46 protein-coding genes, 3 pseudogenes and 5 riboswitches (1 of these 54 running past the window's edge) are annotated in these 57,219 nt (G+C 74.1%); of the genes and pseudogenes, 22 read left to right on the forward strand and 27 right to left on the reverse strand.

The window, feature by feature from the left end:
• Positions 1-55 precede the first annotated feature (55 nt).
• Both BI06_RS01685 and BI06_RS01690 read right to left on the reverse strand, forming a co-directional pair.
• Positions 56-907, reverse strand: a complete 852-nt coding sequence (locus BI06_RS01685) for a CbtA family protein (RefSeq protein ID WP_082558207.1) — start codon at positions 905-907, stop codon at positions 56-58.
• Between the two features lie 37 nt (positions 908-944).
• Positions 945-1,169 (reverse strand): CbtB-domain containing protein, encoded by a 225-nt coding sequence (locus BI06_RS01690; protein ID WP_030394041.1) that lies wholly within the window; start codon positions 1,167-1,169, stop codon positions 945-947.
• A 61-nt stretch (positions 1,170-1,230) separates the two neighbouring features.
• A riboswitch (cobalamin riboswitch) is annotated at positions 1,231-1,316 on the reverse strand.
• 187 nt (positions 1,317-1,503) lie between these two features.
• On the opposite strand from BI06_RS01690, the gene BI06_RS01695 reads away from it, so the two are divergent.
• The gene (locus tag BI06_RS01695) at positions 1,504-2,130 is read left to right on the forward strand and encodes a histidine phosphatase family protein (protein WP_043464317.1); all 627 of its coding nucleotides are present in this window, start codon (positions 1,504-1,506) and stop codon (positions 2,128-2,130) included.
• Between the two features lie 12 nt (positions 2,131-2,142).
• Here BI06_RS01695 and BI06_RS01700 read toward each other — a convergent pair whose 3' ends face one another.
• Entirely contained in the window at positions 2,143-2,700 is a 558-nt protein-coding gene (locus BI06_RS01700) for a GNAT family N-acetyltransferase (RefSeq protein ID WP_043464320.1), read from the reverse strand.
• 48 nt (positions 2,701-2,748) lie between these two features.
• Positions 2,749-4,008, reverse strand: coding sequence for a cytochrome P450 (locus tag BI06_RS01705; RefSeq protein WP_043464323.1), 1,260 nt, complete (start codon positions 4,006-4,008; stop codon positions 2,749-2,751).
• Positions 4,009-4,361: 353 nt separating this feature from the next.
• Here BI06_RS01705 and BI06_RS01710 point away from each other — a divergent pair, with 353 nt between their 5' ends.
• The 7 genes from BI06_RS01710 (at position 4,362) to BI06_RS01740 (ending at position 13,570) form a co-directional block, all read left to right on the forward strand.
• Entirely contained in the window at positions 4,362-5,798 is a 1,437-nt protein-coding gene (locus BI06_RS01710) for an APC family permease (RefSeq protein WP_233289974.1), read from the forward strand.
• A 129-nt stretch (positions 5,799-5,927) separates the two neighbouring features.
• Positions 5,928-7,565 carry an amidohydrolase gene (locus tag BI06_RS01715; protein WP_043464330.1) on the forward strand — a complete coding sequence of 546 codons (1,638 nt, stop codon included), beginning with the start codon at positions 5,928-5,930 and terminating at the stop codon, positions 7,563-7,565.
• Positions 7,566-7,697: 132 nt separating this feature from the next.
• A riboswitch (cobalamin riboswitch) is annotated at positions 7,698-7,889 on the forward strand.
• 264 nt (positions 7,890-8,153) lie between these two features.
• Positions 8,154-9,653 (forward strand): CoA-acylating methylmalonate-semialdehyde dehydrogenase, encoded by a 1,500-nt coding sequence (locus BI06_RS01720; RefSeq protein WP_043464495.1) that lies wholly within the window; start codon positions 8,154-8,156, stop codon positions 9,651-9,653.
• Positions 9,650-10,798 carry an acyl-CoA dehydrogenase family protein gene (locus BI06_RS01725; RefSeq protein ID WP_030394034.1) on the forward strand — a complete coding sequence of 383 codons (1,149 nt, stop codon included), beginning with the start codon at positions 9,650-9,652 and terminating at the stop codon, positions 10,796-10,798. Before BI06_RS01720 ends, BI06_RS01725 begins: the two co-directional genes overlap by 4 nt.
• A complete protein-coding gene (locus tag BI06_RS01730) occupies positions 10,798-11,919 on the forward strand; it encodes an enoyl-CoA hydratase/isomerase family protein (RefSeq protein ID WP_082558197.1) in 1,122 nt (373 codons plus the stop codon). The genes BI06_RS01725 and BI06_RS01730 overlap by 1 nt, the downstream gene beginning before the upstream one ends.
• Complete coding sequence (gene mmsB / locus BI06_RS01735) at positions 11,916-12,800, forward strand: 3-hydroxyisobutyrate dehydrogenase (protein WP_043464335.1); 885 nt, start codon at positions 11,916-11,918, stop codon at positions 12,798-12,800. Before BI06_RS01730 ends, mmsB begins: the two co-directional genes overlap by 4 nt.
• Entirely contained in the window at positions 12,797-13,570 is a 774-nt protein-coding gene (locus BI06_RS01740; RefSeq protein WP_043464338.1) for an enoyl-CoA hydratase, read from the forward strand. Before mmsB ends, BI06_RS01740 begins: the two co-directional genes overlap by 4 nt.
• Positions 13,571-13,632: 62 nt before the next feature.
• On the opposite strand, the gene BI06_RS01745 is transcribed toward BI06_RS01740, so the two are convergent.
• Positions 13,633-13,983, reverse strand: a complete 351-nt coding sequence (locus tag BI06_RS01745) for a hypothetical protein (protein ID WP_149030233.1) — start codon at positions 13,981-13,983, stop codon at positions 13,633-13,635.
• A 112-nt stretch (positions 13,984-14,095) separates the two neighbouring features.
• Positions 14,096-15,535, reverse strand: coding sequence for a hypothetical protein (locus BI06_RS01750; protein WP_043464343.1), 1,440 nt, complete (start codon positions 15,533-15,535; stop codon positions 14,096-14,098).
• Positions 15,536-15,663: 128 nt separating this feature from the next.
• A riboswitch (cobalamin riboswitch) is annotated at positions 15,664-15,741 on the reverse strand.
• A 90-nt stretch (positions 15,742-15,831) separates the two neighbouring features.
• A riboswitch (cobalamin riboswitch) is annotated at positions 15,832-15,965 on the forward strand.
• Between the two features lie 151 nt (positions 15,966-16,116).
• On the opposite strand from BI06_RS01750, the gene BI06_RS55010 reads away from it, so the two are divergent.
• The 5 genes and pseudogenes from BI06_RS55010 to BI06_RS01775 all read left to right on the forward strand — a co-directional run bounded on the left by BI06_RS55010 (position 16,117) and on the right by BI06_RS01775 (position 24,304).
• Positions 16,117-19,065: a prenyltransferase/squalene oxidase repeat-containing protein gene (locus tag BI06_RS55010; RefSeq protein WP_051740109.1), complete on the forward strand. Its 2,949-nt coding sequence runs from the start codon at positions 16,117-16,119 to the stop codon at positions 19,063-19,065.
• 17 nt (positions 19,066-19,082) lie between these two features.
• Positions 19,083-19,619, forward strand: a pseudogene (locus BI06_RS01760) (hypothetical protein); the annotation flags it as partial.
• 775 nt (positions 19,620-20,394) lie between these two features.
• Positions 20,395-21,675: a CbiQ family ECF transporter T component gene (locus BI06_RS01765; RefSeq protein ID WP_082558198.1), complete on the forward strand. Its 1,281-nt coding sequence runs from the start codon at positions 20,395-20,397 to the stop codon at positions 21,673-21,675.
• The gene (locus BI06_RS01770; protein ID WP_043464344.1) at positions 21,672-23,327 is read left to right on the forward strand and encodes an ABC transporter ATP-binding protein; all 1,656 of its coding nucleotides are present in this window, start codon (positions 21,672-21,674) and stop codon (positions 23,325-23,327) included. Before BI06_RS01765 ends, BI06_RS01770 begins: the two co-directional genes overlap by 4 nt.
• The gene (locus BI06_RS01775) at positions 23,306-24,304 is read left to right on the forward strand and encodes an ECF transporter S component (protein WP_369826036.1); all 999 of its coding nucleotides are present in this window, start codon (positions 23,306-23,308) and stop codon (positions 24,302-24,304) included. The genes BI06_RS01770 and BI06_RS01775 overlap by 22 nt, the downstream gene beginning before the upstream one ends.
• On the opposite strand, the pseudogene BI06_RS01780 reads toward BI06_RS01775, so the two are convergent.
• Positions 24,221-25,051 (reverse strand): annotated as a pseudogene (locus tag BI06_RS01780) (TetR/AcrR family transcriptional regulator); the annotation flags it as partial. The gene BI06_RS01775 and the pseudogene BI06_RS01780 overlap by 84 nt on opposite strands.
• On the opposite strand from BI06_RS01780, the gene BI06_RS01785 reads away from it, so the two are divergent.
• Together BI06_RS01785 and metE are read left to right on the forward strand one after the other, a co-directional pair.
• Positions 24,965-26,074 carry an NAD(P)/FAD-dependent oxidoreductase gene (locus BI06_RS01785; RefSeq protein WP_043464345.1) on the forward strand — a complete coding sequence of 370 codons (1,110 nt, stop codon included), beginning with the start codon at positions 24,965-24,967 and terminating at the stop codon, positions 26,072-26,074. The pseudogene BI06_RS01780 and the gene BI06_RS01785 sit on opposite strands and share 87 nt — an antisense overlap.
• Positions 26,075-26,189: 115 nt before the next feature.
• A riboswitch (cobalamin riboswitch) is annotated at positions 26,190-26,428 on the forward strand.
• 162 nt (positions 26,429-26,590) lie between these two features.
• Positions 26,591-28,906 (forward strand): 5-methyltetrahydropteroyltriglutamate--homocysteine S-methyltransferase, encoded by a 2,316-nt coding sequence (gene metE / locus BI06_RS01790; protein ID WP_043464346.1) that lies wholly within the window; start codon positions 26,591-26,593, stop codon positions 28,904-28,906.
• Between the two features lie 72 nt (positions 28,907-28,978).
• On the opposite strand, the gene cobF is transcribed toward metE, so the two are convergent.
• From cobF to BI06_RS01810, 4 genes are all read right to left on the reverse strand, one after another.
• Positions 28,979-29,740: a precorrin-6A synthase (deacetylating) gene (cobF, locus tag BI06_RS01795; protein WP_030394021.1), complete on the reverse strand. Its 762-nt coding sequence runs from the start codon at positions 29,738-29,740 to the stop codon at positions 28,979-28,981.
• A gap of 95 nt (positions 29,741-29,835) precedes the next feature.
• Positions 29,836-30,972, reverse strand: a complete 1,137-nt coding sequence (locus BI06_RS01800; RefSeq protein WP_043464347.1) for a bifunctional 2-methylcitrate synthase/citrate synthase — start codon at positions 30,970-30,972, stop codon at positions 29,836-29,838.
• Positions 30,973-30,993: 21 nt separating this feature from the next.
• On the reverse strand, positions 30,994-31,899 hold the full coding sequence (gene prpB, locus BI06_RS01805; RefSeq protein WP_043464519.1) for a methylisocitrate lyase: 906 nt from the start codon (positions 31,897-31,899) through the stop codon (positions 30,994-30,996).
• Positions 31,900-31,913: 14 nt separating this feature from the next.
• Entirely contained in the window at positions 31,914-33,425 is a 1,512-nt protein-coding gene (locus tag BI06_RS01810) for an MmgE/PrpD family protein (protein ID WP_043464350.1), read from the reverse strand.
• A 242-nt stretch (positions 33,426-33,667) separates the two neighbouring features.
• On the opposite strand from BI06_RS01810, the gene BI06_RS01815 reads away from it, so the two are divergent.
• On the forward strand, positions 33,668-35,101 hold the full coding sequence (locus BI06_RS01815) for a short-chain fatty acyl-CoA regulator family protein (protein ID WP_043464353.1): 1,434 nt from the start codon (positions 33,668-33,670) through the stop codon (positions 35,099-35,101).
• 15 nt (positions 35,102-35,116) lie between these two features.
• Here the strand turns inward: BI06_RS01815 and BI06_RS01820 are convergent, their stop codons facing one another.
• A complete protein-coding gene (locus BI06_RS01820) occupies positions 35,117-35,329 on the reverse strand; it encodes a hypothetical protein (protein WP_043464357.1) in 213 nt (70 codons plus the stop codon).
• A 350-nt stretch (positions 35,330-35,679) separates the two neighbouring features.
• Here BI06_RS01820 and BI06_RS01825 point away from each other — a divergent pair, with 350 nt between their 5' ends.
• Positions 35,680-36,993 (forward strand): hypothetical protein, encoded by a 1,314-nt coding sequence (locus BI06_RS01825; RefSeq protein WP_051740110.1) that lies wholly within the window; start codon positions 35,680-35,682, stop codon positions 36,991-36,993.
• Here the strand turns inward: BI06_RS01825 and BI06_RS01830 are convergent.
• The gene (locus BI06_RS01830; RefSeq protein WP_043464363.1) at positions 36,974-37,636 is read right to left on the reverse strand and encodes an HAD family hydrolase; all 663 of its coding nucleotides are present in this window, start codon (positions 37,634-37,636) and stop codon (positions 36,974-36,976) included. The two genes, BI06_RS01825 and BI06_RS01830, sit on opposite strands and share 20 nt — an antisense overlap.
• Before the next feature lie 101 nt (positions 37,637-37,737).
• Here BI06_RS01830 and BI06_RS01835 point away from each other — a divergent pair, with 101 nt between their 5' ends.
• Positions 37,738-38,295, forward strand: coding sequence for an NUDIX hydrolase (locus BI06_RS01835; protein ID WP_043464366.1), 558 nt, complete (start codon positions 37,738-37,740; stop codon positions 38,293-38,295).
• A gap of 12 nt (positions 38,296-38,307) precedes the next feature.
• Here BI06_RS01835 and BI06_RS54600 read toward each other — a convergent pair whose 3' ends face one another.
• Positions 38,308-38,442: a hypothetical protein gene (locus BI06_RS54600; protein ID WP_255360175.1), complete on the reverse strand. Its 135-nt coding sequence runs from the start codon at positions 38,440-38,442 to the stop codon at positions 38,308-38,310.
• Between the two features lie 72 nt (positions 38,443-38,514).
• On the opposite strand from BI06_RS54600, the gene BI06_RS01840 reads away from it, so the two are divergent.
• Positions 38,515-38,721 carry a hypothetical protein gene (locus BI06_RS01840; protein WP_055731102.1) on the forward strand — a complete coding sequence of 69 codons (207 nt, stop codon included), beginning with the start codon at positions 38,515-38,517 and terminating at the stop codon, positions 38,719-38,721.
• A 111-nt stretch (positions 38,722-38,832) separates the two neighbouring features.
• Complete coding sequence (locus tag BI06_RS53070; protein WP_233289977.1) at positions 38,833-39,609, forward strand: hypothetical protein; 777 nt, start codon at positions 38,833-38,835, stop codon at positions 39,607-39,609.
• A 31-nt stretch (positions 39,610-39,640) separates the two neighbouring features.
• On the opposite strand, the gene BI06_RS01850 is transcribed toward BI06_RS53070, so the two are convergent.
• From BI06_RS01850 to aceA, 3 genes are all read right to left on the reverse strand, one after another.
• Positions 39,641-40,507, reverse strand: a complete 867-nt coding sequence (locus tag BI06_RS01850; RefSeq protein ID WP_043464373.1) for a 3-hydroxybutyryl-CoA dehydrogenase — start codon at positions 40,505-40,507, stop codon at positions 39,641-39,643.
• A gap of 23 nt (positions 40,508-40,530) precedes the next feature.
• A complete protein-coding gene (aceB, locus tag BI06_RS01855) occupies positions 40,531-42,144 on the reverse strand; it encodes a malate synthase A (RefSeq protein ID WP_043464378.1) in 1,614 nt (537 codons plus the stop codon).
• 109 nt (positions 42,145-42,253) lie between these two features.
• Positions 42,254-43,549 (reverse strand): isocitrate lyase, encoded by a 1,296-nt coding sequence (aceA, locus tag BI06_RS01860; protein WP_043464380.1) that lies wholly within the window; start codon positions 43,547-43,549, stop codon positions 42,254-42,256.
• Positions 43,550-43,948: 399 nt separating this feature from the next.
• On the opposite strand from aceA, the gene BI06_RS01865 reads away from it, so the two are divergent.
• A complete protein-coding gene (locus BI06_RS01865; protein WP_043464383.1) occupies positions 43,949-45,373 on the forward strand; it encodes a short-chain fatty acyl-CoA regulator family protein in 1,425 nt (474 codons plus the stop codon).
• A gap of 137 nt (positions 45,374-45,510) precedes the next feature.
• Positions 45,511-46,065: a hypothetical protein gene (locus tag BI06_RS01870; protein WP_233289980.1), complete on the forward strand. Its 555-nt coding sequence runs from the start codon at positions 45,511-45,513 to the stop codon at positions 46,063-46,065.
• Between the two features lie 7 nt (positions 46,066-46,072).
• Here the strand turns inward: BI06_RS01870 and BI06_RS01875 are convergent, their stop codons facing one another.
• From BI06_RS01875 to BI06_RS01915, 10 genes and pseudogenes are all read right to left on the reverse strand, one after another.
• Entirely contained in the window at positions 46,073-47,716 is a 1,644-nt protein-coding gene (locus tag BI06_RS01875) for an amidohydrolase (protein ID WP_082558200.1), read from the reverse strand.
• Positions 47,713-48,579 (reverse strand): PaaX family transcriptional regulator C-terminal domain-containing protein, encoded by an 867-nt coding sequence (locus BI06_RS01880; RefSeq protein WP_051740118.1) that lies wholly within the window; start codon positions 48,577-48,579, stop codon positions 47,713-47,715. Before BI06_RS01880 ends, BI06_RS01875 begins: the two co-directional genes overlap by 4 nt.
• 97 nt (positions 48,580-48,676) lie before the next feature.
• On the reverse strand, positions 48,677-49,438 hold the full coding sequence (locus tag BI06_RS01885) for an Asp/Glu racemase (protein ID WP_043464389.1): 762 nt from the start codon (positions 49,436-49,438) through the stop codon (positions 48,677-48,679).
• 34 nt (positions 49,439-49,472) lie between these two features.
• Positions 49,473-50,393 carry a fumarylacetoacetate hydrolase family protein gene (locus BI06_RS01890; protein ID WP_030394005.1) on the reverse strand — a complete coding sequence of 307 codons (921 nt, stop codon included), beginning with the start codon at positions 50,391-50,393 and terminating at the stop codon, positions 49,473-49,475.
• A 16-nt stretch (positions 50,394-50,409) separates the two neighbouring features.
• The gene (locus tag BI06_RS01895; protein WP_030394004.1) at positions 50,410-51,525 is read right to left on the reverse strand and encodes a cupin domain-containing protein; all 1,116 of its coding nucleotides are present in this window, start codon (positions 51,523-51,525) and stop codon (positions 50,410-50,412) included.
• A complete protein-coding gene (locus tag BI06_RS01900) occupies positions 51,522-52,526 on the reverse strand; it encodes a carbon-nitrogen hydrolase family protein (RefSeq protein WP_043464394.1) in 1,005 nt (334 codons plus the stop codon). Before BI06_RS01900 ends, BI06_RS01895 begins: the two co-directional genes overlap by 4 nt.
• 35 nt (positions 52,527-52,561) lie before the next feature.
• Positions 52,562-54,877 carry an FAD-dependent monooxygenase gene (locus BI06_RS01905; protein WP_082558208.1) on the reverse strand — a complete coding sequence of 772 codons (2,316 nt, stop codon included), beginning with the start codon at positions 54,875-54,877 and terminating at the stop codon, positions 52,562-52,564.
• A gap of 104 nt (positions 54,878-54,981) precedes the next feature.
• Positions 54,982-55,431, reverse strand: coding sequence for a thioesterase family protein (locus BI06_RS53075; protein WP_233289981.1), 450 nt, complete (start codon positions 55,429-55,431; stop codon positions 54,982-54,984).
• Positions 55,432-55,434: 3 nt separating this feature from the next.
• Positions 55,435-57,045 (reverse strand): annotated as a pseudogene (locus BI06_RS01910) (AMP-binding protein); the annotation flags it as partial.
• Positions 57,046-57,198: 153 nt separating this feature from the next.
• Positions 57,199-57,219, reverse strand: the end of a protein-coding gene (locus BI06_RS01915) for an MBL fold metallo-hydrolase (protein ID WP_082558202.1). The gene runs 663 nt beyond the window's last position; 21 of the gene's 684 nt are visible here — the last part of the coding sequence; its start codon lies beyond the right edge, outside the window — the gene reads right to left on this strand; it ends in the stop codon at positions 57,199-57,201.

Here is a 57,219-nt window from a genome sequence, read left to right on the forward strand (position 1 = left end):
GTCGTGCTGCGGAGCGGTCCGGTGACGGCCGGTGAGAGCCGGTGAGGGCCGGTGGTCAGACCGCCGGGGCGGCGACCGGCGCGCGCTCGGCGGCCGGAGCCGCCGGGGCGAGGGCCCGGTCGGCCAGGGTGCCGAAGAGCAGGGCGAACCCCGTCCACAGCACCACCTGGAGGCCGATCGAGGCGAGCCGGAAGTCCCACAGCAGCGCGGCCGGGAAACCGTCCGGGATCGCGTCGTCGTTGGGCGGCAGGACGAAGGCCAGCACGGCCATCACCACGGCGTAGCCGAGGCCGGCCGCGACGGTGGCGTTCCAGGTGCCCAGGCGCGGGGCCAGGCGCTTGCCGAGGATCACCGCGGCGACGCCGATCAGCACGCTGAGCGCGATCATCAGGAAGAACAGCGCGGTGCGCTTCCCGATGGTGTCCGGATTGCCGACCGCCGGCGGGTTCGCCGGGTACTTGAGGAACGGCACGAAGTAGACGGTGACGAAGGCCGCGCCCGCGACCAGCGCGGCGGTGGCCCGGGGGCCGAACCGGCCGACCCGGCCGAGGGCGAAGCAGAACGCCAGCGCGGCGATCCCGCCGACCGCGACGCCGTACACCAGCACGCCGGTGGCGAGACCGGCGGTGGACTGGAGGTCCCGGCTGACCAGTTCCTCCTCCTCGCCCCCGGCGTCGGCGGCCGCGTGCTCGTGCGCGGACGCGTCCTCGGCACCGCCGGCCGCGGCCGCGGAGCCGCCGCCGTGGTCGTGGTGCCCGGCCGGGGCGGAGTGCGCCTGCTCCTGCGCGATGGAGTCCGAGACGGGGCCCTCGCCGACGGTGTAGGCGAAGACGAAGGCCACCAGCCCGGCTATCAGGCCGGCCAGCAGACCGCGCAGCAGGAGTCTGCCCACGGTGCCGGACGGCATGGTTGCGGAGTTGTTCATCGGTGCGTGTTCTCCGGGATCAGTGGCAGGGGAAGCCGAGCAGGTGCCGACCGTCGTGCACCCATTCGTGCACCGTCGCACCGGAGAAGACCGAGGTGGCGCCCTGCTCGGCGCCGACGAAGTAGAGCAGGACCAGCATCAGGGTGCCGAGGAACAGCGCCCAGGGCAGGATCGCGCGGATCGGCAGCGATGCGGGGGCGGAGCCGGCCGAGGGCAGGCTGGGGGACAAGACGGACTGGGCCATGGCAGGACCTCCTGGGGGAAACACGCGTCCCGTTCGGTGGAGCTCGGACGACGGCCATCGGGTCTGACTTGCCGGGCCCGCCGTTGCGTGAGGTGGCCTGGTCCGGCATACAGTGGCGCGACCGTGCCGGATTCGCACCGGACTTCCGTCTCGCCGTCGTCTTCAGTTGTCGGGGGAGACCGTAGCGCCCGGTGACGACGGCGCCAAGGGCGCTCACGGAATCGTTGTCGTGGCGCGACCTGCGGATTCGCGCGCGGGGCGGGCGCGGGGAGGGCACGGAGCGCGGCGCTCCGAGGGCCCCCAAGGGTGACAGGTGTACGAAGGGGGAAAACACGTGACGGTACGGGTGATCTTCGTCTCCCCAGCGATCGGACCCGAACTGCGGCAGGCACGGTTCGCCGACGAAGCCTCCGCGTACGGGATCAGTGCGGTGAACGGCGGTGCGGCGGACGGCGGCACGGCCGACGGCGGGGACGCGCTGGACGAGGCCGGGGTGCGCGCGGCCCGCGTCCTCCGGCCGGACCTCCCGGTGGCGTCCCACCGCTTCGTCTCGCCCTCGGCCCGCTGCCGCCGCACGGCCGAGGAGCTCGGCCTGGCCGACGCGGTCGCCGAGCCCGAGCTGCGCGGCTGCGCGGCCGGGCGCTGGCGCGGGCGGACCCTCGACGAGGTGGCCGCCGAGGAGCCGGAGGCCCTGATGGCCTGGCTCGCCGACCCGGCCGCCGCCCCGCACGGGGGCGAGTCGGTGCGGCAGCTGTGCGCCCGGGTCGCCGGGTGGCTGGACGGGACGGCGGCCGGGCTCACCGGCCGGGTCCTCGTGGTCGCCGAGCCGGACGCCGTCCGGGCCGCGGCCGTGCACGCGCTCGGCGTCCCGGACCAGGCCTTCCGGCGTCTGGACGTGCCCCCGCTGGCGGTGGTCGAACTGACCGGCCGGGCCGGTCGCTGGAACCTCCGGCTCGGCTGAGACGCGCTGCGGTCAGAAGCGGTCCAGGTCGAGCCTCCAGTCGTTGCAGCGGATCGGGTGGCCCGGCGGGTACTCGAAGTCCTGCGGCCCCAGGAGTTCGAAGCCCGCCGCCCGGCAGACCGCGTTCGAGGCCGGATGGTCCACCGAGGGGAAGGCGTGCAGGTGGCGGCGCCGGCCCTCGGCCCGGGCCCGCTCCGCCACCGCGCGGGCCGCGGCCGTGGCCACGCCCCGGCGCTGGAAGGCCGGCAGCACGGCCCAGCCCGTCTCGTACACCTGCTCACCGGCCCACTCGCGGGCCCAGAAGCCGATGCTCCCGGCCGTCGCCGCCTCCGCCTCCGTCGCCTCGTCCGCCGCCCCCGTCGGCAGCAGCACGATCCGGAACATCCGCCCCGCGCCGGTGCGGTCGGCGCTCAGGTCGACGTACCGGCGGTGGCGGCGGGCGAGCACCTCCTCGGACTCCGGGCCGCCGAGGTGGGTCGTCAGCTCCGGCGCGTTGAGGGCGCGCAGCAGCTCGGCGTCGCCCTCCGACCAGGGCTCCAGGCGTACGGTGGGGGCGCGGTTGTCGTCCATGGCCGTACGGTAGCGGCGGCCTCCGACAAACGGCCCGGGCCGGTTCCGCTACCGGTGGTGGCCGCCGGGTCGGGCGGCGGGGGAGAGGCGCACCGGCAGGGCGCTCAGGGCGTTGACGATGAAGGACTCCTGGTGCCGCAGCTCCTCCGGCGGCACCGCGAGCTCGACCTCGGGGTAGGTCCGGAACAGCGCGGTCAGGGCCTCCTCCGCCTCCAGCACGCCGAGCGCGGCGCCCAGGCAGTAGTGGCGTCCGTGGCCGAACGCCAGGTTGGACTTGTCGGGCCGGGTGAGGTCGAAGACGTCCGGCCGGTCGGGGTGCAGCTCCGGGTCCCGGCCGGCCGCCCCGTACGCGATCAGGACCGGTTCGCCGGTGCGGATCAGCACGCCCCCGCCGAGGTCGATGTCCTCGGCGGCGAAGTGCAGCGGCAGGTGCATCACCGGCGCTTCGAGGCGCAGCGCCTCCTCGATGGCGTCCCGCCAGGTCGCCGAGCCGTTCCGGACCAGCGCGAGCTGCTCGGGGTGGCTGAGCAGCAGGGCCGCGGTGTGGTCGATCAGGTTGACGGCGGTCTCGGAGCCGGCGCCGATCATCAGGATCAGGGTGGACACCAGCTCCTGCTCGCTCAGCCGGCTGCCGGCGGCGTCCCGGGTCGCGATCAGCTCGCTGGTCATGTCGTCGCCGGGCGTCTCCCGCTTGGTGGCCACCAGGTGCGCCATCGCGGCGAACAGGTCGTCGAGGACGGCCTTGGCCCGTTCGGGGGTGGCGCCGGTCTCCAGGACGCCGTCGACCACCCGCCGCACCTCGGGGCGCTGTTCCTCGGGCACGCCGAAGAGGTCGCAGATCAGCGTGGTCGGCAGCGGGTAGGAGAGCCGGGTGTGCAGGTCCACCGGCTCGCCGGGCGCGGTGGCGCGCAGGTCGTCGAGCAGCGCGGCGACGATCGCGCGCACCCGGGGCCGCAGCGACTCCACCCGGCGGGGACCGAAGGCGGGGGCGGTCAGGGTGCGCAGCCGGTGGTGGTCCGCGCCGTCGCTGGTGAACATCGTCTCCACCGCGACCCAGCTGGCCAGCGGCCAGTCCGGGCCGACCCGGCCGTCGATCCACTCGGGCCAGTGGCGGCGGGCGTTCTTGGCGAGCCGGTGGTCGGCGAGGAGCTTCCGGGCGACCTCGGCGCGGGTCACCGACCAGGCGAGGACCTTGCCGGGGAGTTCGACCCGGACGGCCGGGCCGTGGGTGCGCAGGTGGGCGGCTTCGGCGTGCAGGTCGGCGGCGTGCGGGTCGAGGACGTGGGTGAACGGGCAGCGGGGTTCCACGGGCCCTCCTTGGCGGGGGAGCGGCGGGCCGGACGATCGGCCGGTTGCGACCGTACGGCGGGTGCGGTGGCGGGGAAAGGGCGTCCGGTGGGCGTTCCGGACGCCCCCGGCGGCGCGCCCGCGCACGGTGCGGCGCGTTCGGTGCGGAGCGTTCGGCGCGGCGTCAGCGGTGCCGGGCCCGCCCACCTCCTTATGACAACAGCATTGACGTGTCTCGAAGCCGCCGGTTTCATGGCTCGCACTTCACCCCCACCCCCACACCCCCCCACCAGCAAGGCGGTGATCCCTTGGCATCGACGGCGAAGGTCATGGGCAGCGGTCCGAGAGCGGACAGCGGCGGCCCCCAGGACTCCATGCCCCGCTCCCTGGGCCTGATCGACGGGGCGGCGATCGCCGCCTCCAGTACCGCCGCGACCAGCAGTATCGGCATCGGCCTCGGCCTGATGGCCGGCGTCGTCGGGCTCCACCTCCCCGCGATCATGCTGCTGGCGTTCCTCCCCGTGCTGGCCATCGCCGGCGGCTACGGGCGGCTGAACCGCTCGGAGCCGGACGCCGGCAGCAGCTACAGCTGGGTGGGCCGCACGCTCAACCCCTGGCTCGGCTTCCTCACCGGCTGGGTGAACACCGTCGGCACCGTGGTGTTCATGGCCTACACCACCACCGTGACCGGCTCCTCGATCGTCCAGCTCCTCGACGAGGCGCACCTGCGCAGCGTCGCCGGGCTGCGGCTGGACGCCGACTCGACCGTGCAGTGCACCCTGATCGGCCTGGTCGTCCTGGTCGCCGCCGCGCTGGTCGCGGTGCGCGGTCTCGGCCTGGCGGCGCGGCTGCAGAAGGCGCTGCTGGTGTTCGAGTACGCCGTCCTGCTCGGCTTCTGCGGCTACGGGCTGTTCGCCGGCGACCAGCCGTTCTCGCTCGACTGGTTCAACCCGTTCGCGATCCCCTCCTTCGACGCGCTGGCCCAGGGCATGGTGCTCGCGGTGTTCTGCTACTGGGGCTTCGAGTCGGTGTTCAGCGTCGGCGAGGAGGTCCACGACCCCCGGGACGCCTCCCGCGCCGGCACCCTCGCCCTGGTCGTGATGCTGCTGCTGTTCCTGCTCGCCGGCACCGCCTTCCAGCGGGTGCTGCCGCTGGACGAGCTGGCGGACAACGGCGCGCACGGCCTGACGTACTTCGGCGCCCGGCTCGCCGACCAGCCGCTGGCCGCGCTGCCGCTGATCGCGCTGATGTTCTCCGCGGTGGCCTCGCTGCAGTCCTCGGTGATCCCCACCGCCCGCGGGCTGTTCGCGATGGGCCGGGACGGCGTGCTCGGCCCGGTCTGGACGAAGCTGCACCCCAAGCACCGGACGCCCGCGGTCGGCACCCTGCTGATCACCGCGGTCGCGGTGGCGCTGGCACTGTGCTCGATCGTCATCCCGACCGTCAACGACCTCATCTCGGCCGCCGTCAACGCGATCGGCATCATCGTCGCCCTCTACTACGCGCTCACCGCGGTCGCGGCCGCCGTCCGGTTCCGCCACCTGCTGCGCACCGACCTGCTGGAGGGGCTGCGCGCGGTGGTCGGCCCGCTGCTCGGCGCGGCGGTCCTGCTGGTCGTCGGCGGCTACCTCACCTGGACCTTCTACGACTCCGCCGACCACTTCGAACTCTCCGCCGACAACGGCTGGTTCGAGCTCACCGTCGTGGTACTGATGATCGTCACCGGGCTGCCGGCGGCGGCCTGGGCGCGCTGGCGGCGGCGCTCGGCGTACTTCCTCGGCGAGGCCGCGGGTACACCCGGGAAGGTCTGAGGGCGACCGACGGCGCGGGTCCGGTGCACCCCCACACACCGGACCCGCGCTCTGCCGCCGCACCGGGCACACGACACAGGACACACGGCACCCCGCACACCCGCACCACCCGAGAACGGAGCACCACCCATGACCAAGGCCGATCTGGTCTTCACCCGCGGCCCCGTGCACACCGGCGACGCCGCCCGCACCCGGGCGACCGGTCTGGCCGTCACCGGCGGACGGATCACCGCCGTCGGCCACGACGAGGTCCGGGACCTGATCGGCCCGGACACCGAGGTCGTCGACCTCTCCGGCAAGCTGCTGCTGCCGGGCTTCCAGGACGCGCACATCCACGCCGTCTTCGGCGGCACCGAGTTGGCGGTCTGCGACCTCACCGGCACCGTCGGCGTGGCCGACTACCTGGAGCGGATCCGCGCCTACGCCGACGCCAACCCCGAGCAGGAGTGGATCACCGGCAGCGGCTGGTCGATGGAGAGCTTCGAGGGCGGCCTGCCGACCCGGCAACTGCTCGACTCCGCCGTCCCGGACCGTCCGGTCTACCTCACCAACCGGGACCACCACGGCGCCTGGGCCAACACCCGGGCGCTGGAACTCGCCGGCGTCGACCGCGACACCCCCGACCCGGCGGACGGCCGGATCGAGCGCGAGGCCGACGGCACCCCGAGCGGGGTGCTCCAGGAGGGCGCCACCGGCCTGGTGGCCCGGCTGGTGCCGCCGATCACCGCCGCCGACCGGCTGGAGGGGCTGCTGCGGGCGCAGCGGCTGCTGCACTCGCTCGGCATCACCGGCTGGCAGGACGCGCTGCTCGGCGAGTTCAACGGCCAGCCGGACCCGTCGGACGCCTATCTGGCGGCCGCGCGCTCCGGTGCGCTGACCGCCCGGGTGAACGGCGCGCTCTGGTGGGAGCGCGAGCGGGGCGCCGAGCAGATCGCCGAACTCGTCGAGCGCCGCGCCGAGTCCGCCCACGGCAGGTTCCGGGCCGGCTCGGTGAAGATCATGCAGGACGGCATCGCGGAGAACTTCACCGCCGCGATGACCAGCCCCTATCTGGACGGCTGCGGCTGCGCCACCGCCAACTCCGGCCTCAGCTTCGTCGATCCGCTCGCCCTGCGCGAGTACGTGACCGCACTCGACGCGCTGGACTTCCAGGTGCACTTCCACGCCCTCGGCGACCGGGCAGTGCGCGAGGCGCTGGACGCGGTCGAGGCCGCCCGTGCCGCCAACGGCCGGCGCGACACCCGCCACCACCTCGCCCACCTCCAGGTGGTCCACCCGGACGACCTGCCCCGGTTCGCCCGGCTCGGCGCGATCGCCAACATCCAGCCGCTGTGGGCGGCGCACGAGCCGCAGATGGACGAGCTGACCATCCCCTTCCTCGGCCCGGAGCGCGCCGCCTGGCAGTACCCGTTCGGCGCGCTGCTGCGGGCCGGGGCCACCCTGGCGGCGGGCAGCGACTGGCCGGTGAGCAGCCCGGACCCGCTGGCCGGTCTGCACGTCGCGGTCAACCGGCGGGAGCCGGAGGCCGAGGACGACCGGGTGTTCCTGCCCGAGCAGCGGCTCGACCTGGCCTCGGCGATCGCCGCTTACACGGCGGGCACCGCCCATGTGAACGGGCACGACGACGCCGGGGTGCTCGCGCCCGGTCTGCTGGCCGACCTGGTCGTCCTGGACCGCGACATCCTCACCGGCCCGCCCGAGGAGATCGCCTCCGCCCGGGTGCTGCGCACCTATGTCGGGGGCGAGCTGGTCCACGCCGCCGAGTGAAGACGCTTCCTGGTGAGGCTGTCTGACGTCGCGTCGACTGCCGTCCGGGCCCCGGGGTGCTCCCCGGGGCCCGTCGCGTTCCCGGTGGTGCGTGCTCCGACGCGCCCGGACGGCAAGGGGCTCTGGACTTACTAGGACGTCCAACTATATGGTCGGAACAGGTCCGCGGTGTCAGGGAAGCCGGTGAAAGTCCGGCACGGTCCCGCCACTGTGACCGGGGAGTTCGTCCTCGCAGGAGTTCGGCCACTGGCAGCCAGCCGGGAAGGCCCGGGGGCGCGCGTCGATCCGGGAGTCAGGATACCGGCCGCGGAAGGTCCGTGTTTTCCACGAGGATGGAGACGACACGCATGAATCCGGGCTGCTCGCGTTCCACCGCCCCCGGCTCTGCCGTGCCGACGAACCCCGGGGCGCACCCGCGCTGACGGTTCGTCCGCCGCCGCCGTCCTGCCGCCGGGTGCACCACCGTGCGCCCGCGCACCGGCGCGGCCTCCACTCCTCCTCTCCCCATCCTGACGAGAGAAGGAATCAATGCTCCCCGACCCGACCACCCCCGAGTCGACCACCCCCGAGTCGATCGTCCCCGAGTCGATCGTCCCCGAACTCACCCACTTCGTCGGCGGCAAGCGCACCGCCGGCACCTCCGGCCGCTTCGGCGACGTCCACGACCCCAACACCGGCCGCGTCCAGGCCCGGGTGCCGCTCGCGAGCCGCGCCGAGGTCGAGGCCGTGATCGCCGACGCGGCGCAGGCCCAGCCCGCGTGGGCGGCCTGGAACCCGCAGCGCCGGGCCCGGGTGCTGCTGCGCTTCCTCCAACTCGTCGAGCAGGAGCGGGAATCGCTCGCCCGGCTGCTCTCCGCCGAGCACGGCAAGACCGTCGCCGACGCCCACGGGGACCTCCAGCGCGGCCTGGAGGTGGTCGAGTTCGCGGCCGGGATCCCGCACCTGCTCAAGGGCGAGTTCACCGACAACGCCGGCACCGGCATCGACGTGTACTCGATGCGCCAGCCGCTCGGCGTGGTCGCCGGCATCACCCCGTTCAACTTCCCCGCGATGATCCCGCTCTGGAAGGCCGCACCCGCGCTGGCCTGCGGCAACGCCTTCGTGCTCAAGCCCTCCGAGCGCGACCCCTCGGTGCCGCTGCGGCTCGCCGAACTGTTCCTGGAGGCCGGACTGCCGCCCGGCGTGCTGAACGTGGTGAACGGCGGCAAGGAGGCCGTCGACACCCTGCTGGAGGATCCCCGGGTGCAGGCGGTCGGCTTCGTCGGCTCCACCCCGATCGCCCAGTACGTCTACGCGACCGCGGCCGCCCACGGCAAGCGCGCCCAGTGCTTCGGCGGCGCCAAGAACCACATGATCGTGATGCCCGACGCCGACCTCGACCAGGCGGCGGACGCGCTGGTCGGCGCCGGCTACGGCTCGGCGGGCGAGCGCTGCATGGCGATCTCGGTGGCCGTCCCGGTCGGCGAGGAGACCGCCGACGCCCTGGTGGCCAAGCTGGTCGAGCGGATCGGCGCGCTGAAGGTCGGCCGCTCGGACGACCCCGCTGCGGACTTCGGCCCGCTGGTCGGCCGGGACGCGCTGGAGCGGGTCCGCGGCTACCTGGACCTCGGGGTCGAGGAGGGCGCCGAACTCGTCGTCGACGGACGCGACTTCCGGCTGGAGGGCCACGAGGAGGGCTTCTTCCTCGGCCCCTCGCTGTTCGACCGGGTGACGCCGGGGATGCGCATCCACCGCGAGGAGATCTTCGGCCCGGTGCTGAGCGTGGTCCGCGCCGCCGACTACGAGGAAGCCCTGCGCCTGCCCAGCGAGCACGAGTTCGGCAACGGCGTGGCCATCTACACCCGCGACGGAGACACCGCCCGCGACTTCACCCGCCGGGTCAACACCGGCATGGTCGGCGTCAACGTGCCGATCCCGGTGCCGATCGCCTACCACACCTTCGGCGGCTGGAAGCGCTCCGGTTTCGGCGACCTCAACCAGCACGGCCCGGACTCGATCCGCTTCTACACCCGCACCCGCACGGTGACCTCGCGCTGGCCCTCCGGGGTCAAGGAAGGCGCCAGCTTCACCATGCCGACGATGGGATGAGCGCCGTGCACGATCTCACCGACGACCAGCGCGCGATCGCCGCGACCACCAGGGCCTTCGCCGACGAGCACCTCGCCCCGAACGCCGTGGAGTGGGACCACACCAAGCACTTCCCGGTCGACGTGCTGCGCAAGGCCGGCGAACTCGGCCTGGCCGGCGTCTACGTGCGGGAGGAGTCCGGCGGCTCCGGCCTCACCCGCCGCGACGGCGCGGTCGCCTTCGAGGCCCTCGCCACCGGCTGCCCGTCCATCGCCGCCTACCTCTCCATCCACAACATGGTCGCCTGGATGGTCGACCGCCACGGCGACGACGCCCAGCGCGCCCGCTGGCTGCCCCGGCTCTGCACGGCCGAGGACCTCGCCAGCTACTGCCTGACCGAGCCCGGCGCCGGCTCCGACGCCGCCGCGCTCACCACCCGGGCCGTCCGGGACGGCGAGCACTGGGTGCTGGACGGCGTCAAGCAGTTCATCTCCGGCGCCGGCAGCGCCCAGGTCTACCTGGTCATGGCGCGCACCGGCGGGCCCGGGCCGAAGGGCATCTCGGCCTTCCTGGTCGACCGGGACGACCCGGGCCTGTCCTTCGGCGCCAACGAGCGCAAGATGGGCTGGAACGCCCAGCCGACCCGGCAGGTGGTGCTGGACGGCGTGCGGCTGCCCGCCGACCGGCTGCTCGGCGCCGAGGGGGAGGGCTTCAGGATCGCCATGGGCGGCCTCAACGGCGGCCGCCTCGGCATCGCCGCCTGCTCGCTCGGCGGCGCCCAGAGCGCGCTGGAGCGCACCGTGGCCCACCTCGCCGAACGCGAGGCCTTCGGCGCCCGGCTGCTGCACGCCCAGGCGCTGCAGTTCCGCCTCGCCGACATGGCCACCGAACTGGAGGCCGCCCGGGCCCTGCTGTGGCGGGCCGCCGACGCCCTGGACCGGGGCGACGCCCGGGCCCCGCAGCTGTGCGCGATGGCCAAGCGGCACGCCACCGACACCGGCTTCGAGGTGGCCGACCAGGCGCTCCAACTGCACGGCGGTTACGGCTACCTGGCCGAGTACGGCATCGAGAAGATCGTCCGCGACCTGCGGGTGCACCAGATCCTGGAAGGGACCAACGAGATCATGCGCGTCATCGTCGCCCGCGGCCTGACCGGGGCCGCCTGATGACCGGGAACGGGAGCACAAGCGGGAACGGCGCCGGGAGCGGCGTCAGGACCGGGAGCGGGACCGAGGAGGTCCTGGTGCAGCGCGAGGGCCGGACCGGACTGATCGTCCTCAACCGCCCCACCGCCCTCAACGCCCTCACCCACGGGATGGTGCGGCGGATCGCGGCCGCCCTGGACGACTGGGAGCAGGACCCGCGGGTCGCGACCGTCGTCGTCACCGGGGCCGGCGACCGGGCCTTCTGCGCCGGCGGCGACATCGTCGCCATCCACCGCGCCGCGACCGGCGGCGACCCGCGCGAGGTCGAGGAGTTCTGGCGCGACGAGTACCGCCTCAACGCCAGGATCGCCCGCTACCCCAAGCCCTATGTCGCGGTGATGGACGGCATCGTGATGGGCGGCGGGGTCGGGGTCTCCGCCCACGGCAGCGTCCGGATCGTCACCGAGCGCACCAGGATCGCCATGCCCGAGGCGGGCATCGGCTTCGTCCCCGACGTCGGCGGCACCTATCTGCTCGCGCTGGCGCCCGGCGAGCTGGGCACCCACCTCGCGCTGACCGCCGGCTCGGCCGGCGCCGCGGACGCGCTGCTCTGCGGCCTCGCCGACCACTTCGTACCGTCCGGGCGACTGCCCGCCCTGCTCGACGACCTGGCCGAGTCGAGCGTCCACGACGCGCTCGCCCGGCACGTCGAACAGCCGCCGCCCGGACGGCTGGAGCGGCAGCGGGGGTGGATCGACACCTGCTACGCGGCCGACACCGTCGAGGAGATCCTCGAACGGCTCGGCACCAGTGGCGAACCGGAGGCGAAGGAGGCGGCCGAGCGGATCACCGCCAACGCGCCGACGGCGGTCAAGGCGACGCTGGCCGCGCTCCGCCGGGCCCGGGAGCTGGGCCCGCTGGAGGCGGTGCTCGACCAGGAGTACCGCAGCTCCTGCGCCGCCCTGGCCACCCCGGACCTCGCCGAGGGCATCCGGGCCCAGGTGATCGACAAGGACCGCACCCCGCACTGGAGTCCGGCCACGCTGGACGCCGTCGACCCCGCCGCCGTGGCCCGCTGGTTCGCCCCGCTGGGCGAGCGCGAACTCGGCCTCGCCGACCTCACCCCCCTGGAGCGCTGGTGACCCACCGGATCGGATTCGTCGGACTCGGCAACATGGGTGGCCCGATGGCCGCCAACCTGGTCGGGGCGGGCCACACCGTCACCGGCCACGACCTGGTGCCGGAGGCCCGGGAGCGGGCGGCCGGCCAGGGCGTACGGATCGCCGCCTCGGCCGCCGAGGCGGTCGCGGACGCCGAGCTGGTGCTCACCATGCTGCCGACCGGACGCCATGTGCTGGAGGTCTACCGGGAGTTGACCGCATCGGCGGTGGACGCGCTGTTCGTCGACTGCTCCACGATCGCGGTCGGCGATGCCCGGGCCGCCCGGGACCTCGCCCGTACCGCCGGCCACCGGGCCCTGGACGCCCCGGTCTCCGGCGGGGTCCCGGGCGCCGAGGCGGCGAGCCTGACCTTCATGGTCGGCGGCGCGGCGGAGGACTTCGCCGCCGCCGAACCGGTGCTGGCGGCGATGGGCCGCAAGGTGGTGCACTGCGGCGAGTCCGGCACCGGGCAGGCCGCGAAGATCTGCAACAACATGATCCTCGGCGTCTCGATGATCGCGGTCGCCGAGGCCTTCGTGCTCGGCGAGAGCCTCGGTCTGAGCCACCAGGCCCTGTTCGACGTCGCCTCCACGGCCTCCGGCCAGTGCTGGGCGCTCACCAGCAACTGCCCCGTGCCCGGCCCCGTCCCGGCCAGTCCCGCCAACCGGGGCTACCCGGCGGGCTTCGCGGCCGCCCTGATGGCCAAGGACCTCGGCCTGGCCGCCGACGCCGCCGACGCCTCCGCCGTGCCCGCCGAACTCGGGCGCCGGGCATCCGAGTTGTTCGCCGACTTCGCCCGGGGCGACGGCGCCGGTCAGGACTTCTCGGCCATCATCACCGCCCTTCGGGAGAACACCGCATGAGCTACGAGACGATCCGGGTCGAGCGCCACGACCGGGTGGGCCTGATCACCCTGGACCGGCCGAAGGCCCTGAACGCCCTCAACACCCGGCTGATGAACGAAGTCGTCGAGGCGGCTCAGGAGTTCGACCGGGACCGGACGGTGGGCGCGGTGGTCGTCACCGGGTCCGACCGGGCCTTCGCCGCCGGGGCCGACATCAAGGAGATGCAGTCCCTGGACTTCGTCGACGCCTACCTCGGCGACTGGTTCGCCGCCTGGGACGGCTTCGGCGCCCTGCGCAAGCCCGTCGTCGCCGCCGTGGCCGGCTACGCGCTGGGCGGGGGCTGCGAGTTGGCGATGCTGTGCGACGTCCTGATCGCCGCCGACACCGCGAAGTTCGGCCAGCCGGAGATCAAGCTCGGGGTGATCCCGGGCATCGGCGGCTCGCAGCGGCTGACCAGGGCGATCGGCAAGGCCAAGGCCATGGAACTCTGCCTGACCGGGCGGACCATGGACGCCGAGGAGGCCGAGCGGGCCGGACTGGTCTCCCGGATCGTCCCCGCCGACCGGCTGCTCGACGAGGCCCTCGCCACCGCCGCGACGATCGCCGCGATGTCCGCACCGGCCGCGATCATGATGAAGGAGAGCGTCAACCGCGCCCTGGAGACCACCCTCGCCGAGGGCGTCCGCTTCGAACGCCGCCTCTTCCACGCCACCTTCGCCACCGCCGACCAGAAGGAAGGCATGGCCGCCTTCGCCGAGAAGCGCCCGCCGGAGTTCAAGCACCACTGACCCTGCAACGTCGGTGCCCGGTCCCCTCGCCGAGAGGGGACCGGGCACCGACGTCGGCGTGCTCAGGGACGGCGGGACACCCGGCGCCGGGCGGCGAGCCGTTCCACCAGCAGCACCGTGGCCACGGCCGCGGCCGTGAACAGCAGCGTGTTCGCCACCACCCCGCCAGCGGTCAGCCACGCCGGGTCGGCGCCGTCCGGCAGGCTCGTCTCCGTGAACAGGCCGCCGACGCCGGTCAGCAGGCCCCGGGCCACGTACACGGCCACCAGGGCGGCCAGCCCGAGCGGAAGGGTGAGCAGCACGGCCGCGAGGTAGAAGCGCCCGTTCTCCGTCAGCCCTCCCAGTGCGGCCAGCCCGCCGACCACGGCGACGTAACCGCCCGCCGCCCATCCGGTCATCCCCATCGCTGCCATCCCCCTGTGGTCCTTCGGTGTTCCGTCGCCGTGCCGTGGATGCGTCGTCGCTGTGCTTGTGCCCGCGCCGGTGCCGGGCGACCCGCTTCCGCCCGGCACCGTACAGGTCCGGTCAGCTGCCGTAGCGCAGCGAGACGGTGTCGCCCAGGTGGACCGTGGTGGCCCGGGTGGCGGCGGTGGCCGTGCCGGCGTCCAGGTCGACCTTCCAGGTGGCCGAGCCGCTGTTGGCGGTGCCGTTGAGCGAGGTGATCGTGCCGGAGCCGGTGGCCGGGGTGACGGTGGTGACGCAGCCGCCCGGGGTCGCGGTGGCGGCCGCGTCCAGGACCTCGCCGAGGGTCGTGGTGCTGCCGGTCGGCGTGAAGGTCACGGCGCAGACCTTGAGCGGGGCGGTGCCGTTGTCGACGACCAGGGCCAGCCGGGCCGCGGTGCCGGGCGTGAAGCCGGTGGTGGCCGCCCAGGCCGGCTCGCCGGCCGCGCTCGGCGCGGGCGGGGTGGCGGTGAAGCCCGCGCCGGCAACGGCGCGCAGACCGTCGACGGAGGCGTAGGCGGACGGGACGGTGTCGGTGGGCAGGTACTTGAAGCCGCCGCCGGGCTTGAACTGCTGGGCGATCAGGAAGTCGATCGGGGTCTTGCCGGCGCCGCTGGTGAACTCGGCGCCCTGGGGGTTGATGCCGCAGGCGTTGAGGCCGGAGACGGCCCAGCCGTTGGAGTCGGTGTTGGCGCCCCACATCGAGTTGAACGCACCGGAGGCGACCAGCTTGCCCTTGAGGAAGTTCTTCGCGGCGACCACCGCGGCATCGGTGTTGGGGACGCCGCCGCTGCACAGGGAGGCCATGGCGGCGCCCGTCATGTCGATGTCGCTGCCCTGGGCGAGCGCCGTCGGGTCGCCGGCGGCCTTGCTGTAGTTCCAGCCGCCGTCGTTGTGCTGGTTGGCGCGCACGGCGGCGACCGAGGCGTCCAGCAGGGACTGCGGCACGCGCCTGGTGCCGCTCTGGGTCCTGGCGCCGCCGAGGGCGAGCAGGCCGAAGACGGTGCCGTTGAAGTTGGCGGACGGGCCGTAGTAGCCGGGCTCGGCGGTCTGCCAGTAGGCGGCCAGGTCCGCGACCAGGTTGCGGCCGGGCCCGACGCGCGCGGGGTCGATCCCGGCGGCGTAGGCGTTCAGGATGCCGCGCTCGTAGTCGGTGACGACCGGCGAGGCGCTGGGCCAGGCGGGCGCGGCGAGCTGGTTGCGGTAGACGAGGCGGGCGTTCTTGGTGGCGTCCCCGCCGGGCGTGACGTCCGCCGCCGCGGTGCCGGCCGCCGCCAGCGCGCTGAAGGCCCACTCGTTGGAGAGCCCGCCGCCGGTGACGTAGCTGCCGTCGGCGGCCTGGAGGGACTTCAGATAGGTGACGCCGGTGCTCTTCGAGGTGGCTGTCTGGGCCGGGGTGGCGGTCGCCTGCGCGGGAACGGCCGACAGCAGCAGGGCTCCGGCCGCCAGCGGGACGGTCACCGCGGCGGCGGTGCGGGAGGCGGCGGTGCGGGAGGCGGCGGTGCGTGAGGTGAGGAAGGACACGGGACACTCCTTGGGGTGGCGGGCGCCGACCCGGCCCCGGCCCCTTGCACCCCTGCGGGAGCACGGCGGCCGGAGCGGCCGCCGCCCGGCTCGCGTGGGCAGGCTTTCGCCGTGGTGCGCGGCCGGGCGGGCATTCGGACTCGGGGCGCCGACGGACGGCACCCCACACCGCTGCGCGTCAGCCCCGGATTCGCACCGGGTTCCCCCGCTCGGCCACCGCGGACGCTACCGCACGGCGTAGGCGCCGACGAGGGCTTGTGATCCAGGTGACGTGCCGTTGACTCCCAGTTCGGCAGCGTGGTCTGATGAACCGGTTTTTCACCCTCGGCACCCAGGGGAAGCCGGTCCGAATCCGGCGCTGACCCGCAACCGTAGATCCGCCCCCCCGGGCGGATGAGCCGGAATGCCTGGACCGGGGTCTGTTCTCGAAGTACTTGCGTCGTCGCGGACTACGACGTGGTCATGGCGGTCCCCATGCCTGTCGGGGGCTGCCGGCTGCGCCGTTGCACCCGCGTCGATCGACCAGGGAGTAGCCGGTGAGGGTCAGCAGCAGTCGTACGCGGCACAGAGGCAGGGGAGTCGTGTCCCTGCTGGTCACCGGGGCGGTCGCGGTTGCGGCGGGCGGTACGGTGCTGCTCGCCAACCCCCGGGCCGCGGTCGCGGACCCGATCGAGGACTGCACGACGACCACCGGCGCGATCGTCGCCGTCGACTTCGGCCACTGGGGCGGCGGTGTCGTCCGCGGCTGCGACGCCGACCCCAGCACCGGCATGAACCTGCTGCACAAGGCCGGATTCACCACCGCCGGCACCGAGCACGACGGACCGGCCTTCATCTGCCGCCTGGGCACCGGAAGCTTCAACGGCGGCACCCAGTACCCGACCCCGGCCGAGGAGCCCTGCACCACCACCCCGCAGGCGACGGCGTACTGGTCGTACTGGATCGCCGCTCCGGGCCAACAGACCTGGTCCTACAGCCAGTTCGGCGCCGCGACGCAGAAGCCCAAGCCGGGGGAGGTGGAGGCCTGGGTCTACGGGGGCACCGACATCGGCGGCACCAGCGGGGCGCCGTCCTTCACCCCGGACTCGGTCCGGGCCAGGAACACCGGGCCCTCGCCGTCCGCCTCGCCGTCCGCCTCGCCCACCGCGACGGCGAGTCCGACCGGCCCGGCCCGCACCGGCGACCCCGCCGCCGCGGCCGCCTGGCTGGTCGCCCGCCTGGTCGACGGCGACCACATGGAGAACTGGGCCTTCGAGGGCCCCGACTACCCCCGCACCGCGCAGACCGCGATCGCGCTCGCCGCCGCCGGGACCCAGGACCCGGCGCTGCGCAAGGTCCTCGCCTTCCTCCGGGCCCACACCGACGCCTACCTGTACCCCGACGGCCCGGCCGGCAAGCCCGACTCCGGCGCCGCCGCCCTGCTCGCCCTCGTCGCCGGGAGCACCGAGGGCGACCCCCGGTCCTTCGGCGGCCGGGACCTCCTCGCCGCGCTCACCGACCATGTGTGCGCCGGGCCGGGCGAGAACGGCAAGTGCACCGCCGCCGGGGACTTCCACGGCGCCTCCTCGCCCTGGGCGCAGGCATGGGCGGTCATCGCCCTGCGCCGCGCCGGTGTCACGCCGCCCGCGTCGGCGCTCGCGCGCTTCGCGGTCCTCCAGTGCGCCGACGGCGGCATGGCCGGATCGATGATCGTCGCGGGCGGCTACTGCGAGTCCGACCCCGGCTCCACCAGCCTGGCCGTCCTCGCCCTGCGCGGTGTCGCCGACCAGGAGTCGACGGCGAAGAAGGCCGCCGAGCAACTCGCCGCGAGCCAGCAGGCCGACGGCTCCTACGCCCCCTACGCCGGTGCCCCCGGCGACACCGGCAGCACCGCCCACGCGGCCCAGGCACTGCTGGCCGTCGGCCAGGGCGCCCGGCAGTCCGCCGCCAAGGCGTGGATCGCCGCCCGCCAGGGCGAGGACGGCGGCGTCCGGCCCGACGAGGCGACGCCCGACGCCGACCCGGCCGCCACCGAGCAGGCCGTCCTGGCCCTGACCGGCACCGACCTCGGCACCGTCCGCCACAACCCGGACGGCGCCACCACCCCGCCCGCCGGGCGGACCCCCGACCCGGCCCGGGGCAGCGCCTACCTGACCGACCGCGCGCGCCTGATCGACGGCCACTATTACGAGGCCTTCCCGGCCTTCGCCGACTTCGGCCTCACCATCGACGGCGCCTTCGCCCTCGCCGCCACCGGCACCGACGACACCGCGCTGCGCGGGATCGTCGACTTCCTGGACCGGCAGGGCAAGGACGCCAACGACCGCACCGTCAACGACTGGACCGCGATCGGCACCGAGTACGCCGGCGGCGGCTCCATCGGCAAGGAGGCGCTGCTCGCGGAGGTCGTCGGCCGCGACCCGCGCGCCTTCGGCGGCCACGACCTGATCGCCGCCCTCGCGGCGGTCACCTGCGCCAAGGCCGACGACAGCACCGGCTGCGCGGGCGCCGGCAACTACACCTGGGCCACCTCGGTGTTCTCCCAGGCACTCGGCATCATGGCCCAGCTGCGGGCCGGTGACACGGCGAACGCCGCCGCCCCGATCGCCTACCTGAAGAGCCTCCAGCACGCCGACGGCTCCTGGCCCAGCCTGATCCCCGCCACCGGCGACTCCGACGTGGACAGCACCGCGATGGCCGTCATGGCGCTCGCCCTCGTCCCCGGTGACGAGGCCGCGGCGGCCGTCGACAAGGGCGTGGCCTGGATCGCGGGCCGGCAGCTCGCCGACGGCGGCTTCCCCGGCGCGGCCGGCGACTCGACCAACTCGGCCGCGCTCGCGGTCCAGGGCATGACGCTCCGCCGGTCCGCCCACGGCGCGGGGATCGCCAAGGCGCTGGACTTCCTCGCCGGCCAGCAGAACGACGACGGCGGGTTCAACGTTGCCTCCGAGGGGCAGCGGGGCTCGGACGTGCGGGCGTCCACGCAGGTGCTGGGCGGTGCAACCGGGGTCTCCTTCGGGACGCTGCGGCGGGACCTGGGCGGGACGCCCACGCCTACGCCGACGGCGACCGGGACTGCTACGCCGACGGCTACGGCTACGGCTACGGCGACTGTGACGCCGACTGCTACCGCGACTGCGACGGTGACGCCGACCGCCACGCCGACTCCCACCGCTACACAGACGGCGACGCCGACCGGGACGGGTACGCCGAGCCCGACCGCGACGCCGACGGCTACCGCGACGCCGACCACCTCCGGTTCCCCGACGGCTTCCGCCGCTCCCGTCCTCCCCGGCACGTCCGTCCCTCCGGCCGTCGACGCCCCCGTGGCCGGCGGCATCGACGAGCCCGTCCGCGGTGGCGTCGGCGCACCGGTGGTTGCCGTCCCGGTCCAGGTCGGCAGCGGTTCCGTCCGCGGCGGCGGTCTTGCCAGCACCGGTACCGAGACCTTGGTGCTCACCGGCGCTGCCGGGCTGCTGACCGCCCTCGGCGCGGCGGCCGTGCTCGTCGCCCGGCGCCGTACCGGAACCGCCCCGGGGCGTCACCGGTGAGCCGGCGGTTCGGCCGACTGACCGGGGCCGTCGCACTGACCTTCGCGGTCGCGTTCGGCGGTGTCGGTGCGGCCGCCGGTCCGGCCGCCGCATCGCCCCTGCCGATCGAGGAGTGCACGACCACCTCCGGTGTGGTGCTGGCGGTCGACTTCAGCAAGTGGGGCGGTCCGCTGCTGCGTTCCTGCGGTACCACCCCCACCACCGGGTACGTCCTGCTGAACCAGGGCGGGTGGAAGACCACCGGGACCGGGCACGACGGTCCGGCGTTCATCTGCCGCATCGGCTACAGCGGCTTCCAGGGCGGCAAGCAGTTCCCGACGCCGGACCAGGAGAAGTGCGTCCTGACGCCGCCGGCCACGGCGTACTGGTCGTACTGGCACGCGGATCCCGGTCAGAACGATTGGTCGTACAGCCAATTGGGCGCGATGAGCTATCAGCCGAAGCCGGGCAGTGTCGATCTGTGGATCTTCGGCGGCACCAACATCGAGGGCACCGAGGGCCGTCCCGTCGTCTCGCCCGACACCCTGCGGGCGCACAACACGGCCCCGGGCGGCGGGACGACGCCCGTGACTCCCGAACCGCCCCAGCCGCCCGCAGGTTCGGGTGGCGGTGGCAGTACCGGCGGAGGTGGCGGGGGCAGTACCGGCAGCACCGGCAGCACCGGCAGCACCGGGAGCACCGGCGGGGCGAACGGCGGTTCGTCCGGGACGAGTTCGGCCGGTTCCTCGGGTTCGTCGAGCGGCTCCTCGGGCGGGTCCTCGGGAGGGAACGCGAGCGGGTCCTCGGGCGGTACCGGCGGCGCGTCCTCGGGCTCGGGCTCCGGTTCGTCGAGCTCCTCGGGCGGCAGCACCGCCGGTGGCACGGCCAGCGGCACCGCAGGTACGGGCGGTGCGCCCGCCACGAAGCGCCCGCCCGCGACCGGCGGCACCAGTGGCACGGCCGGCGGCAGGTCCGCCGGCACGGCCGGTGCGCCCGCCACCACCCCGGCGAACCCGCAGGGCGAGGCGCCCGCGCCGACCGCTCCCGAGCCCGAGGTTCCGGCGGCCACCGCCGACCCGACCGGGGACCCCTCGGCCGAACCGGCCCCCGCCGACACCCCGCCCGCCACCGACACCGCCACCGACAGCGCCGTGCCCACCCCCGACGCCAGTACGTCGCAGCCCGCGCACGCCGCCGGCCCCGTGGTGGTGGACGCGGCACCGGCCGCCGACGCCCCGCACGACTCCGGCTCGATGGTCCCGGCCGTGGTCGGTGCCGTCCTGGTCGTGGCGCTCGGCGTGGCCACCGCGCTCACCGCGCGGCGCCGCCGCCGACAGGCCGAGTGATCGGGTGACCACGCTCGACAAGCGCTCCGCCGGCTCCCCGTCCCCCGCCTCCGGGCGGCTCGCGGGGGGCCGGCGCAGTCCGCGGAACCTGCACCCGCTCGCCTGGTGGACCTGGGCGCTGGCCCTGGCGACGGCGGCCAGCCGCACCACCAACCCGCTGCTGCTCCTGCTCGTCCTCGTCGTGCTCGGCTACGTGGTCACCGCCCGTCGCACCGACGCCCCGTGGGCGCGCGGCTTCGGCTACTACCTGGGGCTGGCCCTCACGGTGGTGGCGATCCGGGTGGTCTTCCGCTGCGTCTTCGCGACCGGCATCACCCCGCACGACCACCTGCTGTTCTCGCTCCCGCACATCCCCACCCCCGCCTGGTACGCGGGCATCGAGATCGGCGGCCCGGTCTCCCTGGAGGCCACCCTCTCGGCGGCCTTCGACGGACTGCGGCTGGCCTGTCTGATCTGCTGCATCGGCGCCGCCAACACCCTCGCCAACCCCAAGCGGGCCCTGCGCGTCCTGCCCGCCGCCCTCTACGAGCTCGGTGTCGCCGTGACGGTGTCGCTCAGCGTCGCCCCGCAGCTGGTGCAGAGCGTCCAACGGGTCGCGCGGGCAAGGAGGTTGCGGGCGGGCCGGACCAAGGGCGTCCGCGCGCTGCGCAGCATCGTCGTCCCGGTGCTGGAGGACGCCCTGGAGCGTTCGCTGCACCTGGCCGCCGCGATGGACTCGCGCGGCTACGGGCGGGCGGGGACGGCCACCCGCCGGTCCCGACGGACCACGGGCGCGCTGATGCTGCTCGGCATGTGCGGGCTCTGCGCCGGGGTGTACGGCCTGCTGGACGGAACCGCCCCCGCCGTCCTGGGACTTCCCGCGCTGGTGGCCGGCGCCGTTCTGTGCGCGGCGGGCCTGGCGCTCGGCGGACGCCGGGTGCGGCGCACCAGCTACCGGCCGGACCGCTGGCGGGCCGCCGAGTTCGGGGTGGCCGGCTGCGGTGTCGCCGCCGCCGTGCTGCTCTTCGGGACCGTCGGCTACGACGCTACCGAGCTCAATCCCTCGCTGTATCCGCTGACTTGGCCGAGCCTGCCGCTCGTCCCGGTGCTGGCCCTGCTGCTGGCCGGCGCCGCCGGGGCGATCGCCCCGCCGCCCGGCCGCACTCCCGGGCCGGCCACCCCGCCCAGGCCGCGCCCGGCGGACGGAACACGCCACCGGCGCACCGCCGTCGACCGCGCCACGTCCGACCGCGCCACGTCCGACCGCACCGAGCCCGACCGCACGACCACCGAGGTGAGCAAGTGATCCGATTCGACCGGGTCGGCGTGGTGTACGAGGGCCGCGACGCCCCCGTGCTGCGCGAGGTCGACCTGCACGTTCCGGAGGGCGAACTCTGCCTGGTGGTCGGCCGGACGGGCGTCGGGAAGTCGACCCTGCTCGGCGCCGTGAACGGCCTGGTGCCGCACTTCACCGGCGGCACCCTGCGCGGCCGGGTCACCGTCGACGGCCGCGACACCGCGCACCACCCGCCGCGTGAACTGGCCGATGTGGTCGGGGTGGTGGGGCAGGACCCGCTGGCCGGCTTCGTCACCGACACGGTGGAGGAGGAACTCGCCTACGCGATGGAGCAGTTGGCCGTCCCGCCGGAGGTGATGCGCAAGCGCGTCGAGGAGATCCTCGACCTGCTCGGCCTCGCCGACCTGCGCCACCGCGCGCTGCACGAGCTGTCCGGCGGCCAGCAGCAGCGGGTCGCCATCGGCTCGGTGCTCACCGCCCACCCCCGGGTGCTGGTCCTGGACGAACCGACCTCCGCGCTCGACCCGACGGCCGCCGAGGAGGTGCTCGCCGCGATCACCCGGCTGGTGCACGACCTCGGCGTGACCGTGCTGCTCGCCGAACACCGCCTGGAGCGCGTGGTCCAGTACGCAGACCGGGTGGCCTACCTGCCCGGTGACGGCACCGTCGTGCACGGCCCGCCCGCCGAGGTCTTCCGGGGCACCGCGATCGCGCCGCCGGTCGTCGAGCTCGGCCGGCTGGCCGGCTGGAGCCCGCTGCCGCTCTCCGTCCGGGACGCCCGCCGGGCCGCCGCGCCGCTGCGGGAGACCCTGGCCGCGCGCCCGGCACCGGCGCCGCGCCGCGGCGCCGCCGAGGGCGACACCGTGCTGTTCGCCGAGCGGATCGTGGTCCGGTACGGGCCGGTGACCGCCGTCCGGGAGGTCGGCCTGGAGCTCCGGGCCGGCCAGGTCACGGCCCTGATGGGGCGCAACGGATCGGGCAAGTCCTCGCTGCTGTGGGCCCTCCAGGGCTCCGGGCCCCGCCAGGGCGGCAGCGTGCGGGTGGTCCGCGAGGACGGCAGGCCGCCCAAGGACCCCAAGCGGGTCTCGGCGGCCGAGGCCCGGCGGCTGGTCGGGCTGGTCCCGCAGACCCCGACGGACCTGCTGTACCTGGAGTCGGTGGCCCAGGAGCTGGCCCAGAGCGACCTGGAGTCGGGCCGCGAGCCGGCAGCGGAGGCCGGACCGACCGCGCGCCGGATCCTCGACCGCCTCGCCCCCGGCATCCCGGACGACACCCACCCCCGCGACCTCTCCGAGGGTCAGAAGCTGGCCCTGGTGCTGGCGATCCAACTGGCCGCCGCACCCCGGGTGGTGCTGCTGGACGAGCCCACCCGTGGCCTGGACTACCACGCGAAGGAGGCGCTCACCGGCATCGTGGCCGCCCTCGCGGCCGAGGGGCGCACCGTGGTGGTCTCCACCCACGACGTCGAGTTCGTCGCCTCCGCCGCCGACCGGGTGGTGGTGATGGCCGAGGGCGAGATCGTCGCGGACGGCCGCACGGACGAGGTCATCGTCGCCTCGCCGACCTTCGCCCCGCAGGCCGCCAAGATCCTCGCCCCACTGCCGTACCTGACTGTCCATCAGGTGGCTCAGGCGCTCGAATCCGCGGGGGCCGCCCGGTGACCGCCGTCCGGATCCCCGGCCGGGCCCGGGTGGTCGTGGCGCTCGCCGCCTTCATCGGGCTCGTCGCCTTCACCTGGCCGTTCGTCGTCGCCCCGGGGAAGTTCGGCTCCTCCTACGCCCCGCCGCTGATCTTCGGCGCGCTGATGCTCCTGGTGCTCGCCGTCGTCGTCGCGGAGATCTCGGCGGGCGGCATCGACGCCAAGGCCCTCGCCATGCTCGGCGTCCTCTCCGCCGTGAACGCCGGGCTGCGCCCCCTCGGCGCGGGGACGGCGGGGGTGGAGACGGTGTTCTTCGTGCTCGTCCTGGCCGGCCGGGTCTTCGGCCCGGGCTTCGGTTTCACCCTCGGCTGCACCTCGCTGTTCGCCTCCGCCCTGCTGACCGGCGGCGTCGGCCCCTGGATGCCGTACCAGATGTTCGGCTGCGCGTTCGTCGGCCTGCTCGCCGGGCTGCTGCCGCGCCTGCGGCGGTGCTGGGAGGTGCCGGTGCTGGCCCTCTACGGCGCCTTCTCCGGCTACCTCTTCGGCTTCCTGCTGAACCTCTCCTTCTGGCCGTTCTCGACCGACCCCAACAGCTCCATCGCCTACCTGCCCGGACTGCCGTTCACCGAGCAGTGGCACCGCTACCTGCTCTTCGACGTGGCGACCTCGCTCGGCTGGGACACCGGCCGCGCCGTCACCACCTTCGTGGCCGTCCTGCTGGTCGGCCCCGCCGTCCTGACCGTCTTCCGCCGAGCCGCCCGCCGGGCCAACTTCGAGCCGACCGTGCGTTTCGAGGCCGTGGACGCTCCTCCGGGCAGCACCACCGCGACGGCAGGTGACACGTCATCGCGAGACGTGGGCCTCGATGCCGTCGAGCACGAAGTCGAGGCCCATCCGGAAGGTGCGGTCGGCGTCGAGGTGGGCGGCGTCGCGCACCACCGTGGCCAGCGCGGGGAACCGGCCCGTGGCGAAGGTGCGTTCCAGGTAGGGCCCGAGTGACCGCTGCCACTGCTTCTCGTCCATCCCGGTGGCCCGCTCGGCCCGCCGCTCGGCGATCTCCCGACGCACCGCGCCGATCACGTACGCCTTGACCGCGGCGACCACCGGCATGACGGCGTCCACATGGAGGTCGCCCAGTGCGGCCACCAGGGTCTCCCCGCCGGCCAGCGCCTCCGGCCCGAGCTGGGGTCGGCCGCCCAGCAGATCGGCGAGCCATTCGTGCTCGTGGACGGCGCTCCGAGTGGCTTCGGCATGGGACCGGAGCACCTCCCGCCAGTGGTCGCCGACCGGCCGGATCCCGGCGTGCACGGCGTCGACCATCAGGTCGAGCAGCTCCTCCTTGCTCGCGATGTAGCCGTACAGCCGCATCGGACGGACGTCCAGTTCGGTGGCGACCTTGCGCAGCGACACCGCGTCCAGGCCGTCCGCGTCGGCGAGCCCGATCGCCGTCCGCACGATCCGGTCCCGGCTCAGCGGGGCCGGCACGGGTCGATCCGGCGGCTCCGGCCGCTCCCACACCAACATGCCGCTCACCATACAACGCATCGGGCGATACAGTGTATCGACCAGTACGGTGTATTGAGACGCGTCGAGGTGCACCGAGGTGCCTCCGAGGTGCCTCGACGGTGTCTCGAAGACGTTTCGGAGGGGGAGGCAGAAATGACCATCGCCATCGTCGGAGCCGGCCTCGGCGGCCTGGCGCTCGCCCGGGTGCTGCACGTGAACGGCATCGACTGCGTCGTCCATGAACGCGAATCGTCACGCCACGCGCGCGGCCAGGGCGGCATGCTCGACATCCACTCCGGCCAGCGGGCGCTGCGCGAGGCCGGTCTGATCGACGAGTTCTTCGCGATCGCCCGCGGCGAGGGCCAGGACATGCGCCTGCTGGAGCCGGACGGCACCCTGCTGCTCCAGGAGGACACGCCCGACGACGCCCCGCTCGCGCGGCCCGAGGTCGACCGCGCCGACCTGCGCGACCTGCTGCTGGACTCCCTCCCCGAGGGCACGGTGCGCTGGGGGCGGGCGTTCGAATCCGCCGACAGCGGCCTGCTGCGCTTCGCCGACGGCGGCAGCGCGACGTACGACCTGCTGGTCGGCGCGGACGGCGCGAACTCCCGGGTCCGCGCGCTGCTCACCGACGTCCGCCCGGCGCACACCGGCCACAACATGGTCGAGGTCGGCATCCCCGACATCGACCGGACCCACCCCGACCTCGCGGCCATGGTCGGGCGCGGCACCTACTGGGTGCTCGGCGACGGAGTGTCGCTGGCGGCGCAGCGCAACGGCGACGGCCGGGTCCGCATCGGCCTCGGCTTCTACGACACCGCCGAGGACTGGTTCGCCACCAGCGGGATCCCGTTCGACGACCCGGCCGCCGCCCGGGCGCGGCTGATCGACCTGCTCCCCGGCTGGGACCCGCGCTTCACCGCGCTGATCGCGGCCTGCGACGACACCGTCGTGCCGAGGTCGATCACCACCCTCCCGGTCGGCCTGACCTGGCCGTCGACGCCGGGCGTCACGCTGGTCGGCGATGCCGCGCACCTGATGTCGCCGGTGGGACAGGGAGCCAACATGGCGCTGCTCGACGGCGCCCTGCTGGGTCTCGCGCTCGCCGCACACCCGGACGACTTCCCGGCCGCCGTGGCGGAGTACGAACGCGAGATGTTCGAACGCACCGCCGCTGCCGCCCGGATGTCCACGGAGATCCAGGCGATGCTGCGGGCACCGGACGCCGCCCGGAAGATGCTCGCGTTCTTCCAGCCCGACTGACAGCGGCCGAGTGCGGCGGCGCGCGCCCCCCGGCCGACGCGGCCCCGAGGTGCCCGCCGGTCCCGATCCGTGGACACCGCGGTGGAATCCATCGCCCCGACCGGCGGTTTGCCTCTAGGCTGACCCTGTAGCTGGTTCGTCCTGCCCGCCAGGCAGGACGTCGTAAGAGGGAACCCGGTGACGCCTTTCGACTGGCCAGTCCGGGACTGCCCCGCAGCGGTGAGTGGGAACGACCGCCGTCATACGCACTGGGTCCGAGCCGGGCCCGGGAAGCGACGGCCAGTAGGTGTCCGCCCTCGACGAGGGCGAGCGTGCCCGCGAGTCCGAAGACCTGCCCGCTGCCCGTCCGCGGAGGATCCGCGGGCGGCTGTCCGATGACCTCGAGGGCGGGTCGGCGACCACAGCAGGCGGTTCAGGCACGTCCGTTCGCGGCGGCCACCGTCCGGCTCGTCGTCCCTTCGCGCCCTCGTCCCGTCAGCGGGCACTTGAGGAGCAAGACTCGCGAAGGAGAGTCCCTTGACAGCGAAGTCCGCAGCCGCGGCCACCCGGGCGACCGTGCACGGCTACCCCCGCCAGGGCCGGAACCGGGAGCTCAAGAAGGCGATCGAGGGCTACTGGAAGGGCAACGTCACCGCCGACGCCCTCCGGGCCGCCGCCACCGAGCTGCGCCGGGAGAACTGGCGGCAGCTCGCCGACGCCGGTGTGCTCGAAGTCCCCACCGGCGACTTCTCGTTGTACGACCACGTGCTGGACACCACCGTCGCCGTCGGCGCGATCCCGGCCCGCCACCGGGCCGCCGTCGACGCCGACCCGCTCGGCGGGTACTTCGCCATGGCGCGCGGCACCCAGGACGTCGCGCCACTGGAGATGACCAAGTGGTTCGACACCAACTACCACTACCTGGTCCCCGAGTTGGGGCCCGACACGGTCTTCGTCGCGAACCCGGCCAAGGCGGTCGGCGAACTCGCCGAGGCGATCGCGCTCGGCCACGGGGCCCGGCCGGTGCTGGTCGGCCCGGTCACCTACCTGCTGCTCGCCAAGCCCGCCCCCGGCGTGGCGGCGGACTTCGAGCCGGTCACCCTGCTCGACCGGCTGCTGCCGGTCTACGCGGAGCTGCTCGCCGCCCTGAAGGCCGCCGGCGCCGACTGGGTGCAGTTGGACGAGCCCGCGCTCGTCCAGGACCGCACCCCGGCCGAACTGAACACCGCCGCCCGCGCCTACCGCGAGCTCGGCGCCCTCACCGACCGGCCGAAGCTGCTGGTCGCGAGCTACTTCGACCGCCTCGGCGAGGCCCTGCCGGTGCTCGCGAAGGCACCCGTCGAGGGCCTGGCGCTGGACTTCACCGGCCCCGCCGCCGCCAACCTCGACGACCTCGCCGCCGTGGGCGGCCTGCCGGGCAAGCGGCTGGTCGCGGGCGTCGTCGACGGGCGCAACATCTGGATCAACGACCTGGAGAAGTCGCTCGCGACCCTGGCGACCCTGCTCGGCCTCGCCGACCGGGTCGACGTCGCACCGTCCTGCTCCCTGCTGCACGTGCCGATCGACGCCGCCCTGGAGCGCGACGTCGACCCGCAGATCGCCCGCTGGCTCGCCTTCGCCCGGCAGAAGGCCACCGAGGTCGCCCTGCTCGCCCGCGCACTGCGCGAGGGCACCGGCGCGATCACCGCCGACCTCGCCGCCAACCGCGCCGACCTGGCCTCCCGGGCCGGCTCGCCGATCACCCGCGACCCGGCCGTGCGCGCCCGCACCGCCGCCGTCACCGCCGAGGACGCCCGCCGCCCGCAGGCCTACCCGCAGCGCGCCGAGGCCCAGCGCGCCCGCCTCGGCCTGCCGCTGCTGCCGACCACCACCATCGGCTCCTTCCCGCAGACCACCGAACTGCGCGTCGCCCGCGCCGATCTGACGGCCGGTCGGATCGACGCCGCCGCGTACCGGGAGCGGATGGAGGCCGAGGTCCGCGAGGTGATCGCCTACCAGGAGAAGGCCGGCCTGGACGTCCTGGTGCACGGCGAGCCCGAGCGCAACGACATGGTCCAGTACTTCGCCGAGCAGCTCACCGGTTACCTCGCCACCCGGCACGGCTGGGTGCAGTCCTACGGCACCCGCTACGTCCGCCCGCCGGTCCTCGCCGGCGACATCTCCCGCCCGCACCCGATGACCGTCGACTGGTTCCGCTTCGCCCAGGACCTCACAGACCGCCCCGTCAAGGGCATGCTCACCGGCCCCGTCACCATGCTCGCCTGGTCCTTCGTCCGCGACGACCAGCCGCTCGGCGACACCGCCCGCCAGGTCGCCCTCGCCCTGCGCGACGAGGTCACCGACCTGGAGGCCGCCGGCGCCGCCGTCGTCCAGGTCGACGAACCCGCCCTGCGCGAGACCCTGCCGCTGCGCGCCGCCGACCGTCCGGCGTACCTGGACTGGGCCACCGAGTCCTTCCGGCTGGCCACCTCGGGCGTGCGGGCCGACACCCAGGTGCACACCCACATGTGCTACGCCGAGTTCGGTGCGATCATGACCGCGATCGAGGAGCTCGACGCGGACGTGATCTCGCTGGAGGCCACCCGCTCCCACATGCAGGTCGCCGGTGAACTGGCCGCCGCCGGGTACCCGCGCGAGGTCGGACCGGGCGTCTGGGACATCCACTCCCCGCGCGTGCCCAGCACCGAGGAGGCCCTCGCCCTGCTCCGGGCGGGCCTGGCCGCGATCCCGGCCGAGCGGCTCTGGGTCAACCCCGACTGCGGACTGAAGACCCGCGGCTGGGCGGAGACCCGCGCCTCGCTGGACAGCCTGGTCGGCGCCGCCCGCCGCCTGCGCGAGGAACTCGCGGGCTGACACCCGGTCTGCTCCGTCCCGCCCCGGTCGTCGCAGGCCGGGGCGGGGCGGGTCGGACCGGTCGGCGCGCGGTCAGTCCTCGGTGCGGCGCAGCAGATAGGTGTCCATGATCCACCCCTTGCGCTCGCGCGCCTCGCCGCGCAGCCGCGCGATCTCCGGCGCCGCCTCGCCGAGCGGACCGGAGACCAGGATCTCGTCCTCCCCGCCCAGGTAGGCGCCGTAGTGGATGTGCACGCCCTCGGGGTCGATCCGGCCGAAGGCGGCCTGCCCGTCGAGCATCACCACCGTGTCCTCGGCGCCCGGCGGGAAGCCCTCGGCGGCCAGCCGGCGCGCGGTGGTGATCCGCACCGGGCGGCCGACCCGGGTCAGGGTGGTGCGGTGCCGGGCGGCGAGCACCGAGACGCTGCTGATGCCCGGCACCACCTCGTAGTCGAACGCGCCGGGGTCGGCGGCCAGCACCTCGTCCAGCACGGCGGTCACACTGTCGTACAGGCTGGGGTCGCCCCACACCAGCAGCGCGCCGGTGCCGTCCGGGCCCAGTTCCTCCGCCACCAGCCGGCCGACCAGCTCGGCCCGGCGGCGGCGCCAGTCCTGGACCGCCTCGGTGTAGGCCGGAGTGGTCCGGTCGCGCTCGGCGTCCGGCACCTCGACCACCCGGTGACCGGGGCGGGCGTGCTCCTCGATCATCCGCCGGCGCAGCCGCATGAGGTCCTGGCGCTGCTCGTTCTTGTCGAGGAGGAGGAAGACGTCGGTGCGGGCGATGGCCTTGACCGCCTGCAGGGTGAGGTGGTCCGGGTCGCCCGCACCGATGCCGATGACGTTGATGTGCCGCATGCCCACGATTCTGCCCGGTCGGGAGGGGTGCGGGGTAACGGGAGCCCGGGCCCGTCCGGCTGGAGCCCGGGACCGTCGGACGGCGACCGGGACCGTCAGGCGGAGACCGGCACCGGCCGCTGCTCCGGCCCGTCGTAGCGGGCGAGCGGGCGGATCAGTGCGTTGTGGGCGAGCTGTTCGGAGATGTGGGCCGTCCAGCCGGTGATCCGGCTCATCACAAAGATCGGTGTGAACACCGGGGTGTCGAAGCCCATCAGGTGGTAGGCCAGGCCCGCCGGGTAGTCCAGGTTGGGGTGGATGCCCCGGCGTTCCAGCATCGCCTCCCGCAGCGCGGTGTGCAGCGCCGCCAGCCGCGCGGCCCGCGGGTCGGTACTCCGGGCGACCAGGTCGTCCAGGGCCGCCTGCATGATCGGGACGCGGGAGTCGCCGTGCTTGTAGACGCGGTGGCCGAAGCCCATGATCTTCCGCCGGTCGGCGAGCGCCCGGTCCAGCCAGTCCGCGGCCCGGGCCGGGTCGCCGATCTCTTCCAGCATGTGCATCACCGCCTCGTTGGCGCCGCCGTGCAGCGGCCCCTTGAGCGCGCCGATCGCGGCGGTGACGGCGCTGTAGAGATCGGAGAGGGTGGAGGTGACGACGCGGGCGGTGAAGGTGGAGGCGTTGAAGCTGTGCTCGGCGTACAGCACCAGCGAGATCTCGAAGCAGCGGACCACCTCGGGCGCGGGCACCGCCCCGAAGCACATGTGGAAGAAGTTCTCGGCGTACCCCAGCTCCGGGTCCGGGGCGATCGGGTCCAGCCCGCGTCGGCGGCGCCGGTCGGTGGCGACCACGGTGGGCAGCCTCGCCAGGAGGGTGAGGGACTTGGCGAGGCCGGGGGCCGGGCGGCCGTCGTCCTCGGTCTGGTCCTCGGCGCCGAAGAAGCTGACGGCGGTGCGCAGCACGTCCATCGGGTGGCAGGTCTCCGGGAGCCGGGCCAGCAGCTCCGCGGTGGTGCGGTCCAGCGGTCGCAGCGCGCGCTCCCGGGCCCGGAACCCCTGCAACTGCGCCGCGTCCGGCAGCTCGCCGTACTGGAGCAGGTGGGCGACCTCCTCGAAGGAGCGCTGGGCGGCCAACTCCTGTACGGGGTAGCCGCGGTAGGTGAGCGAGTTGGTCTCCTGGACGACGGTGGAGATCCCGGTGGTGTCGGCGACGACACCGGCGAGGCCGCGGTGGACCTCGGGTGCGGTGGTGGACATGGGGGCGGTCCCTCCGGTGCGTCAGGTGCCGGGCGGCAGGGTGAAGTCGAAGACGGCCGAGTCGAAGGCCGAGTACTCCTGGTAGCCCAGGAGTTCGTACAGCCGGGAGCGGGTCTGCATCCGGGGCAGCAGGGCGGACTGGGTGCCCTCGGCGGCGAGGGTGCGCAGCCCGTCCTCGGCCGCGCCCATGGCGAGGCGCAGCAGGGTGACGGGGTAGAGCGCGATGTCGTACCCGAGGTCCTGGAGGGTCCGGGCGTCCAGCAGCGGCCCCTTGCCGAACTCGGTCATATTGGCGAGCAGGGGGACGTCGACGGCCTTGCGGAAGGCCGCGAACTCGGCCTCGTCGGCGAGCGCCTCGGGGAAGACCGCGTCCGCGCCCGCGTCCACATAGGCCTTCGCCCGGTCGATCGCCGCCGCCAGGCCCTCGACGGCGCGGGCGTCGGTGCGGGCCATGAGGAGGAAGTCCGGGTCGCGGCGGGCGTCCACGGCGGCCCTGATCCGGCGGACCATCTCCGTGCGGGTGGTGACGGTCTTGCCGTCGAGGTGGCCGCAGCGCTTGGGGTTGACCTGGTCCTCCAGGTGCAGGCCGGCCACCCCGGCGTCCTCCATGAGCTGCACGGTGCGGGCGGCGTTCATCGGCTCGCCGAAGCCGGTGTCGGCGTCGGCCAGTACCGGCAGGTCGGTGGCCCGGGTGGTCTGGCGGGCGCGGTCGGCGACCTCGGTGGCGGTGGTGAGGCCGATGTCGGGCAGGCCGAGGTCGGCGGCGAGCACGGCCCCGGACAGGTAGGCGGCCTCGAAGCCGAGGTCCTGGATCAGCCGGGCGGAGAGCGGGTTGAACGCGCCCGGCACGGTCAGCAGCCGTCCGGTGGCGAGCCGTTCGCGCAGGGCGCGGCGGCGCTGCGAGGCGGTGGTGCGGGTGTGCAGCATGTGGGTGTGCAGCATCAGAACAGGCCCTCCGGCAGGGTCTCGTCGAACTCCCGGACGGCCTGGGTGTCGACGGCCGGGAACAGCTCGTCGAGGTCGGTGGCCCGCAGCTCGGCGAGGCCGTCGGCGGCGGCCAGGAAGCGGTCCTGGTCGGCGGCCGTGACGACCCCCTCGGCCAGGGTGCGGAACTTCCGCTCGTACGCGGGCCGGTCGAAGGGCCGGGCGCCGTTGGGGTGGGCGTCGGCGAGGGCGAGTTCGTCCTCGACCACCGTGCCGTCGTCCAGGGTGACCACCACCCGGCCGCCGAAGGCCCGGCGCTTCGGGTCGGGGTCGTGGTAGCGCGCCGTCCACTCCGGGTCCTCGACGGTGGTGATCCGCCGCCACAGCGCGACGGTCTCCGGACGCGCGGCCCGCTCGGGCGTGTAGGAGTGTTCGTGGTGCCAGCCGCCGTCCTCCAGGGCTACGGCCAGGATGTACGGGATCGAGTGGTCGAGGGTCTCCCGGCTGGCGGTGGGGTCGTACTTCTGCGGGTCGTTCGCGCCGGAGCCGATCACCTGGTGGGTGTGGTGGCTGGTGTGCAGGACCACGGAGCGGACCTGCCCCAGCGGCCCGGTCTTCTCGCGCAGCCGCCGGGCCAGGTCGATGATCGCCTGGGCCTGGTACTCGGCGGAGTGCTCCTTGGTGTAGGTGTCCAGGATCGCCCGGCGCGGCTCGTCGGCTTCCGGCAACCGCACCGTGTAGTCCGACCGGGGTCCGTCGAGCATCCAGGCCAGGAAACCGTCCTCGCCCTCGTAGATCGGGGAGGGGCTGGTCCCGCCGCGCATGGCCCGGTCCACCGCCTCGATCGCCGCCTTGCCGGCGAAGGCGGGGGCGAAGGCCTTCCAACTGGAGATCTCGCCCTTGCGGGACTGCCGGGTGGCGGTCGTGGTGTGCACCGCCTGCTGGACGGCCTGGTAGGTGACCTCGGTCGGCAGCCGCAGCAGGGTGCCGATCCCGCAGGCGGTGGCCGCGCTCAGATGGGCCACGTGGTCGATCCGGTGCTCGTGCAGACAGATGCCCCTGACCAGCGCGACATGCACCTCGTACGCGGCGACGATGCCGCGCAGCAGGTCGCCGCCGGTGCGGCCGGTGTGCTGGGCGACGGCGAGCAGCGGCGGGATGTTGTCGCCCGGGTGGGAGTAGTCGGCGGCGAGGTAGGTGTCGTGGAAGTCCAGCTCGCGCACGGCCGTCCCGTTGGCCCAGGCCGCCCACTCGGGCGCGACCCGCACCAGGCTGCCGAACACCCGGGCGCCCGGCGCGGCGTGGTGGGCGCGGGCGTGCGCCTGGGCGCGGGCCACCGCCACCGGACGGCGCAGCAGCGAGGCCGTGGCCACGGCGGCGTTGTCGATCACCCGGTTGACGGCCATCGCGGCACTCTCGGGGTCCAGCTCCTCGGTGCCGGCGGCGACGGCGGCGAGCCGCCAGGCGAGCTGCTCCTCGCGCGGCAGCCGGTCGGCACTGGGGTGGACGCGGACGTGGTACTCGATCACGGGGGCTCCTCGCGGGCTTCGGCGGAACGGGCGCACCACGAGCCTTTCCCACGACGGCGCCCGTGGCGAGGAAGCCACACTGCGGAATCGGGCCACGTCGGGGCGGTGAAACTGCGAATTCTGCGGATCCGGCCGACGGGCGGCAGTGGTACTTTTCGCAAGCCGGGCGAGGAAGCCGCCCGTTCCGCCGTTCCGCAGTTCTGCCGTTCCGCCGTTCCGCAATGAGGAGTACCACCGGTCCCATGACACGCCCGGCCGCCCGGAAGATCTACGCACACGCCAAGCTCCGCCGACTGCGCCGCGCCCACGGCCTCAACCAGGTCGAGCTGGCCCGCGAACTCGGCATCTCCACCAGCTACCTCAACCAGATCGAGCACAGCCAGCGCCCGCTGACCGCGCCCGTGCTGCTGCGGATCGCCGAAGTCCTCGGCGTCGAACCGGAGTTCTTCTCCGACACCGACGAGGAGCGCCTCGCCACCGACCTGCGCACCGCCCTCGCCGACGAGGCCTGCGGCGGCGCAGTCCCGCCCGAGCAGGTCACCGAGGTCAGCCGCGACCACCCCGAGGTGGCCCGCGCCCTGGTCGCCCTGCACCGCCGCTACCGGGAGGCCGTCGAACACGTCACCGGCCCCGCAGTCACCGGGCCGGCCGTCACCCGCCCGGCCGCCGAACCCCACGACGAGGTAAGGGATTTCTTCTACACCCACCACAACCACATCGACCCCCTCGACCGGGCCGCCGAGACCCTGGCCGGCACGCTCGACGCGCCGCCCGGCGGCCGGTCGGCACCCGCCCTCGCCGCACTGCTGGCCGACCGGCACGGCGTCCGGGTGGCGGAGACCGACCACCGGGACACGGCCGACCTGCGCCGCTACGACCCCGCCACCGGCGTACTGCGGCTCTCGCCCTGGCTCACCGACGGCCAACGGGCCTTCCAACTCGCCACCCAGCTGGCCCTGCTGGAGCAGTGTGAGCTGCTGGACGACCTGGTCGCCGAGGCCGGCCTCACCTCCCCGCAGGCCGAGTCGCTGGCCCGGATCGGCCTCGCCAACTACTTCGCCGGGGCCGTGCTGATGCCCTACACCGCCGTGCACGCGGCCGCCGAGGACCTGCGCTACGACATCGAACTGCTCCAGGCCCGGTTCGGCGTCGGCTTCGAGACCGTCTGCCACCGGCTGAGCACCCTCCAGCGCACCGGTCGCCGAGGCGTCCCGTTCTCCTTCCTGCGCGCCGACCGCGCGGGCAACATCTCCAAACGCCAGTCCGCCACCGGCTTCCACTTCTCCCGCCTGGGCGGGACCTGCCTGCTCTGGACCGTATACGAAGCCTTCTCCGCACCCGGCCGCATCCTCACCCAGGTCGCCGAAATGCCCGATGGCAAGCGCTACTTCTGGATCGCCCGAACGGTCACCCACGGCGGCCACGGCCAACGCGCCGCCCGCGCCGAGTTCGCCGTCGCCCTCGGCTGCGAACTCCGCCACGCCCACCGCCTGGTCTACGCCGAAGGCACCGCCCTCGACGACCCCCGCGCCGCCACCCCCATCGGCCTCGGCTGCCGCATCTGCGAACGCACCGACTGCGCCCAACGCGCCCGCCCCCCGGCCACCAACCCCCTCACGGTGGACCCCAACCACCGCACCCGCATCCCGTACCCGGTCCTGGCGGACCAGTCGTGACGGCACCCCGGTGGATCAGACCCAGTAGTCCTCGCCCTCGCGCCGCACCCGGGACAGGCTCGCTGTGATCGGCGGGTTGCAGGCCCGGTGCTCGGTGATCCAGTCAGTGAGGGCGGTTCTCATGCCCACGTACCTGCCGTAGCCGTAGTCGCCACAGACCAGGCAGTATCCGCCCGTCCCCGACTCCGCCTCCGGCGGTTCGGGCGACGAGATGGTGCGGTCGGTCATGACTCCTCCTCGGGGACGGTGCGGCAGGCGGGATGTGCGCGGACTGCCCAGCCGAGGCTGGGCAGTTCCGGGGCCCGGACGTGACCGTCCGGATCGAGGTCGCCACCCCCGTCGCCGCAGCCGATGCAGGCCGCACCGTCCTTCTGTGTGCGGGTGAACGGTGTCGATGCAGGGCGCACGGGGGCGATCCCTCCTGCCAGTAGGCCGATGGCTACGGTCGGCGACACAGGTAATCGTCGTCCGCCGAGCGGACCTCCTGAAGGTCCTGAAGAGGACTCTTTGAGGACTGAGGCAGGACTTGAGTGCCGAATGCGCACACGATCAGACCTTCAAGAGGTCCTGCCACCCGTATGGTTGAGTCATCATCGGGACCCGTGGAGGACCAAGTGCCCAACCTCGCGTTGAAGGCCGCCAGGCAAGCGACCGGCTACCCGAGCCAGCAAGCCCTCGCAGATGCGCTGAGCAGATCAGCACGCCAGCTCGGCCTGACCATCGTCGTGAGTGTCCGTCAGGTCCGGCGCTGGGAGTCCGACTCCCCGCCCTGGCCGCAGGAGGACTATCAGCGTCTCCTCACCCACGTCCTCCGCCAGCCCGTCGAGGACCTGGGATTCCGCCCGCCCTGGGACAAGGCCGCCGGCCCGGCACCCGCTCCGACCGCGGCGCCCGCCACCCCTGCGGTTTCGCCGGCGCCGACCGTTCTGCGCGGCGCCCTGCCCCGGCCCGCCAGTCGCGCAGGATCTCAGCCCGCCACGATCGGCGCTGACTTCGGGACGGTGGTGGAGGCCCACCGCCGTCTCTACCTGTCCGTCGCCCCGGCGCTCCTCCACCGCGCTGTCGCTGAGCACGCCAACCTCGGGACCGCCCTTCTCGGCGAGACGTCCGGTGTCCCTCGCCGCATTCTCGCCTCGGCCCTCGCCGAGTCGCTCCTGCTGCTGGCAAGGATCGAGTTCTTCGACCTGCGGCAGCCGGATGCCGCCGATGCGACGCTCGTACGCGCACTGCAGGCCGCGGGCGAGGCCGATGACAGCCTGCTCGGCGCGGCGGTCCTCGCGCACTCCGCCTTCGTGCCGGGCTGGGCCGGCCGCCTTCCGGCGGCCCGCGAGCGGATGCGGGCTGCCCGGACCTACGCCCGACGGGTGCCTGCCGTCGCAGCCGAGGTGCTCGCCTGGTTCGATGCGGTCGAGGCCGAGTGCCTCACCCGCTGCGGCGATCAGCGCGGCGCGCTGGGCCTCCTGCGCCACGCCGAGGACGTGCTGGCAATTGGAGGCGGCGACGCACTGCCACCGGACTGGTTCACCTGGTTCTCGCCGGTTCGGCTGCGCGCTTTCCGAGGCAATGCCGAACTCGCGGCGGGATTGATTCCACAGGCGCGGACCACGCTTGGGCAGGTGCTCGCCGAACTGCCCGAGACCGACGGCAAGCAGCGTATCGTCGTGCTCGGTGACCTGGCCGCCCTGGAAGCCGCGACCCGCGACCCCGAGGCGGCCTGCGCACTCCTGGAGCAAGCGCTGGACCAGCTCGCTGTCACCTGGTACGCGACCGGCATGGACCGGGTGCGCGATGCCCGCCGGGCGCTCGCGCCGTGGGAGGGCTCGGACGCCGTCCGGCGGGTCGACGACCGTCTCTACTCGTGGAGTGCGACGCTCAGTTCCCTGCAGCGTTAGCCGTCGCGATCAGTTCCGGCAGGTCCAGGAGCGAGTCGATCCGGAAGGTGGCCTGCGCGGTCGCCGGGTCGTGCTGCTGGATCCAGCCCCAGGGCCCGCGGCGGATCAACGCCGTCCGCATCCCGGCGGCCCGGGCCGGCAGCACGTCGTTGTCGAGTCGGTCGCCGACGTAGAGGATCTCTCCCGGCTCGGCGGGGACGCCCTCGGCGACCTTGCCGAAGAAGGCTGGGTCCGGCTTCGACGCGTCCCAGTCGTCGGAGGTGCCGATCAGATCGACGTCGTCGGCGAAGAGTTCGCGGAGGATCCTGCCCGCTCGAACGGTCTGGTTGCCGGCGATCGTCAGGTGCAGCCCGGCCGCGCGGAGTTCGGCGAAGGCGGGGCGGACGTCCGGGTACAGGTCCCCCTCGCCGAAGGTCTCCGGCGCGCCGGCTTCCGCGCGGCGCTCGCGTTCGGCGTACAGGTCGAATCCGGGCCGGAACACCTGGAACGTGTCCCGGTAGTCACGACCTTGGGCGATGACCGCGCCGAGCTGGGCGACGAACGTGTGCCTCGGCACACCCAGCCAGTCGGCCCAGGTGCCGTACTCCCGGGTCTCGTCGACCAGGCACTCCCCGACGTCGAACACCACAGCCTTGATCGTCATACCGGCAGCCTAACGGGCTGACGGGGATCGATCGGCGTCGCCCTGCTCAGCGCGCATGAGAGGGTCGGGCCGTCGACTCGTACGTGCGTGAGGAGTGCCCGGTGGCGGGAGCGGAGTGGCCGGTCCACGGTCGGCGGCAGGTCTACGGGTCGTCCTGGGTCGAGCTGTGGCTCGACGAGGTCGACACCCCCGGGACCGGGCGGATCGAGCACCACGTCGTCCGGATGCCCCGGGCATCCACCACGGCCGTCGTCACCGACGACGACGGCCGCTTCCTGCTCATCCACCGGCACCGCTTCATCACCGGCCGCTGGGGCTGGGAGGTCCCGGCCGGCTGGGCGGACCCGGGGGAGGAGCCCGCCGGGGCGATCACCCGCGAGGTCGAGGAGGAGACCGGCTGGCGGCCCGGTCGCGTCGAGCTTCTGACCGAGTACGACGCCATGTCCGGCATCAGCGACGCCCACTTCCGGGCGTACCACGTCACCGACTGCACCCGGATCGGCGAGCCCCAGGACATCTCCGAGGCGGCCCGGGTGGAGTGGCTGCCGGAGGCCGAGGTGGTCCGGCTCCTGGTCACGGGCGGGATCCCGGACGGCCCCTCGCACGCGGCACTCTCCTACTACCTCGGCCCGCACCGCCTCGCCGGTGCGGGCCGCTGACCGGCGGCGTTCCTACCGCCCGCCGAGGAGCAGCTCGGTCAGCCCGGTGAGTGAGGACACCGTCCAATCGGCCTCCGGAGCCGTCGTGGTGAGGCCGATCGGGCCGCGGCGCAGGTGGGCCGGTCGGGTTTGCGGATCGGCGGGCAACTGCCGGACGATAAAGGACCGGTGGGGCCGCACCGGTGCGGCCCCACCGTGGTTCTGACCATGGAGGATCCGATGACGGACTGCGTGAACTGCCACGCCGCACCCGCTGCGATCGAGGACATCGGCGCGGAGCCGCCGCGTCGCTGGTGCCTGGGTTGTGCCACGGCTCTGGTGCGTGCCGGTGACCCGGTGCTCGACTACCGACCGCTCGGCGCCGACGGGGACGTGTACGCGCGGGTGCTCGCCGCCGGGAGTACTGAGACCCTGCCGTTCTGCTGAGCGCGCCTCCGGAGCGAAGGGCAATTGATCACAGGTCGGACACATCGCCTGCACACCCCCGCGTCCTCTCACTACGCTCCCCGCACAAGCAATCGCCTACCTGGGGACCTCATGCGCCGCACTCGCCTCACCGTTGTCGTCACCGGCCTCGCCATCGCCGGACTCACCGCCTGCGAGTCGGTGGAGGCCACCAGCAGCGGCGGCCGGACGACGGCGCCCCCGGTGGCAACCGTCCCTCCGGCGGTGACTGCTCCTCCTGCGGTGACCGCTCCGCCGGTGGTGAGCACTCCGCCGGTGGCGGCTGCGCCGTCCGTCCCGGCCGTGGTGACCGCCCCTCCGGCGGTGACGCCTTCGCCGGCGCCCCCGGCCGCGGCGCCGCCCGCCGCGGCCGGGGCCGGGACGACGTCCGGCACGCTCCCCGCCTTCGTCGGCATGGGGTTGCAGTCCGCCCAGGACGCCGCGCAGAAGGCGGGCTTCTACCTGCTCACCAGCCACGACGCGCTCGGTCGCTCCCGAAGCCAGATCATCGACCGGAACTGGAAGGTCTGCACCCAGACCCCGGCGCCCGGCCGGCGGGACACCAGCACGCAGATCGACATGGGAGCGGTGAAGCTGGAGGAGCAGTGCCCCACCCAGGACCAGGGTGCGGGCGGACCCACGAAGGCCGGTGCCACGATGCCGGACTTCAAGGGCAAGGCGGTGTCGGTGGTGTACGACTCCCTGGACAGGGCGACATCGATCAGCCCGAAGGACGCCACGGCACAGAACCGGATCATCATCGTGCAGTCGAACTGGCAGGTCTGCGCCCAGGATCCGGCGCCCGGTACCACCCTGAACGGGCAGCCGGTGACGGTCAGGGCCGTCAAGTTCGGCGAAGCCTGCCCCTGACGCGGCACCGGGCCGCTCGGCGCCCCCTCGCTCAGGCCGGCCGGTGGGGGTGGAAGCCCCGGCCGGACTTGCGGCCGAGGAGGCCCGCTTCGACCATGCGGGTGAGCAGTGGTGGGGGTGCGTAGAGCGGTTCCTTGTACTCCTCGTACATCGACTTCGCGATGGCCTGGACGGTGTCGAGGCCGATGAGGTCGGCGAGTTGGAGCGGGCCCATGGGGTGGGCGCAGCCGTGGACCATGCCGGTGTCGATGTCCTGGGCGGTGGCGTGGCCGGCTTCGGCGAGGCGGATCGAGGAGAGGAGGTAGGGGATCAGGAGGGCGTTGACGACGAAGCCGGCGCGGTCGCGGGAGCGGATGACGTGCTTGCCGAGCACCTCCTCGGCGAAGGTGTGCACGCGGTTGAGGACGGTCGGGTCGGTGTGCAGGGAGGAGACGAGTTCGACCAGGGGCATGACCGGGGCGGGGTTGAAGAAGTGCAGGCCGAGCACGTTGGCCGCCCGGTCGGTGGCGATGCCGAGGCGGGTGACGGGGATGGCGGAGGTGTTGGTGGCGAGGACGGCGTCGTCGTCGGCGAGCACCTTGTCCAGGGCGCCGAGGACGTCGGTCTTGACGCGTTCGTCCTCGACGACGGCCTCGACCACGAGTTGGCGGTCGGCGAGGGCTTCGAGGTCGTCGGCGAACAGCAGGTGCGCCCAGGCGTCGGTGCGCTGCTGATCGCTGATCCGGCCGCGGTCGACGGCGCGGTGCAGGGACCGGTCGATGCGGGCGCGGGCGGCGCGCAGGGCGGCGGAGCCGTGTTCGCAGACGATGGTGTCCAGGCCGGCGCGGGCGAAGACCTCGGCGATGCCAGCGCCCATCTGTCCGGCGCCGACGACGGCGACCCGTCGGATGTCGTTCATGGCGAGCCTTTCCGGGGGCGGTGTCACAGGGCCGGTGCGGTGGTGCGGACGAGGTGGCGGGCGTACGCCTCGGTGGTGAGGAAGGCGGGCAGGTCGGCGCCGAGGGCGGTGTCGACGAGGATCCGGGTCGCGTCGTCCAGCAGCGCCGGGTCGGCGCCCTCGGCGAGCAGGGTGGCCCGTTCCCGGTCGATCAGCCGTCGGACGAGGTCCGGGGTGGCGAGCGAGCCGCCGGTGAGCCGGGTGCAGTGGTGCTGCCACTGCCAGAGCTGGCAGCGGGCGATCTCGGCGGTGGCGACGTCCTCCATCAGGCCGAACACGGCGACCGCGCCGGTGCCGCCGAGCCAGGCGGTGAGGTAGCGCAGGGCGACGGCGACGTTGGCGCGCAGGCCCTGTTCGGTGGGCAGGCCGACGGAGAGCCGGTGGACGCCGAGCAGGTCCGCGGCGGTCACCTCGACGTCCTCGCGGCCGCGGTCGAGCTGGTGCGGCCGGTCGCCGAGGACGGCGTCGAAGGCGGTGCGGCAGGTGCCGACCAGTCCCGGGTGCGCCACCCAGGAGCCGTCGAAGCCGTCCCCGGCCTCGCGTTCCTTGTCGGCGCGGACCCGGGTGAGGGCGGCCTCGTTGGCGTCCGGGTCGCGTTGCGGGATCGCCGCGGCCATGCCGCCGATGGCGTGGGCGCCGCGCCGGTGGCAGGTGCGCACCAGCAGGTCGGTGTAGGCGCGCATGAACGGCTGGGTCATGGTGAGGGAGGCGCGGTCCGGCAGGACGAACCTCGGCCCGTGCTGGGCGAAGTTCTTGATCAGGCTGAACAGGTAGTCCCAGCGGCCCGCGTTGAGGCCGGCGGCGTGCTCGCGCAGCTCGTGGAGGATCTCGTCCATCTCGAAGGCGGCGGTGACGGTCTCGATCAGCACGGTGGCGCGGATCGTGCCGTGCGGGATGCCCAACTCGGCCTGGGCGACGGTGAACACGTCGTTCCAGAGCCGCGCTTCGAGGTGGTTCTCCAGCTTGGGGAGGTAGAAGTAGGGGCCGGAGCCGGCCTCGATCTGCGGCCGTCCGCAGTGGAACAGATAGAGGCCGAAGTCGACCAGCGCAGCGATCGCCGGCCGGCCGTCGATCAGCAGGTGGTGCTCGTCGAGGTGCCAGCCGCGCGGGCGGACGACGATGGTGGCGGGGTCGTTCCCGACGAAGTAGCGCTTGCCGCCGGCGGTGGTGTCGTCGATCCGGCGCTCGATCGCGTCGATCAGGTTGAGCTGGCCGGAGACGAGGTTGTGCCAGGTGGGGGAGGTGGCATCCTCGAAGTCGGCGAGCCACACCTTGGCGCCGGAGTTGAGGGCGTTGACGGCCATCCGGCGCTCCGGGGGGCCGGTGATCTCCACCCGGCGGTCGTGCAGGCCCGGTCCGGCCCCGGCCACCCGCCAGCCGTCGTCCTCCCGGACGGCGCGGGTTTCGGGCAGGAAGTCCAGGGTGCCGCCGGCGGCGAGGGCGTCGGCCCGGCGCCGCCGCTCGGCGAGCAGTGCGGTGCGGCGGGCCGCGAAGGGGAGGTGCAGGCGGGCGACGAAGGCGAGGGCCTCGGGGGTGAGGACCTCCTCGAAGCGGTCCTCGGGGGCGCCGAGGACCTCGATGCGGGTGGGCAGGCTCATCCGGTTCTCCTGGAGGCGGGTCGGGGGCCGCCCGGGCCCCGTCCCTCAACGGGGTCCCCGGGCGGCGCGGCGGAAGGCGGCTCGTCCCCGACGAGCCCGCCGGGGTGGCTCAGTGGAACTGCTCGGCCTCGGTGGATCCGGTCAGGGCGAGCGTCTCCGCGTTGGGGTTGAGTGCCGTGCTCACCTGGTCGAAGTAGCCGGTGCCGACCTCGCGCTGGTGCTTGACGGCGGTGTAGCCGTCCGGCACCGCTGCGAACTCGGCCTCCTGGAGGTCGACGTAGGCGGTCATGCCGTGCTCGGCGTAGCCGCGCGCCAGCTGGAACATCGAGTGGTTGAGCGCGTGGAAGCCGGCCAGGGTGATGAACTGGAACCGGTAGCCCATCGCGCCCAACTCCCGCTGGAACTTGGCGATCCGGTCGTCGTCCAGCGCGGCCTTCCAGTTGAAGGAGGGCGAGCAGTTGTAGGCGAGCATCTTGTCCGGGTGCTCGGCCTTGATCGCCTCGGCGAACTCCCGGGCCTGGCCGAGGTCCGGGGTGCCGGTCTCCACCCAGATCAGGTCCGCGTACGGGGCGAAGGCGAGGCCGCGGGAGATCACCGGGGCCATGCCCGGCTCGACCCGGTAGAAGCCCTCGGCGGTGCGCTCGCCGGTGCAGAAGCGGGCGTCGCGCTCGTCCACGTCGGTGGTGAGCAGGTTGGCCGCCAGCGCGTCGGTGCGGGCGACGATCAGCGTCGGCACATCGGCGATGTCGGCCGCGAGCCGGGCGGAGTTGAGGGTGCGGATGTGCTGCGCGGTCGGGACGAGCACCTTGCCGCCCAGGTGGCCGCACTTCTTCTCGGAGGCCAGCTGGTCCTCGTAGTGGATGCCCGCCGCACCGGCCGCGATCATGCCCTTGGTCAGTTCGAAGGCGTTCAGCGGGCCGCCGAAGCCCGCCTCCGCGTCGGCGACGATCGGCACCAGCCAGTCCGGACCGCCGTCGGTGCCCTCGGCGGCGTCGATCTGGTCGGCCCGCAGCAGCGCGTTGTTGATCCGGCGCACCACCTGCGGGACCGAGTTGGCGGGGTAGAGGCTCTGGTCGGGATAGGTCTGCCCGGCCTGGTTGGCGTCGGCCGCGACCTGCCAGCCGGACAGGTAGATCGCCCGTAGGCCGGCCTTCACCATCTGGACGGCCTGGCCGCCGGTGAGCGCGCCGAGGGCGTGGATGTAGTCCTGCTCGTGCAGCTGCTGCCACAGGCGTTCGGCGCCGCGCCGGGCGAGGGTGTGCTCCTCGCGGACCGACCCGGCCAGGCGGACCACGTCCGCCGCCGTGTAGCTGCGCTCGATGCCCGCCCAGCGCGGGTCGGACGCCCACCGGGCGGCCAGTTCCGCCGCGCGCCGTTCCTGCTGCTGCCGTACCGACTCGGTCATGGTGATCCGCTCCCGGGCTCGTTGCCGTGTGCTGTGAAGGGACGTGCTGTGAAGGGACGCGCTTCGAAAGTCGCGCTGCGAAGAGATGTGCTGCGAAGGATGTGATGACCGCCACCAGGAGGGCGGGTGCGGCCGGGATACCGGGCGGGCGGTGCGACACCGCGGGACGTGGGTCCGCCGGGGACGGGCGCCAACACCCGGCTTCTGGCCGGTGGTTGCCGCCGTCCGGGTTCGGGGCCCGGCCGCGGTACGACTCTGGCAGGCCGACGGGGGCGCCGTCACCGCTGGACGGGTGCCAAGTTCTGCGAAGCCGGAACGGCGAATCGGCGAAGGCTGCGAAGGCCGGAGCGGGCCCGAACGGCTAGGGTGGGCGCCCGTCGACCAGGGAGGCCGGGACACATGGGCAGGACCTTCGCCGGGGCGCGGTTGCGCCGGCTGCGCGAGGAGCGCGGCCTCAGCCAGGCCGCGCTCGCCCGCCTCCTCGACCTCTCGCCCAGCTACCTCAACCAGCTGGAGCACGACGCCCGCCCGCTGACCGTCCCGGTCCTGCTGCGGCTCACCGAGGCGTTCGGCGTGGAGGCCGGCTACTTCGCCCCGCCCGACACCGCCCGGCTCACTGCCGAACTGCGCGACTCCCTGAGCGAGGAGGTTGCCGCCGGGCGGATCACCGCCGGGGACCTCGCCGAACTGGCCCAGCGGCTGCCCGCCGTGGCCGCCCTGCTGCTCGACGTGGACCGCCGTCGCCACACCGCCGCCGAGCAACTCGCCGTGCTGGCCGAGGACCGCGGCCCGGCCGCGGGCCTGACCGAGGCCCGCAATCCGCACGAGCAGGTCCGCGAGTTCTTCTACCGGCGGGCCAACTACGTCGACGAACTGGACCGGGCGGCGGAGGAGTTGGCGGCGCGCATCGGGGTCCGCCGGGGCCGGGTGCGGACCGCGCTGACCGACCGGCTGGCCGAGGCGCACTCCGTCCGGGTGAGCACCGGGCCAGGCGGGAAGGACGACCGGCTGCACCACTTCGACCCGGTCGGCCGCACCCTCCACCTCTCGCCCCGGCTGCGGCCCGGCCAGCAGGCCTTCCGGCTCGCCACCCAGCTCGGCTACCTCGAACACGACGCGCTGCTCAGCGAACTCGCCGCGCAGGAAAGCCCGGAGGGCGCCCCGGCGCACGCGCTCACCCGGATCGGCCTGGCGAACTACTTCGCCGCCGCGCTGGTGCTGCCCTACCGGGCGTTCCACGGCGAGGCGGAGACGTCCCGCTACGACCTGGAGCACCTCGCCGACCACTTCTCGGTCGGCCACGAGACGGTGTGCCACCGGCTCAGCACCCTGCAGCGGCCCGGACTGCGCGGGGTGCCGTTCTCCTTCGTCCGGGTCGACCGGGCGGGCAATGTCTCCAAGCGGCAGTCCGCCACCGACTTCCACTTCTCCCGCACCGGCGGCACCTGCCCGCTGTGGAACGTCTACGAGACCTTCGCCGCCCCGGGCCGGGTGCACGTCCAGGTGGCCGCGATGCCGGACGGCCGCCGCTACCTGTGGACCGCCCGCGCCGTCACCCGTTCGCCGGGCGGCTGGGGGCGGCCCGGAAAGACCTTCGCCCTCGGTCTGGGCTGCGAACTGCGGCACGCCTCAAGGCTGGTGTACTCGGCCGGTCTCGACCTCACCGACGAAGCCGCGGCCACGCCGATCGGCCTCGGCTGCAAGGTCTGCGAACGGGCCGCCTGCCCGCAGCGCTCCGCCCCGCCGATCGGTCGCCCGCTCGCGGTGGACGAGCACAGCAGCACCTTCGCGCCGTACCCGACCCGCCCCGGCGACACCGGCTGACCGTGCGGCACGGGCCGTGCGGTCGTGCGGTCGTGTCCGTGGGTCGTGTCCGGCCGGTCGCGGGGCGGCCCGCCCGGTAGCCTGCCGGGGTGCACGGGTTCGGGGTGACGGAGTTCCAGTTGGTCCTGCTGCGCCGGATGGCGGACTTCCGGCCGGAGCTGGTCGAGGACGCGGTCCGTCGGCTGGGGGAGACCAGGGCGGGGATGCGGGAGGCGAACAAGCGCTGGCAGGCGATGCTCAGGGCGCCGGGGTTCCCGGGCGGCGGGCGTCGGTACACGGCCGTGCTCGGGCCGCCGGAGGCCGTGGTGGAGCGGCGGATCGGGGACCTGGCGTGCGCCGCCCGGCAGTGGGCGCTGCCGCTCTGGCCCGGGTTGCGGTTCGAGGTCCTGACCGGTCCCGCCGAGGCGGGCGCGCCGGTGCTGAACGCCTGGCTGGTGCGGGCGGCGGACACCCCGCCGCCGGTGCTCCGCGCGCTCGCCGACCTGGAGCCGTGGAGCTGTGTGGTGGCCGATCTGGGCGCGGCGTTCCCGCCCGCGGTGCCGCGCGAGGGCAGTGCGCCGAACCGGTTCCGGCTGGACTTCACGGCCCCGGACGCCGACGGGCAGCCGCAGGCCCGCACGGCGGACTTCACCTGGGGCCTGCTCCAGGAGGTGCGGCCGCTCGACAACCCCGCCCGCACGAACGGGGACTGACGAGAAATCAGCGCCGGTGCACGGTCCGCCCGCCGACCACCGTACGGTCGGGCAGCAGCCCCCGCAGCTCCTCGACCGGGCAGCTCAGCGGGTCGCTCGGCCACAGCGTCAGATCGGCGAACGCGCCCGGCCGCAGGGCACCCCGGTCCGCGCTCTCCCCGGTCAGCCGGGCCGCCGCCGAGGTGTGCAGGGCGATCGCCTCGGACCGCTCGATCGCGTGTTCCGCCCCGACCACCCCGGCCACGGTGCGGCGGGTGGTCATGCCCCAGACCGACAGCATCGCGCCGTACGGGCCGACCGGGAAGTCCGAACCGGCGGCCAGCATCGCGCCCTCGTCGAGCCACTCGCGCAGCGGGAACAGCGCGCGGGTGCGCTCCTCGCCCCAGGCCCGCTGCTGGGTGGGGGCGCCGTCGTGCAGCAGCGGGTGCTGCACGGTCACGGGGATGCGGAGGGCGACGGCCCTGGCCCGCTGCTCGGCGCGGGCGAGCCCGCCGTGTTCCACGACCAGGGTGCCGGCGGGCAGTCCGGGGCGGTGCGCGAGCACCTCCTCGAAGACGTCGAGCAGGGTGCGCAGGCCCCGGTCGCCCCAGGCGTGCACGCCGACCCGCAGTCCGCGCCCGACCACCCGGTCCACCGCGTCGGCCAGCTCCTTCGGCTCCCACAGCAGCCGGCCGTGGTAGCAGGGCTGCCCCTGGTAGGGCTCCTCCAGGGCGCCTGCCTCGAAGCCGCCGTCGATACCGAACTTGACGCCCCAGACGGAGAGTTCGGAGTCCTCGTGGCCGGCGGCGCGCCAGGCGTCGACGCGGTCGAGCAGCGTCTCCACCTCCTCGGGGGTGCGGACGGCGAAGCCGGAGACCAGCGCCCGGACCCGGACGGAGAGGGCGCCCTCGGCGCGGGCGGCGCGCAGCACGTCGAGGTCCTCGACCGGGACCAGGCAGTCGCGGACGGTGCCGATCCCGGTGGCGGCGTAGGCGGCGGAGGCGGCGCGCAGTCCGTCGATCCGCTCGGCGAGGCCGGGCCGGGGCAGGACGCGTTCGGCGAGCTCGATCGCCTTGTTGATCAGGCGACCGGTGAGGCGGCCCTCGGCGTCGCGCTCGATCACGCCGCCGGGCGGCTCGGGGGTGGCGGCGGTGATGCCGGCGAGCCGCAGCGCGGCCGAGTTGAGCACCATGTTGTAGGCGCCGCGGCGGACCAGGACCGGGTGGCGGTCGGTGGCGCTGTCCAACTCATCGGTGGTGGGCATCCGTTGCTCGGCGAGGTTGAGCTCCTGCCAGTTGACGGTGGTGGTGATCCAGTCCCCGGCGGGGGTGGCGGCGGCGCGTTCGCGGAGCAGGGCGAGGAACCCGGCCAGGTCGGTGGCGCGGTGGACGGGCACGCCGTGCACGCTGTGTCCGGCGAGGATCAGATGGGTGTGGGTGTCGTCGAAGGCGGGCAGCACGGTCGCCCCGGGCGCGTCGACGACCTCGGTGGTGGGGCCGATCAGGCCGTCCAGGCCGTGCGGGTCGGCGGCCAGGGCGGTGATCCGGTCCCCGGTGACGGCGACGGCGCGCCGCGGCGGCTCGCCGGGGACGAGGGTGTGCACGGCGGCCGCGCGGATCAGCAGATCGGCAGTCGGTCGGCCGGGCCGGGGCTGGTGGGGCTGCTGGGTCAACACGGCTCCTGGCGGTGGTGGGCGGCGGTCACCAGCCCGGTGACCTCTTCGACATGGCGCAGGCTCGGCCCGGCGAGCAGGGTGTGGAGTCCGGTGAAGACCGCCCGGGCCGCGACGGCGTTCCAGTCGGGCGGCAGCAGCGGGGCGGGCAGCCCGGGGTCCAGGTAGGGCAGCCGCCGCCACTGGGTGAGCATCGGGACGTAGTCGCGGAACGCCTCGGCCGGGTCGGGGCCGGAGCCGGGGTTGCCGCCGCGGGCGGCGAGGACGGGCCGCCAGGTGTCGGTGAACGCGGCGTACTGGCCCTCGATGGCGGGGAAGTCCCACCAGGCGGCGACGGCGGTGCGCAGATCGGTGAATCCGGCGTACTCGGCGGAGAGGAAGAGGTGGACGTACGCGTCCAGGCCGAGGCGTTCGAGCAGGCGCCGGGCGTCGGGCAGGACCCGGGCGGGCGCCAGCCAGACACCGGGGGCGGCGTTGCCGAAGCCCAGCCAGCTGAGCCGGGAGCGCAGGGTGTGGCGGTGGGCGCGTTCGGACTCGGGGACGGAGAAGACGGCCACCACCCAGCCGTCGGCGAGCTCGGCGGGCTCCAGGCTGCGGAAGATCCGGCGGTCCCCCTCCTCGAACACCGGGCCCATCGCGGGGGAGAGGCGGTAGCCGGTGCCGGACCCGTCGCCGCGCTCCTGGAGCAGGGTCCCGGCCTTCTTGAGACGGGAGATGGCCGAGCGGACGGCGGGTGCGTCGACGTCCAGCTCGGCCATCAGGGCGATCAGGTCGGCGATGGATATCCAGCCGCCGAGACGGCGGACGAACTCGCCGTAGACGGTGTGGATCAGCGAGCTCGGCCGGGGCGTGCTCTCGGTCATCCGGATCTCCTCCCGACGGCTCGTGGTGATCATAGCGGTGGCACTCGGCAGGGGCGGGTCCCGGCTCCGGCCGAGGCGGTCCGGGCCCGGCGGCGGTTCAGGCCTCTGCGAACTCCCCGGACAGCAGGTGGCCGGCACCGGGGGCGAAGGCCGGCAGGCCGAGGGCGCGCAGCAGCTGGTGGGTGGTGCAGACGGCCGCCGAGACGACCGGTTTGCCGAGCCGCTGCTCGGCCTCCTCGATCGCCGACAGCGAGGGCATCTGCACACAGGCGGACAGCACCACCGCGTCGGCCCGGCTGTGCGCGAGGCCGGCCGCGATGTCCGGCAGTTTCGCCGGGTCGTGGGCGGCGACGTCGAGGTTGTCGGCGATCTCCAGGGCCGCGAAGTCGACCACCTCGATGCCCTCGTGGCCGAGGTAGTCGACGACGGTGCGGGCCAGCGGGCGCAGGTAGGGGGTGACCACGGCGACCTTCCGGGCGCCGAGCGTGTGCAGCCCGGTCACCAGCGCGCCGGCGCTGGTGACCACGGGCGCGGCGGCGCCGTTCTCGACGGTGCGCCGGTGCAGCCGCTGCTCGGCCTCCCGGTGGTAGCCGGGGCCGTTGGCCATCACGGCGACCAGGCAGGCATAGCCGAGCACATCGACCCGGGCGTCCGAGAGTTCGGCGGCGCACCGGTCGGACTCGGCGTCCATGGCGCGCAGTTGCTCGGGGGTGACCCGGGTCATCCGCATCCGGCTGGAGTGGAAGGTGAAGCGCTCGGGTGCGACCTGCTCGCGGGCGCGGAGCAGGGCGGGCACCTCGGTCTCCATGGTGACGTTGGAGCTCGGGACGATCTGGCCTATCCGGTAGCTGGTGGTCATCGGGGCGGGCTCCTCTGCGGGGGTGGGCGGCCGGTCAGCGGGCGTCGACCACGGGGTTGGCGAGGGTGCCGATGCCCTCGATGGTGGCCTCGACCAGGTCGCCGGGCCGGAGGAACTGCGGGGGCACCATCCCGGCGCCGACGCCGGACGGCGAGCCGGTGGCGATGACGTCGCCGGGTTCCAGGGTGACGCCGGAGGAGATGTCGGCGATCAGCCGGGCGATGCCGAACAGCATGTGGCGGGTGTTGGAGTCCTGCCGCAGTTCGCCGTTGACCCGCAGGGACAGGTCGAGCCGCTGCGGGTCGGGGATCTCGTCGGCGGTCACCACGACCGGGCCGAACGGCGCGTAGCTGTCCTGGCCCTTGGAGAAGAACCACTGGCCGGAGCGGCGCTGGTCGCGGGCGCTGATGTCGTTGACGATGCTGTAGCCGAAGACGTGCCGCAGGGCGTCGGCCTCGGCCACCCGGAAGGCGGGAGTGCCGATGACGACGGCGAGTTCGCACTCCCAGTCGAGCTGCTTGGTGAGCTCGGCGTTGTGCAGGACCGGCTGGCCGGGGCCGGTGACGGCGGTCGAGGGCTTGCTGAACAGCACCGGCCGGTCGGGCAGTTCGCGCTCGGTGTCGAGGGTGCGGTGCGACTCGGCGACGTGCTCGACGTAGTTGAGCCCGACGCCGACGATCTTGCCGGGTCGCAGCGGGGCGCGCAGCGACACCTCGGCGAGCGGGCGGACCGCGGGGCCCTCGGCCGGTGAGCCGTCGGCCGTCGCGCCGGCGAGCAGGTCGCGGACGGCCGCCAGGGCCGGTTCGCCGGCCGCGACCAGGCCCAGCAGGTCGGGGGGCAGCCGGACGCCGGCGGCGGAGGCGAGGGCGGTCAGGTCGGCGACCCGGTCCCCGGTGAGCAGGGCGCCGGGGCGGGGGGTGTCGTCGCCGGGGATGCAGTAGGTCAACAGCCGCATGGGTGTGCGCTCCTGGTCACGGTGTGGTGGTGGGCTGGTGCCCGTCGTGCTCCGGGTAGGGCTCCTCGCGGTACAGGCCGAGCGAGTGCATCACCGGGAAGTCGTTGAAGGAGAACAGGCAGGCGTCCTCGCCGGGGTCGAGGTTCGCGTGCTCGTGCCAGGCCCAGGACGGCACCACGAAGATGTCGCCCTGCTGCCAGGTGAAGCGGTGGCCGGCGACCACCGAGACGCCCCGTCCCTTGGCGGCCGTGTAGACCACCGAACCGGTGTGCCGGTGGGCCCGGGTGGCCTGGCCGGGGCGCAGCAGCTGGAGGTGGGCGCCCATGGTGGGCATCACCGAGCCGCCGGTGACCGGGTTGGTGTACTCCATGATCACCCCGTCCCAGGGCGAGCCCTCGGTGGCGCGGGCGAGCCGGGTGAGCGCGTGGTAGCTGGGCTCCCAGGGCCAGCCGAGCAGCGGCGAGTACGGCCGGGTCCACTTCTCGACGCCGTACGGCAGCAGGTTGCCGCCGTAGCTGAGCAGGGAGGAGTTGGCCACCGGTCCGGGCCGCTGGTACAGCTCGGGGTGCACCTCGTAGAAGTTGGCGTCGAGCATGTTGACCAGCGGGATGTCCAGGCCGTCCTGCCAGATCACCGGGGCGTCCTCGGACTCGTTCCCGTGCTCGTGCCAGGCGCCGTTGGGCGTGATCGCGAAGTCCCGCGGGCCGACCTTGAGCTTCTGGCCGTCGACGATCGTCCAGGCACCGGTGCCCTCGTGCACGAAGCGCAGCGCGGAGGCCTGGTGGCGGTGCGCGGTCATCGCCTCGCCGGGGCCCATGATCTGCAGGCCGGTGTACAGCAGGCCGACGGCGGCGCTGAGTTCGCGGCGGCCCGGGTTGACCAGCATGACCACCCGGCGGCCGGCGTCGTCGGCCCTGACCAGGGGCAGCGCCTTGCGGACCAGCGGCCGCAGGTCGGCGTAGCGCCAGAGCACCGGCACCGACTTCGGCTGCGGGTACCAGGGCTCGATCTCGTTCGCCACGGTCCACAGCGCGCCCGCGTCGACCTTGGCCAGCTCTTCGTAGTAGGCGGCGAGTTCGGGGTTGTCGGCGACCCGGGCGCGGCCGATCCGGTCGTCGTCGTAGTCGGTCATTCCTCCTCCTTCGGGGGCGGTTCGGGAAAGGTCAGCGGCTGCAGCGGGCGGTTGTCGACGTGCAGCCGGAAGACGTCGAAGCGGTTGTAGTGGCCGACGATGTCGTGCATCTGCTTGGGCCGGACGCAGTCGCCGAGGTCGATCTCGGCGTACACGATCCCCTCCACGTCCACCAGCGGCTCGGTCACCGCGCGCCCGTCGGGCCCGAAGATCCCGGACAACGCGCTGCGCGGGCGGGAGAGTTGCTTGCGCAGCTGCTGGTCCTCGCCGGCGATGGCGTCGACGATCTCGGGGGAGACGGTGGAGCAGGAGACCACGGTGAAGACCTTGCCCTCGAAGCAGTGCGCGGCGGCGCGCAGCGCGATCGCCTCCGCCATGTCGTAGTCCTCGGGGGCGACCGGCAGCGCGATGTAGCAGGCCGCGTGGACGAGTTCGCCCTGCGCGAGGAGGGTGAACCGGGCCAGCGGGTTGGTGTTCTCGCCGCAGGCCAGCGCGCCGAGCGGGCCGACGGCGGTGTCGTGGACCCGCAGCGTGCTGCCGTCGCCCGGGGTCCAGGTCAGCTTCTCGGCCCAGGTGGGGACCAGCTTGCGGTGCACGCTCAGCAGTTCGCCGTCGGCGTCGATGACCAGCACGGTGTTGTAGAGCACGCCGAGGCTGTGCCGGCCGCGCTCGTTGACGCCGATCACCAGCACCACGCCGGCCCGGCGGGCGGCGGCGCGCAGCGCGTCGACGTAGGGGCCCGGCACGTCCACCGAGGCGCGGTAGAGGCGCTCGTACCAGGGCGAGCCCTGGACCGGGTTCATGGTCCAGTTCCAGTACGGGTAGCCGGGGACGAACACCTCGGGGAAGACCACCAGGGTGGCGCCGTGCTCGGCCGCCTCGTGGATCAGGGCGACCGCCTTGGCCACGGTGGCGGCGGGGTCCAGGAAGACGGGCGAGGCCTGTACGGCGGCCGCGGTGAAGCGCGGGCGCCGCAGTGCGGCGGCGATCGGCTCGGTCATCGTGCCTCCTCGGTGCGCTGGGTGCGGTCGGTGTACTACTGGATGCGGTCGGCGTCGCCCGGGCGGTCGGGCCGCCAGCGCCGGTGCACCGGCGGCTCGGGCTCGCGCACCAGCCGCAGCCTCGGCGCCACCCGGTCGGATCCCGGCCCGGGCGGGCGCCGGCTGCCCGCCGCCCACGGTTCGGGCCAGCGGGCACCAGGGCCGGTGTACCCCTGCTCGGCGGCGGCATGCAGGGTCCACAGCGGGTCGTGCAGCTGGGCCCGGCCGACCGCGACCAGGTCCGCGCGCCCGGCCAGCAGCACCGAGTTGGTGTCGTCGTGCCCGGAGATCGCGCCGACCGCGACGGTGGGCAGGCCGGTGGCCGCGCGCACCAGTTCGGCGAACGGCGTCTGGTAGCCGCGCCCGTACGGCGGCCGCTGGTGCGCCACCACCTCGCCGGTGGAGACGTCCACCGCGTCCGCCCCGCCGTCCCCGAGGGCCCGGCAGATCGCGACGGCCTCCGCCTCGGTGGTGCCGCCCGGTGCCCAGTCGCTCGCCGAGATCCGCACCAGCAGCGGCCGTCCGGCCGGCCAGACCGCGCGGACCGCCGCCAGCACCTCCAGCGGCAGCCGCAACCGCTGGGCGAGCGGGCCGCCGTAGCGGTCGGTGCGCCGGTTGGTGAGCGGCGACAGGAAGCCGGAGAGCAGGTGGCCGTGGCCGAACTGGAGCTCCAGCACCTCGAAGCCGATCCGCGCCGCACGCTCGGCGGCGGCGGCGAAGTCCGCGACCACGGCGGCGAGTTCGATCTGGTTGGCCTCGTGCGGAAGCGGGCTCCCGGCGTCCCAGGGCAGTGGCGAGGCGGCCAGCAGCGGCCAGCCGTTTGCGCCCAGGGGACGGCCGATCCCGTCCGGTCCCGGCACCGAGGTGGCGGCCCGCCGCCCGGCGTGGGTGAGCTGGATCCCGACCGGGGTGTCGCTGACCGCCCTGACGTCGGCGAGGAGTTCGCGCCAGGCCGCCTCCTGCCGGTCGTTCCACAGGCCCGGGCAGTGGTCGGTGGCCCGGCCCTCCGGCGTGACCGCCGTCATCCCGGCGATCACCAGCCCGGCGCCGCCGAGCGCGTGGGCGGTCAGCTGGGCCCGGTCGAAGGCACTGGGCAGCGCGTCGGGCGAGGTGAAGGTGGCCAGCGGCGGCACCACCACCCGGTTGCGCAGCTCCAGCGCGGCCAGCTTGAGCGGCCGGAACATCGGTGGCGCCGCCGCCGCCCCGGCCGGATCGGCACCGCCCGCGAACGCCGCCTCCACCGCCGCGACGAACCCGGGGTCGCGGTCCCGGAGGTTGCCGTAGGTGACCCGGCGGCTGCGGGTGAGCAGATTGAACGCGAACCGGTCGGCGTCCTGCCCGGTCCGCCGGTCGATCGTCTCGAACCATTCCAGACTGGCCTGCGCCGCCCGCTGGGTGGACTCCACCACCGGCCGCCGCTCCGCCTCGTACGCCGCCAACGCCTGCTCCACGGTGGGCTGTTCGCCCAGGCTCGCGGCCAGGGCGAGGGCGTCCTCCAGGGCCAGCTTGGTGCCCGAGCCGATCGAGAAGTGCGCGGAGTGCGCGGCGTCACCGAGCAGCACCACGTTCCGGTGCCGCCAAGTGGCGTTGCGCACCGTGGTGAAGCGGATCCAGCGAGAGGCATTGGGGATCAGCCGGTGCCCCTCCAGGTGCGGGGCGAGCAGCTCCGCGCAGCGCCGCACGCTCTCCTCGTCGCTCTCACCGCGCGCGAACTCCCGGTCGGCGACGGCCTCGAAGCCCGCCCGGCGCCAGGCGTCCTCGGCGATCTCCACGATGAAGGTCGACCGCTGCGCGCTGTACGGGTAGGCGTGCACCTGGAGCACCCCGAAGTCGAAGCGCTCGACGAGGAAGGTGAAGGCGTCGAAGACCTTGTCGGTGGCGAGCCACATGTAGCGGGCGTGCCGCTGGTCCAGCTCCGGCCGGAAGGTGTCGGCGTACGCGGCCCGCGTCGCCGAGTTGATGCCGTCGGCGGCCACCACCAGGTCGTACTCCTCGACGAGTTGCCCGACGGGGGGTGCGGGCGTGCGGTAGCGGACGTCCACCGCCAGTTCGTCGCAGCGCCGTTGCAGGATCGCGCGCAGCCGGTTGCGGTCCAGCGCCGCGAACCCGTGGCCGCCGCTGGTGCGCACCTGCCCGGCGTACCGGACGTCGATGTCGCTCCAGCGTGCGAACTCGGCGCCCATCGCGGCGAACACGGCCGGGTCGGCCTGCGCGATGCCGTCCAGCGTCTCGTCGGAGAACACCACCCCGAAGCCGAACTCGTCCTCGCGGCCGTCCCGTTCGAAGACGGTGATCTCCCGCTCCGGCGCCATTCGGCGGGCCAGGGCGGCGAAGTAGAGCCCGCCCGGACCGCCGCCGATCACCGCCACCCGGCGGGCGGCCCCGGCCCCGGCTGTCCTACGACCCTCTGCCGTGCTCACCGGATCACCTCCGGATCCTGCCGTCCGGCCCCGGTCAGCGCCCGGCGCACCGGCTCCGGCCAGGGCTCGGTGCCCTTGGCGTGCGGCGCGGCGTGCACCACCGACATCCGCCCGCCGGCGGCCGGGCCGTTCGGGCCGTGCACCTCGAAGGCGTAGTGCAGCGAGGAGCCGCCGACCCGCTCGACCCGCAGTTCCACCCGGACCAGGTCGCCGAACCACAGCCGTTCGCGGTAGTCGGCCTCGAAGTGCACCCGGGGGATCCGGCCGAACAGCCCGTCCAGGCCCAGCCGGCGCAGCAGCGTCGCCTCGGCGGCCTCGGCCCAGCGCTGGACGGCCGAGAAGTGGTAGTGCCCGGCGGCGTCGGTGTCCGACCACTCGACCCGCCGCTCGACGGTCACACTGGCGGGTTGCGGACCGGCCGCGGCCTCCGTCGAGGGCGCCGGCACGGGGGCGGCCCGGCGGCGCAGCTCGGCCCGGGCCAGCTTCCCGGTCGCGGTGCGCGGCAGCGCGTCGACGAACTCGACCGCGCGCGGGTACTTGTAGGGCGCGATGGCCTGCTTGACGTGCTCCTGGAGCGCGCGGACGGTGTCCGGCCCGGCGGCGACGCCCGCGCGCAGCACCACATAGGCCTTGACCACGGTGCCGCGCCGCTCGTCCGGCGCCCCGACCACCGCGCAGTCGGCGACGTCGGGGTGGTCGGCGAGGACCTGTTCCACCTCGGGCCCGGCGATGTTGTAGCCGGAGGAGACGATCATGTCGTCATTGCGCGCCCGGTACCAGAAGTACCCGTCCGGGTCGCGCACGTAGGTGTCCCCGGTGAGGTTCCAGCCGTCGCGCACGTACTCGTGCTGACGCTCGTCGCGCAGATAGCGGCAGCCGGTGGGACCCTTGACCGCGAGCCGCCCGGGCTGCCCGTCCGGCACCGGCCGGCCCTGCTCGTCCAGGATCGCCGCCCGGTAGCCGGGCACGGGGCGGCCGGTCGAGCCGGGGCGGATGTCCCCGTCGGCGGCGGAGATGAACACGTGCAGCAGCTCGGTGGCGCCGATGCCGTCGATCAGCCGCTGCCCGGTGGCCTCGCGGAACGCCTCCCAGACGGCGGCCGGCAGGTGCTCGCCGGCCGAGACGCACCGCCGCACCCCGGCGAGCCGGTCGGCCAGCCCGGAGGCGAGGATCGCCCGGTAGGCCGTCGGCGCGGTGAACAGCACGTCGACGCCGTGCCGGTGCACGTGCTCGGCCAGCTGCTCCGGCGTGGCCTGTTCCAGTAGCAGGGTGGCCGCGCCGGCCCGCATCGGGAAGACCACCAGGCCGCCGAGCCCGAAGGTGAAGGCGAGCGGCGGGGTGCCGGCGAACAGGTCGTCGGCGGTGGGCCGCAGCAGGTGGTGCGAGAAGGTGTCGGCGTTGGCGAGCACGTCGCGGTGGAAGTGCAGGGTGGCCTTGGGCCGTCCGGTGGTGCCGGAGGTGAAGGCGATCAGCGCGACGTCGTCGGCGGCGGTCGGGACGGCGGTGAACGGGCCGGCCGTCGCGGCGCAGCGCGCGGTGAGGTCCTCGGGTCCGGGGCCGCCGTACGGCACCACGGTCAGCCCGGGTGTCGCGGCCTGCTCCAGCTCGGCGAGGAAGCGGTGGTCGCAGAGCGCCAGTACGGGCGCCGCGACCTCGTGCAGGGCGGTCAGCTCGGCCGCCCGCAGCAGCGGCATGGTGGTCACCACCACCCCGCCGGCCTTCAGGACCCCGAGCCAACAGGCCACCAGCCAGGGTGCGTTGGGCCCCCGTAACAGGACCCTGTTGCCGGGCACCAGGCCCAGCTGCCCGGTCAGCAGCCGGGCCACCGCGTCGGCGTGACCGCGCAGTTCGCCGTACGTCCAGACGCCGTCCGGCGTGACCAGGCAGCGCCGGTCCGGGCCGAACCGCTCGATCGTCGCGTCGAGCAGCTCGTGTGCGCAGTTCAATCGGTCCGGATAGGCCAACTCCGGTAGGTCGAAGAGGAATTCGGGCCACTCCTCGAAGGGTGGCAGGTTGTCGCGACAGAACGTGTCCACGTGCGCGGAGGGCGAGAGCTCCATGGGTGGGCCACCTCATCGGGCGAGCGGGAGTGAGGCAAGTATCGCGCTTCGGTGACGCCAGTCAAGAGAGCGATACATACATTCGGCCCATCCCCTGCCCCTGCCTCTGTCCCGACCCCCGCCCGCCGCCGGGCGCCCACCGCGCGGCCCGCCCTACCGCGGGGTGGACTCGTC

The sequence above is a fragment of the Kitasatospora sp. MBT66 genome, from assembly GCF_000710405.2.
Taxonomy (GTDB): domain Bacteria; phylum Actinomycetota; class Actinomycetes; order Streptomycetales; family Streptomycetaceae; genus Kitasatospora; species Kitasatospora purpeofusca.

Coding starts and splice junctions, on each gene's coding strand:
- cobF (WP_030394021.1), bottom strand. CDS start 29,740: ATGCGGCACATCAACGTCATCGGCATCGGTGCGGGCGACCCGGACCAC.
- prpB (WP_043464519.1), bottom strand. CDS start 31,899: ATGCTGCACACCCGCACCACCGCCTCGCAGCGCCGCCGCGCCCTGCGC.
- BI06_RS01725 (WP_030394034.1), top strand. CDS start 9,650: ATGAGCGCCGTGCACGATCTCACCGACGACCAGCGCGCGATCGCCGCG.
- BI06_RS01840 (WP_055731102.1), top strand. CDS start 38,515: ATGACGGACTGCGTGAACTGCCACGCCGCACCCGCTGCGATCGAGGAC.
- BI06_RS01865 (WP_043464383.1), top strand. CDS start 43,949: ATGGGCAGGACCTTCGCCGGGGCGCGGTTGCGCCGGCTGCGCGAGGAG.
- BI06_RS01870 (WP_233289980.1), top strand. CDS start 45,511: ATGGCGGACTTCCGGCCGGAGCTGGTCGAGGACGCGGTCCGTCGGCTG.
- BI06_RS01895 (WP_030394004.1), bottom strand. CDS start 51,525: ATGACCGACTACGACGACGACCGGATCGGCCGCGCCCGGGTCGCCGAC.
- BI06_RS01785 (WP_043464345.1), top strand. CDS start 24,965: ATGACCATCGCCATCGTCGGAGCCGGCCTCGGCGGCCTGGCGCTCGCC.
- BI06_RS01885 (WP_043464389.1), bottom strand. CDS start 49,438: ATGACCACCAGCTACCGGATAGGCCAGATCGTCCCGAGCTCCAACGTC.
- BI06_RS01850 (WP_043464373.1), bottom strand. CDS start 40,507: ATGAACGACATCCGACGGGTCGCCGTCGTCGGCGCCGGACAGATGGGC.
- aceA (WP_043464380.1), bottom strand. CDS start 43,549: ATGACCGAGTCGGTACGGCAGCAGCAGGAACGGCGCGCGGCGGAACTG.
- BI06_RS01690 (WP_030394041.1), bottom strand. CDS start 1,169: ATGGCCCAGTCCGTCTTGTCCCCCAGCCTGCCCTCGGCCGGCTCCGCC.
- BI06_RS01745 (WP_149030233.1), bottom strand. CDS start 13,983: ATGGCAGCGATGGGGATGACCGGATGGGCGGCGGGCGGTTACGTCGCC.
- BI06_RS01715 (WP_043464330.1), top strand. CDS start 5,928: ATGACCAAGGCCGATCTGGTCTTCACCCGCGGCCCCGTGCACACCGGC.
- BI06_RS01900 (WP_043464394.1), bottom strand. CDS start 52,526: ATGACCGAGCCGATCGCCGCCGCACTGCGGCGCCCGCGCTTCACCGCG.
- BI06_RS01890 (WP_030394005.1), bottom strand. CDS start 50,393: ATGCGGCTGTTGACCTACTGCATCCCCGGCGACGACACCCCCCGCCCC.
- BI06_RS01815 (WP_043464353.1), top strand. CDS start 33,668: ATGACACGCCCGGCCGCCCGGAAGATCTACGCACACGCCAAGCTCCGC.
- BI06_RS01800 (WP_043464347.1), bottom strand. CDS start 30,972: ATGTCCACCACCGCACCCGAGGTCCACCGCGGCCTCGCCGGTGTCGTC.
- BI06_RS01880 (WP_051740118.1), bottom strand. CDS start 48,579: ATGACCGAGAGCACGCCCCGGCCGAGCTCGCTGATCCACACCGTCTAC.
- BI06_RS01700 (WP_043464320.1), bottom strand. CDS start 2,700: ATGGACGACAACCGCGCCCCCACCGTACGCCTGGAGCCCTGGTCGGAG.
- BI06_RS53070 (WP_233289977.1), top strand. CDS start 38,833: ATGCGCCGCACTCGCCTCACCGTTGTCGTCACCGGCCTCGCCATCGCC.
- BI06_RS01710 (WP_233289974.1), top strand. CDS start 4,362: ATGCCCCGCTCCCTGGGCCTGATCGACGGGGCGGCGATCGCCGCCTCC.
- BI06_RS01685 (WP_082558207.1), bottom strand. CDS start 907: ATGCCGTCCGGCACCGTGGGCAGACTCCTGCTGCGCGGTCTGCTGGCC.
- BI06_RS01830 (WP_043464363.1), bottom strand. CDS start 37,636: ATGACGATCAAGGCTGTGGTGTTCGACGTCGGGGAGTGCCTGGTCGAC.
- BI06_RS01730 (WP_082558197.1), top strand. CDS start 10,798: ATGACCGGGAACGGGAGCACAAGCGGGAACGGCGCCGGGAGCGGCGTC.
- BI06_RS01905 (WP_082558208.1), bottom strand. CDS start 54,877: ATGGCGCCGGAGCGGGAGATCACCGTCTTCGAACGGGACGGCCGCGAG.
- BI06_RS01820 (WP_043464357.1), bottom strand. CDS start 35,329: ATGACCGACCGCACCATCTCGTCGCCCGAACCGCCGGAGGCGGAGTCG.
- BI06_RS01825 (WP_051740110.1), top strand. CDS start 35,680: ATGGTTGAGTCATCATCGGGACCCGTGGAGGACCAAGTGCCCAACCTC.
- aceB (WP_043464378.1), bottom strand. CDS start 42,144: ATGAGCCTGCCCACCCGCATCGAGGTCCTCGGCGCCCCCGAGGACCGC.
- BI06_RS01740 (WP_043464338.1), top strand. CDS start 12,797: ATGAGCTACGAGACGATCCGGGTCGAGCGCCACGACCGGGTGGGCCTG.